We start from the raw sequence: 54,777 nt of genomic DNA, 5'->3' as shown, positions 1-54,777 counted from the left end.
ATCCACGGGTTGATGCTGTAGGACACGTCGTAGTGGGTCGGGTCGACAAGCAGGATGGTGGGCTGGTTGATCACGCTGGCTCCTTTCTGGGTGACGGCTGCGGGGGTGGAAGGTGCGTGCGGTCCGAGGACCGCGGTGACTGCATTCTGGTGCAGTGCAGCGCTAACTAAAAGGCAGCAGGTTGCGCAATCCGCCTGCTATGCTTTTCATATCGCCAGTTTCATCTGGCGAATCGCCAACCCGATCCAGGTACACCCCAGGCCACCCCCGGAAACCCGCATGGACGACACCGACCGCCAGCTTCTCGCCCTGCTGCGCGACAACGCGCGCCTGCCCGCCACCGCGCTGGCCAAGGCCCTGCGGGTGTCGCGCGCGACCGTGCAGAACCGCATCGACAGGCTGGAGAAGGAAGGGCTGATCGTCGGCTACACGGTCCGCCTCAAGCCCGAGGCCGAGGCCCACCGCATCCGCGCGTGGATGACCATCGCCGTGGAAGGCAACAAGGGCCGCCAGGTGCTGCAGGCGCTGCGCGGCGAGCCCAACGTGCAGGCCCTGCACACCACCAACGGGCGCTGGGACATCATCGCCGAGCTGCGCGCGGACACGCTCGAGGCGTTCGACCGCACGCTCGACCGCATCCGCATGATCGACGGCATCGGCGCCACCGAGACCAGCATCCTGCTGTCGAGCTACAAGCTCTGAGCGGCATGCGCTCCGGCATGCCCGCCGGGAGCGCGCGGTCCGGCGTAAACGCGCGTGACCCGGTGTAACCCCGCGTAATCCTGTGTAATCCCGGCGTGGCACCCGGCCGCGGCGCCCCGCGGCGGGCCGCCGCATCGCCTTTTCCCCCTCTCCCTCCCCCTCCGACGACACGCGGCCAACCCGGGCGTCCCGCTTCCTGGCTGGCGCGCCGCATGGCCGCCGGGCGCCCCTCCCGGCCCGCCCAGGCGCCGCCCGGGCGGCATGTTCGGGATGCCCGCCGTGGCATCTCCTGCCGCGCATAAGTTCAATTTATTTAAGTCTGTGTTGCAAAAAATACATTGCGGAAACTAAAATGATAATTATTTTCATTTACTTAGTGATCCATGAGCCACCAAGGGAGATCGGAGGCGGCCGCGACAGGGATCCCGCACAGCAAAAGGAGGTGCCGCCTAAACCACTTTTATCCAAATCATCCCCGTCATCACATGGCGTCGGCAGCACCGCAACGCGCGAACCTGGCAAGCGCTGCCCGGCGACATGAGCATCGGCATGGCCGCATGCATGCACTGGAACGGGTGCCCCTATGACGATCTGTATCTGCCGCGATACGGACCCATCCAAAACACAACAAATGTCTTACATCCGCAGTCGAAAATCCTCGCCCTCCGAGTCCCGCACGGGTTATCCGTCGCTCGCCGGAGCCGCCGCCACCATCGCCACCGGCCTGACCCTGGGCTGCCCGCTGCCCGCCGCCGCGCAGGCCGCGGCCCCGTCGGAAGTCACGCTGCCGCCGGTGCAGGTCAGCGCCGCCTCGGGCACCTACAAGACCGATACCCTGGCCTCGCCGAAATTCACCGAGCCGCTGAAGGACACCACGCAGACCGTCACCATCATCAACCAGGAAATCATCAAGGACCAGCAGGCGACCACGCTGACGGAAGCGCTGCGCAACGTGCCCGGCGCGGGCACCTTCTTCGCCGGCGAGAACGGCAGCACCAGCACCGGCGACGCGATCTACATGCGCGGGATCGACACCTCGAACAGCATCTACGTCGACGGCATCCGCGACACGAACACCACCTACCGCGACATGTTCAACACGCAGCAGGTCGAGGTCATCAAGGGGCCGTCGGGCTCGGACTACGGCCGCAGCGCGCCGAGCGGCTCGATCAACCTGATCACCAAGCAGCCCACGCTCGACAACAGCTTCGACGCCAGCCTGAGCGCGGGCACGTCCAGCTACGCGCGCTCGACCATCGACTGGAACCGCGCGATCGGCGAAACCACCGCGTTCCGCCTGAACCTGATGGGGCACAAGGCCGACGTCGCCGGCCGCGACGAAGCCGAGAACCAGCGCTGGGGCATCGCGCCTTCGCTGGCGTTCGGCCTGAACACGCCGACCACGGTGTACATCGACTACATGCACGTGAAGCAGAACAACGTGCCGGACGGCGGTGTCTCGACCATCGGGCTGCCCGGCTACCGCGCGCCGAACGCCGCGCTGTCGCTGCTGAACACGAGCGGCAGGGTCGACACGCACAACTTCTACGGCACCGCGTCGGACCATGACGACTCGACCACGGACATGGCCACCATCCGCGTGGACCACCGCTTCAGCGACACCACCACGCTGCACAACACCACGCGCTGGGCGCAGACCAAGCAGGACTACCTGCTGACCTCGTTCATGGCCGCCGCGACCAACATCGTGACGCCCAACCCCGCCGATCCGTCGACCTGGACCATGACGCGCACGCCCAACCTGCGCGACAGCGTCAACCAGATCCTGAGCAACCAGACCAACGTCACCAGCAAGTTCGCGACCGGCAGCTTCAAGCACGACATCAGCGCCGGCGTCGAATTCACGCACGAAGAGCAGACCCTGTACGGCCACAATTCGCCGACGCTGCCCAACGTCAGCATCTACAGTCCGAACAGCAGCCTGTTCGCGACGAACTACGGCAAGAACGGCGCCGACTCCAGCGGCTCGACCAACACCGTCGCCGCCTACCTCTTCGACACGGTCGAGCTGACCGACCGCATCCAGGTCAACGGCGGGCTGCGCTGGGACCACTACAACACCCACTATTCGAGCGCCACCGCGTGCGGCGGCACCGGCCGCACCGTGGTGGCCTGCCCTGGCGGCGTCGCCGCCGGCACGCCCGTGACCACGGTCAACGCCTCGACCTCGGGCAACCTGTTCGACTGGAAGCTGGGCGCGCTGTACCGCGTGACGCCGAACGGCAACGTCTACGCCAACTACGCGGTTTCGCAGCAGCCCCCGGGCGGCGCCAACTTCGCCCTGGCCGCGGCCGGCAGCGGCAACAGCGCCAACCGCATCGACTTCTCGCCGCAGCGCGCGAAGACGGCCGAGATCGGCACCAAGTGGGAGCTGTTCGACAAGAAGCTGCTCACCTCGGCCGCGCTGTTCCGCACCGACATCACCAACGAAGTGCAGTTGCTCGACGACGGCACCTACGGGCAGATCGGCAAGAAGCGCGTGCAGGGCATCGAGCTGGGCGCGGCGGGGCAGATCACGCCGAACTGGTCGCTGACGGGCGGCTACACCCTGCAGAACGCCACCGTCGCGGCGGGCAGCGCGGTCTCGCAGGACGGCTCCAACCTGCTCTCCTACACGCCCAAGCACGCGCTCTCGCTGTGGACCACGTACAAGCTGCCGCTGGGCTTCACCATCGGCGGCGGCGCGCGCTACCTGAGCGGGCTCAAGCGCGGCACGGACGGCGCGGTCGGCACGCCGGACCACACCGATCCGTACTGGGTGTTCGACGCGATGGCCAGCTACCGCGTGTCGCGCAACCTGAGCTTCCAGGTGAACGTGTACAACATCTTCGACAAGAACTACGTCGCGTCCATCAACAAGAGCGGCTACCGGTATTTCCCGGGAGCGCCGCGCACCGCGCTGCTGACGGCTAACATCAGCTTCTGACGGCAGCCAGGCCGCCCCGCCGGCGGCCGCGCGCGGCCGGCGGGGCATCAATACAACATGTCGACATCATGATTCTCCACATCCCCGGCGTGCTGAGCGCCGCAGAAGTCCGGACCCTGCGCGGCAGGCTCGAGTCCGGCGCATGGGTGGACGGCCGCGCCACGGTCGGCACCGCCGGCGCCAGGGTGAAGAACAACCGCCAGGCCCCGGCCAATGCCCCGGCCTCGATCGAAATGGCGGGCATCGTCACCGAGGCGCTGAAGAAGAACGCCCTGTTCTTTTCCGCGGCGCTGCCGCTGCGCATCGCCCAGCCCTTGTTCAACCGCTACGACAGCGCGAATCTGGAGCACTACGGCTTCCACGTCGACGGCGCGGTGCGCGCCCACGACCACAGCCCGGGCTGGCTGCGCACCGACCTGTCGGCCACGCTGTTCCTGTGCGACCCCGAGGAATACGACGGCGGCGACCTGACCATCCGCGACACCTACGGCGTGCACGAAGTCAAGCTGCCGGCCGGCGACATGGTGCTGTACCCGTCCACCAGCGTGCACTGCGTCACCCCCGTGACCCGCGGCAGCCGCCTGTGCTCGTTCTTCTGGATGCAGAGCATGATCCGCAACGACGGCCGGCGCACGATGCTGTTCGAGCTGGACCAGGCCATCCAGTCGCTGCGGACCCGCTGCGGCGAGTCGGAAGAGCTGCTGACGCTGACCCACCACTATCACAACCTGCTGCGCGAATGGTCTGAGATCTGAGCGCCGAGCCCCTTCGGATGGCCCACGCCACGCCGCGCCCCCGCCCCCTTTCCACCATGAGCGCTTCCGAATCCGTACTCCGCGACGCCGGCCTGCGTCCCACCCTGCTGCGGCTCCAGGTCCTCGGCGCGCTGCAGCGCTGCGCCCACGCGCACCCGACCGCGGAAGCCCTCTACGTCGCCCTCCGGGACGCCGGCAACCAGGTCGGCATCGGCACCGTCTACCGCGTGCTGGGCGACATGGAGAACGCCGGCATCGTCCGGCGCAGCCAGCTCGGCCACGGCAAGTCGTTCTATGAGCTGTCCGACGGCAGCCGGCACGTCCACGTGGTCAGCATGCAGGACGGGAAGATCTTCAAGTTCGAGGACGAAGCCCTGCTCGAACGGCTGGACCGCTTCGTCGCGGAAAAAGGCTACCGCATCGTGGACCTGCAGCTCACGGTCTACGTGCAGCCCGCCTGAACCCGCGCGCGGCCCGCCTGCCCGCCCTCCCGCCCTCCGATGGGGCGGCTGTCTCCCCGCAGCCACATCGGCATATGTAAGCAAATGTAATTTCGAGCTATCATGAGCGCCGGCATTTGCCACCGTTGATCCACATCTGACCTCCCCCGGGACAGCCCTGCGCGCGCGGGCCGCGCACGGCCATCGCCAGGACAAGAACAAGAACGCCGCAGGATGACCAGCTCGCCTCACCACGCCACGCCGGCGGCGCCAGCCGGCACGGGCGCGCCGCCCACCGGCCACGCCGCCGGCGCGCGGGAAGACGCCCGGCGCTACAAGCCGGCGACGCGCTTCCTGGTCTCGCTGCCGTTCGCGCTGGTGATCTCCTTCCTGATGCTGTGGGGCGTGCCCAAGGTGGTGCCCTCCAGCGACGCCATCACCCACGTCACCGCGCGCGCGCAGAGCGCACTGGTGGGCGCCTTCTACCCCGCCGCGCGCCGCGACGACGTGACCGTGCTGCTGATCGACGACACCTCCCTGGCCGAGGCCGGCCAGGGCTGGCCGGTGCCGTACCGCACGCACGCGCGCTGGCTGTCGGTGCTGGGGCAGGCCTACAAGCCGCGCGCGATCTTCGTCGACATCACCTTCACGCAGGCGCGCGACGACGCCACGCTGCCCGCGCTGGTGCAGGCGCTGTGCCGGCTGCGCGACCGCGGCGTGCCGGTCTTCCTGGCCGCGCTGCCCGGCGCGGACGGCCGGCTGGCGCTGCGCCCGGGCCTGGCCACGCCTGCCGGCGAGGCGCCGTGCTTCACGCTGGTCGGCGTGGACTACGAGGCCGACCGCATCGACCGCCTGATCTGGAACTACCCGCTGTGGCGCGAGGCCGGCGGCCATGAAGGCAGGCACGAGAACCGGGCGCACGGCGGGGAGCGCAGCGAAGCGCGCGACGAAGACAGCGCCCCGCCCGCGCGCAGCGCCGCGCTGGCGGTGGCCGAGGATGCCGCCGGCGTGAAGCTCGAGCGCGAGGAAGCGCCGATGGCGCTGGTCTGGGGCGTGGACAATGCCGGCCTGCCGCGCTTCGCCGAATGGTGCCGGCCCTATGCCGGCCCCGGCGAGGTCCTGCCGCCCGCGCTGCGCGCGCTGTGGGCCGGCGACGAGGCGCTCAAGCCGATCTGCCCCTACAGCCGCGCGCTGACCATGCGCGAGCTCAAGCCGGCCACCGAGGCGGACGCGCAGCGGCTGCGCGAGCGCATCGACGGCCGCTTCGTGCTGATCGGCACCTCGATGGCGGGCAGCAACGACCTGGTGGCGTCGCCCGTGCACGGTCCGATCCCGGGCGTGTTCATGCACGCGATGGCGCTCGACAACCTGCTGACCTACGGCGCGCGCTACAAGCGCGCGCTGGAATGGGAGATGCCGCCGCCGTGGCGCCTGGCCGTGCTGGGCCTGGTCGCGGTGGCGCTGACCCACCTGCTGCTGCACCGCCGGCGCCTGTTCGGCGGCCCGCCGCCGCGGCACGCGCGCGGGCGCTGGCGGCGCCAGCCCGGGGTATGGCTGCGCCGCCTGCGCGCGCGCCTGCGCCACGCCTGCACCACCGGCGCGCGCGGCCCGCGCGACCGGCACCTGAGCGCGTTCCTGCTCGGCGCCGGCCGGGTCGGCGCGTTCCTCTCGGGGCAGGCCTGGCGCGTGGCCTATTCCACGCTGGCCATCATGCTGTTCATCGTCGGCGCCCAGTGGCTGCTCGACGTCGGCACGCTGCCCGTGGTGGACCTCGCCGCGATGGCGCTCGCCGCCGAATGGTTCGGCTGGACCCGCAAGATCACCGACATCGCGCTCGGCACCGACCCGGACGAGCCACCCCTGACCGAATCGCACCACCCGGAGTAAAAACCATGCGCCGCCTCCCGTCCCTCCGCGCCCGCCTCGCCGCCACCCTGCTCGCCCTGCTCCCGGTCCTGCCAGTCCTGCCGGCGTTGCCGGCCGGCGCCGCCACGCCGCCGTCCGACCTCGGCCAGGTCGCCGGCGCCGTCGTCAAGCCGCTGCCGCTGTACGCGCACCCCGGCGACGCCGCCGCCGCGCAGAGCGTGGCGCCGGACAACCTGCCGTGGCCCGTGCTCGAGTCGAAGGACGACTTCTACCGCGTGCGCGTGGCCGGGCACGACTACTGGGTCGACAGCATGACCGTGCGCGTCACGCGCGGCGCCAAGGCAAGCTGCGCCGGCACCGTGATGCAGGGCGGCAGCAACCACAGCCCGACCGGCTCCACCCCGGGCGCCGGCGAAGCCAACTGCCGCTGAGCGCCATGCGAGCAAGCCCGAAGCCCAGGCGCCCGCGCCGCGCGCCGGCGCGGCCTGTGCAAGCCGCGCTGGCGGCGCTGGCCGCGGCATGGCTGGCCGCCGGCTGCGCCACGCTGCCCGGCGGCGACACCTTCGCCCTCAAGACCGGCGAGCTGCCGCCCGTGCCCACCGGGCGCACATGGCCCGATCCGGCCCCGGACGTGCGCAACCAGCGCGCGCGCGGCTACGGCCTGGTCGACATGCCGGAGATGCAGGCCTACCTCGACGGCCTGCTGGCCAGGGTCAAGACCGCGGCCGGCGTGCCGGACTGGCCCGGCGCGGTCTACATCACCGCCTCCGGCGACCTGCAGGCCTATTGCACCGGCAGCGGCAACATCTACCTGTCGCTGGGCTGGCTGGCCTCGGCCGAGTCGGAGGACGAGATCGTGGCGCTGCTCTCGCACGAGTACGGCCACGTCTATCTCGACTACCACCAGCTCGAAGGCGCGGCCGACGCCGCCGACAAGGTCGCCACCTGGACCACCGTGGGCGTGGTGCTGGCGCGCAAGGCCGGCAACGCCGCCGGCTGGGGCCTGGCCGACAGCGTGCTGGCCTCCTACGCGCTCGGCAAGAGCGTGCTGGTGCCGGCCTGGGGCCGCCAGCAGGAAGAGAACGCCGACCGCTTCGGCGCCACCGTGAGCCTGCGCCTGGGCTACTCGTTCACGCAGGGCTTCAAGGCCTTCCTCGAGCGCCAGGACACCTGGGAGCAGAAGAACGCCGCGCTGCGCGAGGCCCAGCAGCAGCGCCTGCTCGAGCAGGTCAAGCAGGCCGCCGCCGACAATGCGCGCAAGAAGAGCACGGCACAGGGCAACGACGCCGTCAACCAAACCGTGCGCGAACTGGAGGCCTCGCTGGAGTCCGGCGGCACCGGGCTGTTCCAGAACCTCGACAACGGCATGCGCGGCCTGTGGGACCAGCTCACGGTGTCGCACCCGTCGACCGCGGGCCGGCTCGACTCGCTCACCGCGCAGGTCATGCCGCTGATGGCCGGCAAGCCGCGCCCGCGCCCGAGCGTGGCGCCCTGGACGCGCGCGCTGGCGCAGCGGCGCACCGCCGCCACGCTGAAGAACTACCAGCTCGCCGCCGATGCCCAGGGCGCCTTGCAGGCGCAGGACTTCGCCCGCGCGCGCAAGCTGGCGCTGGAAGCCAGCTCCGGCCCCACGGCGCGCCAGGCGCTGCCGCTGATGACGCTGAGCCTGGCCGAGCTCGGCCCCGGCGGCAACGCGCAGGGCATGCAGCGCGCCGGCGCGCTGCTGGACCGCAACCTGCAGTCCGAGCCCGACCGCAGCTGGACGGTCTACGTGACCCGCGCCAGCGGGCTGCTCGGCGCCGGCCAGGGCCGGCAGGCGGGCCAGGTGATGGAGCAGGGTCTGAGCTACTTCAGCGACGCCCCCGCGGCCTGGCCCGACGCCATCCGCTTCTACGGCCAGGCCGGCGACTGGACCCGCGCCAAGCAGCTGGCGGCGCAGTGCGCCAGCCGCTTCTCCAGCTACGCCGGCGCCTGCAACACGGCGGCGCTGACCCCGGCCGAGAAAGCGGAGATCGACCGCCGCAACGAGCAGAAGGTCAAGAGCATGATGGACCGGCTCACGAAGAAGTGACGGCGCGCGCGGGCCCGCCGCGGCCCGCGCCGCGCAGCCGCTCGCGCCGCGTTTCTTCGTCGAGCACCTGCCCGCTGGGATGCAGCAGGTCGCGCAGCGACACCACGCCCACCAGCCGCATCGACTCCGCGTCCGCCACCACCGGCAGGCGGCCCACGCCGAGCGCCGCCATGCGCCCGGCGGCGGCGCGCGCGGTGTGCGCGGGCAGCAGCACCTGCTCCGCGCCCAGCGGCATCATCAGCTCGCGCCCGCGCAGCGGCGAATCCTCCCGGCCGCGCAAGGCGTTGCGCTCCAGCATGCCCGCCACGCGCCCGCCGCACACCACCGGATAGGCGCGGTGCGGCGCGTGCTCGCCGAAATGGCGCGGCCACAGCGCGCCGACCGCCTGCTCGCCGTCCACGCTCACCACCGCGGTGGTCATCAGGTCCGCCACGTGCTGGCGCTCGAGCGGGTCGACGCCGTACTCGCGGTAGACGTGCAGGCCGCGGCGCGCGATCTTCTCGGTCATGATCGAGCGCTTCATGGTCAGCACCGTGAAGCCGTGCGCCACCGCGGTGGCCAGCAGCAGCGGCAGCAGCGCCTCGCTGTCGTGGGTCAGCCCGAACGCGAACACGATCGCGGTCAACGGCGCGCCGAGCACGCTGCCCAGCACGCCGGCCATGCACACCAGCGCCCACAGCTGCGGCGAGCCGCCGGGCAGCACCGGCCCGAGCGCCACGCCCAGCCCCGCGCCGAGCATCAGCAGCGGCGCCAGCACGCCGCCCGAGGTGCCCGAGCCGAGCGCCGCGACCCAGATCGCTGCCTTGACCGCCAGCAGGGCCAGCGCCACTTCCAGCGCCAGGCGGTTGTGCAGCAGGTCGGCGATCACGTCGTAGCCCACGCCGAGCGCGCGCGGCTCGAAGTAGCCGCCGATGCCGACCACCGCGCCGCCGATGGCGGGCCACCACATCCAGTGCAGCCCGAGCCGGGAGAACAGGTCCTCGGTGCGGTACAGCGCCAGCGTCAGCACCGCGCCGAGCACGCCGCACAGCAGCCCGGCGACCACGCACGAGCCGAGCGCCACGGCGGACGCGGGCGGCGTCTGCATGGCGAACAGCGGGCCGGAACCGAACGCCAGCGGGCGCAGGAAACCGGCCACCGCGCACGCCAGCGCCACCGGCAGCAGGCTGCGCGGGCGCAGCTCGAACAGCAGCAGCTCCACCGCCAGCAGCACCGCCGCCACCGGCGTGCCGAAAATCGCCGTCATGCCGGCGCAGGCGCCCGCCACCAGCAGCGTCTTGCGCTCGGCGGCGGTCAGGTGCAGGTATTGCGCCAGCAGCGAGGCGATCGAGCCGCCGGTCATGATGATCGGCCCCTCGGCGCCGAACGGCCCGCCGCTGCCGATCACGATGCCCGACGAGAGCGGCTTGAGCACCGCCACGCGCGGCGACATCCGGCTCTTGCCGAACAGCACCGCCTCGATGGCCTCGGGGATGCCGTGGCCGCGGATCTTGTCGCTGCCGTAGCGCGCCATCAGCCCCACCAGCAGCCCGCCGGCCACCGGCACCAGGATCGCCCACGCGCCGGGCGCGTGCTGCGCCGGCGAGCGCTCGGCCAGCGACAGCGTCTGGAAGAAGAAGAGATTGGTGAAGAAGCGGATCAGGTTCAGCAGCAGCAGCGCCGCCGCCGTGCTGACCGCGCCGATCGGCAGCGCCAGGGCGGCCAGCAGCAGCAGGCGCCGGCTGACGGCGTAGTCGCGTTTTTCGAAGTGCATGATGGGACTCGTGGGGGCTTGCGCGGCGCGCATATGGGGTGGTGCCGCGGCCGGCGCCGCGACAGCGAAATGTATCACGTCATGATATATTTGCGCCCGGCTTGCTGCGATGCGGCCGGCGGCGGATGCGTGCCGCCGCGCCCGCGCAGCCCGCCTTGCGCCCCGTCCCGGGCCACCGAACCGAGAACCAGGCCCGCCCCATGCCGCCATCCCAGGCCCCTTCCCCGGCTGATTCCCGAGCCGCTTCCGCCACGGCTTCGGCCGCTGTGTCCACCGCCGCGCCGGCCGGTTTCCCGCCCGCGCCGGCGCGCGCCTGGCTGCGCGCGTTCGTGCCCGCCCCCGTCGCCGGCAGCCGGCGCGAGCGCTTCAAGAGCTGCCTGGGCGCGCTGCTCGGCCTGCTGGCCACCGAATGGATCAGCCACCGCATGCTCGGCGGCCTCAACCCGTGGTTCGTGGCGCCGATGGGCGCCTCGGCGGTGCTGCTGTTCGCGGTGCCGGCCAGCCCGCTGGCGCAGCCGTGGTCCATCGTCGGCGGCAACCTGGTGGCGGCGCTGATCGGGGTGGCGTGCGCGCGCTGGATTCCCGACCCCGGGCTGGCCGCCGCGGCGGCGGTGGCGCTGGCCATCGCGGCGATGTTCCGGCTGCACTGCGTGCACCCGCCCAGCGGTGCGGTGGCGGTCACGGCCGTGTTCGGCGGGCCGGCCGTGGCCAAGCTCGGCTTCGGCTTCGCGGCGTTCCCGGTGGCGCTCAATTCGATGTTGCTGCTGCTGGTGGCGCTGCTGTTCAACAACGCGCTGCGGCGGCGCTACCCGCACCGCCCGGCCGAGCACGCCAATGCGCACCGCACCGCCGATCCGCCGCCGAGCGCGCGCGTGGGCTTCAGCCGCGCCGACCTGGACGCGGTGCTGCGCGCGCGCGGCGAATTCCTCGACATCGAGGAAGACGACCTGGAAGACATCCTGGTGGCCGCGCAGATGCGCGCCTACCGCCGCCGCTTCGGCGAGGTGCGCTGCGAGCACATCATGTCGCGCGACGTGGTCACGGTGCAGCCCGGCCACAGCGGCGTGCAGGCGCGCGCGCTGCTCAACCGCCACGGCCTGCGCACGCTGCCGGTGGTGGACGAGGCGCGGCGCCTGGTCGGCATGCTGGGCCTGGCCGACCTGCTGGCCGCGCGCGCCGGCGGCCAGCCGCGCGCGGGCAGCGCCGGCGACCTGATGCACACCGGCATGGCCACCGCCCGGCCGGAGCAGCCGATGGTGGAGCTGGCGCGCGCGTTCTCCGACGGCGGCCTGCACGAGATGCCGGTGGTGGACGCGCAGCGCCGGCTGCTCGGCATCGTCACGCAGTCCGACCTGATCGCGGCGCTGCTGGAGCAGGGGCCGCCGCCGGCTCACCCGCCGGCCTAGCGTTCGGCCCCGTGCCCGCCGCAGCCGCCGCGAGCCGCGGCGGCTGCGCGCCGGCCCCGCCTCCCACACTCCCATGCCCCACACCCCGCGCCGGCGCGCGCCCGTGCCGCGGCGCAGCAACCGCAATGCAGCATTTTTTGCCCGCGCGCGCGCCGGCATCCCCGCTATCGGGCGGGAGGGTCTATGTTTTCCTATATATTGTCGGCGTTCCCGTCACGCCGGCATGCCCGGAGATGCACCCGATGAACTCCAGCCAACTGATCGAAAAAATTGCCGCCGTCCTGGCGCTGGTCGTCCTGATCGGCGGCTCGCTGCTGGTGCTGGCGCCGTTCACCACGGCGCTGCTGTGGGCCGCCATCCTCGCGTTCAGTTCCTGGTATCCGTATTCGGTGCTGTCGCGCTGGCTGGGCAACCGCCGCAGCCTGGCCGCCATGATCTGCGTGCTGCTGGCCGCCGTGATCGTGCTGGGCCCGTTCGTCTACGCCGGCGCCAGCTTCTCGGCCCATATCGACCAGCTCTCCGGCGTGGTGGACCGCTTCATCGACAGCGGCCTGCCGGCGCTGCCGGACTGGCTGAGCGGCCTGCCCTACGTCGGCAGCTACCTGCAGACCAGCTGGGACAAGGTGATCCACGCCGACTCCGACATGGTGGCCAACCTGCGCAAGCTGATCGCGCCGGTCGGCCACGCGGTGCTGGGCGCGGGCCTGTCGATCGGCGCCGGGCTCGGCCAACTGGCGCTGTCGATCGTGCTGGCGTTCTTCTTCTATACCGGCGGCGAGTTCGCGGTGGCGTGGCTGCGCGCGGGCATGCGCCGCATCGCCGGCGAGCGCGCCGACCATCTGCTGGCGCTGGCCGGCAACACCGTCAAGGGCGTGGTCTACGGCGTGCTGGGCACGGCCTTCGTGCAGGCGCTGCTGGCCGGCATCGGCTTCTGGATCGCGGGCGTGCCGGGCGCGGCCATCCTCGGCTTCGTGACCTTCTTCCTGTCGGTGATCCCGGTCGGGCCGCCGCTGGTGTGGATCCCGGCCGCGCTGTGGCTGTACCACACCGGCGCGCTCGGCTGGGCCATCTTCATGGTGGTGTGGGGCGTGGGCGTGGTCAGCATGGCCGACAACATCATCAAGCCGCTGCTGATCAGCAAGGGCACCGACATGCCGCTGATCTGGGTCATGCTGGGCGTGTTCGGCGGCGCGCTGGCGTTCGGCTTCCTCGGCGTGTTCATCGGCCCGACGCTGCTGGCGGTGGCCTACGCGCTGCTGCGCGACTGGACCATCGGCTCGCAGCAGCTGGCCGATCCGCCGCGCGCGCTGGCGCAGGGCAAACCCATCGCCGCCGAGGACGTGGCCGGCTCCGGCAAGGCATGAGCGAAGCGCGCCGCGACGACGCCCGCCCGCAGCCGCAGCCGCAAGATCCGGCCGCGCTCGCGCGGCTGGTGGCCTGCGAATACTGCGACGCGGTCTACCAGCGCGAGCCCCTGGCCGACGGCGAGCGCGCGCTGTGCCTGCGCTGCGGCGGCCAGCTCTACCGCGAGAGCACGCGCGCCTATGCGCGCCTGCTGCCGCTGGTGCTGGCCGCGCTGATCCTGTTCGCGGTCTCCAACGCCTATCCGATCGTCGAGATGGACCTCAAGGGCGTGCGCACCGAGACCACGCTGTGGGGCGCGGTGCGGGCGCTCTACGCCGACCACATGGAGCTGGTGGCGATGCTGGTGTTCGCCACCACCATCCTGTTCCCGCTCACCGAGATGCTGATGATGCTGTACCTGCTGGTGCCGATGGCGCGCCACCGCATGCCGGCCGGCTTCGAGCGCATCGTGCGCGGCATCCGGCAGACGCGCCCGTGGGGCATGATCGAGGTGTTCATGATCGGCGTGCTGGTCACGCTGGTGAAGCTCTCGACGATGGCCCAGGTGCTGCCGGGCGTGGCGCTGTGGTCGTTCGGCGCGCTGGTGGTGGTGCTGGCGGCGATGCTGTCGTTCGACCCGCGCAACCTGTGGGACTACCTGGACGAGGAGCCGCGATGAGCGCCGCGCCGGATTCCGCCCCCACCCCTGCCCCCGCTCCCGCGCCGCGCGGCAACGGCGAAAGCGCGCTGGCGCGCTCGCGCCGCATGGCCGCCGGCGTGATGGCGGAGCTGGCCGACGACGACGAGGACAAGCCGCTGCCGCAGGTGCCCACCGCCACCTCGATGGGGCTGGTCTCGTGCCACGCCTGCGACGCGCTCAGCCCGCGCGCGCTGGAGGGCGGGCCCTGCCCGCGCTGCGGCGCCACGCTGCACCACCGCAAGCCGCACAGCGTGGCGCGCACCTGGGCCTTCCTGCTGGCGGCCTACATCCTCTACATTCCGGCCAACCTGTTGCCGGTGATGGTGACGCAGTCGATCCTCGGCACGCAGCACGACACCATCTTCTCGGGCGTGATCTACCTGTGGCTGTCGGGCTCCAACCTGCTGGCCATCGTGGTGCTGATCGCCAGCATCGTGGTGCCGCTGCTGAAGATGTGCATCCTCACCTTGCTGCTGCTGTCCGTGCATTTCCGCTCGCGCTGGCGCATCCGCCAGCAGACCCGCCTGTACGGCCTGGTCGAGGTCATCGGCCGCTGGTCGATGCTCGACATCTTCGTGGTGGCGCTGCTGGCCTCGCTGGTGCGCGCCGGCGCGCTCGCCACCATCATCCCGGGCGGCGGCGCGCTGGCCTTCGGCTCCGTGGTGGTGCTCACCATGCTGGCTTCACTCAGTTTCGACCCGCGCCTGCTGTGGGATTCGCTGGATGCAAACGATGCCCGATCTTGACAACGCTTCCCCCTCCCCGCCACCGCAGCCGCCCTCGCCGGCGCGCCGCCGGCGCTCGCGCTGGCTGCCCTCGCTGGTGTGGCTGATCCCGATCGTCGCCGCCGTGGTCGGCCTGTCGCTGCTGATCCGCACCATCGCCGAGCGCGGCCCCGAGATCACCGTCACCTTCCGCACCGCCGAAGGGCTCACGCCGGGCAAGACACCGGTGCGCTACAAGGACGTGGACATCGGCCTGGTCAAGTCGGTGCGCCTGGCGCCCGACCGCTCGCACGTGATCGCCAGGATCGACCTGACCCAGGACGCGGCCAGCTTCTCGGCCAAAGACACGCGCTTCTGGGTGGTGCGCCCGCGCTTCGCGACGAGCGGCATCTCCGGGCTGGAGACGCTGCTGTCGGGCGCCTACATCGGCGTGGACGCGGGCAAGTCCGAGGAACGCATACGCGACTTCACCGGGCTGGAGGTGCCGCCGGCCGTCACCACCGACGCCTCCGGCAAGCAGTTCGTGCTGCGCGCGGCCGACCTCGGCTCGCTCGACATCGGCTCGCCGGTCTACTACCGCCGCGTGCAGGTCGGCCAGGTGGTGGCCTACCAGCTCGAGCCCAACGGGCGCGACCTGTCGCTGCGCGTGTTCATCAACAAACCCTATGACAAACTGGTCACGGCCGACACCCGCTTCTGGCACGCCAGCGGCGTGGACATCAAGCTCGACGCCGGCGGCTTCAAGCTCAACACGCAGTCGCTGGTGACGGTGCTGCTGGGCGGCGTGGCGTTCCAGGCGCCGGACGACTCCAGGGCCACCGCGGCGGCCAGCGAGAACACCCAGTTCCTGCTCTCCAGCGACCAGACCGAGGCCATGAAGGAGCCCGAGGAACTGGTGCCCTCGCTGGCCGTACTCAACTTCGACCAGTCGGTGCGCGGGCTCTCGCCGGGCGCGCCGGTGGACTTCCGCGGCGTGGTGGTGGGCCAGGTGCGCTCGATCGGCATCGAGTACGTGGGCGACAAGAAGGCCTTCCGCCTGCCGGTGGTGGTGGAGCTCTACCCGTCGCGCATGGGCTTCCGCGCGCGCGACGTGGAGGACGTCAACCGCGCGCGCACCATCGTCCAGGCGCTGGTCAAGCGCGGCATGCGCGCGCAGCTGCGCACCGGCAACCTGCTGACCGGCCAGCTCTACGTGGCGCTCGACTTCTTCCCCAAGGCGCCGCCGGTCGGCGTGGACTACAACGGCGCGATCGCCGAGCTGCCCACCACGCCGGGCACCTTCGACGAGCTGCAGGCCAAGCTCGGCGACATCGTCAACAAGATCGACAAGGTGCCGTTCGAGCAGATCGGCCAGGACCTGCGCGCCTCGCTGGCCACCATGAACACCATGCTCGCCAGCGCCGACAAGCTGGTCGGCCAGCTCAACGGCGACGTCGCGCCGCAGGTGGTGGCCGCGCTGCAGGACGCGCGCAAGACGCTCAGCGCCGCCAACGGCACGCTCGCCTCCGACGCGCCGCTGCAGCAGGACACGCGCCGCATGATGCAGGAGCTCACGCGCACCGCGGTGTCGCTGCGCGCGCTGACCGACTACCTGGAACGCCACCCCGAAGCGCTGGTGCGCGGCAAGCCGGAGACCCCATGATGACCCGCAAGATGATCTCCTCCGCCATGCTGGCGCTGCCGCTCGCGGCCGCGCTGCTGGCCGGCTGCGCCTCGCCCGAGCCGCGCTACTACACGCTCGCGGGCAGCGCGAATGGGGCGCCCGCGGTGAACGGCGCGCCCGCGGCGGCCCCGGCGCCCGGCGCCCGGCCGCTGTGGATCGAGGTGGCGCCGGTGCGCGTGCCCGAACGCCTGAACCGCCCGCAGCTGGTGGTGCGCAGCGGCCAGGACGGCGAGCTGCGGCTGCTCGACCAGTCGCGCTGGTCGGCGCCGCTGCCCGACGAGCTGCGCGACGCGCTCTCGCAGCAGTTGCAGGCCCGGCTCGGCGCGCTGGACACCTACCAGCAGGGCCTGTCGGGCCTGCCGGACGAGGCCCCCGTGTACCGCATCACCACCGAGGTGGTGCGGCTGGAAGCCAGCGTCGGCGAGCGCGCCAGCGCCACCATCAACTGGACCGTGCGCCGCCTGCCCGACGGCAAGGTCAGCGCCGGGCGCACCCAGGCCGAACTGCCGGCGCCGGGCGCGGTGGACGGCGTGGTGGCGGCCTACCGCCAGATCGTGTCCGGCACCGCGGACGACATCGCCGCCGGCATGGCCAGCCTGCGCCGCTGAACCGGCGCCGCGCACCCGGCCGCTCAGTCCTCGGCCGGCGCGCCGGCGCCGCGGCAACTGCGCCGCCGCTCGGCCTGCTCCATCGCGGCCAGGCATGCCTCCGGGCCGCCGGCCACCAGCTTCACCGAGCAGGCCAGCATCAGGTTCTTGGCGAGGCCGAAATCCTCCACCACGAAGCCGCGCGCGTCGCGCATGGCGCCGTCCTCGCCCCTGGCCACGCCGACGCGCTCCAGCAGGGTGCCGGCGTCGGCGCTGTAGCCCCACACCGGCTTCTGCAGCGCCACCGCGAAACCGGCCTCGAACACGGTCCCCGAATCCGGCTCGCCGGGACCGCGGAAATCGTCGAGATTGGCCATCACCATGTCGGCGCGGCGCAACAGGTTGATATTGGCCTCGTAGATCCAGCGCGCGGCGTCGGGACCCGGCAGGCCGGCGGGCGCCGCCTTGTCGAGCGGATAGAGGCCGAGGAAGCCGTGCCGGGCGCACAGCGCCTTGAGGTATTCGCCGTGGGCGACGGCGTCCGGGCGGAAGACGTCGAAACCGGCTAGGTAGATCGATTTCATCTTGGCTTGGGTATGTCGGGTTGGGCAGCGGGCAGGCGCTTGAGGATAGCCGATCCGGCCCCGGCATGGGCTTTCGCGCGGGCCGCCCTATACTGGACTCGCACGCCGCGCGTGGCCCGCCACGGCGCCGCGGCCGGAGCCTCGGCGAGGCCCCGCCGATACACCCTCATCGCGTCAGGAGCCAGTCATGGGACGCAAATATATCGATTGCCGCGAGTTCCCCAGCGAATCCAAGTGCACGGTCGCCCTGAGCGCCGACAGCGAGGAAGAACTGCTTCAGGTCGCCGTGCAGCATGCGGTGCAGGTCCATCACCATGAAGACGGACCGGAGCTGCGCCAGATGCTCAAGAGCGCATTCAAGGACGGAGCGCCGCCGGCGTGAGCGCGGCACGCCGGGTTGCCGGCAAGGTCAGCCTGAAGACCGGCCTCGACCGTCACGCCGCGCTGCACGCGCAGACGTATGGCGAGGCGGTCGATGCCGAAAAGCCGATCCCGCCCATGTTGGAGGCGTTCATGGCGGGGATCGGGGACTCGGAAAAGGAAGCCTTGGCAAAGCAACGCCGTCGAAAGCGAACGGATCAGGAGATCGCGCCGATGCGTTCCTCCACCCAATCGATGAAGGCGCGCAGCCTGGCATTGGCACGCCGGCTTGGGTGGAAAGCGACATGCAATGGCATGGGGTCCAGTTGCCACTCGGGAAACAACCGGATCAACGTGCCCTCGGCTGTACAACGCTGGGCCATGTAGTCTGGCAGCCATACGATTCCCAGTCCGGCCACGCCTGCAGCCAGATAGGCATTGCCGTCATCGACGGCAAGGGCGTAGTTGCCACGGATGCTGACAATCTCCTCGCCACGTCGCATCGGATACGGGACGCGCTGGTTTCTGTGTGCCCACAGATAACCCACGATCCGATGCGCGGATCCATCGAGCTCGCTCGGATGGCCGGGGTTCCCGGCGCGCCGCAGGTACTCGGGCGCGGCGTAGGTCTGTAGATGGAGATCGCCCACCCGCCTGGCGATCAGTGTCTGGTCAGCAATGGGCCCGCCCCGGATCACGCAGTCGATGTTCTCATCCAGTAGATCAGACGTGCGGTCGCTGACACGCATGTCAAGCTGAATGCCGGGGTAGCGCTCGTAGAAACCGGGGAGCGCGGGCACCAGGATCAAGCGGGCCAGTGGGCTGGGCACATCGACCCGCAAACGCCCTTCGAGCATGTCTGATCCTCCTGCCACGCCACGTTCCGCTTCCTGCAGGTCGGCCAGTAGTCGAATCGCATGGTCGTAGAAGGTTTGCCCTGCAACCGTCACCTTGACCTTGCGGGTGGTTCTATGCAGCAGCTTGGCATGCAGGCGTGTCTCGAGCTGCTGCACCAATTGGGTTGCCGTCGCCCGGCTGATATGCAGGGTCTCCGAGGCCTTGGTGAAGCTGCCTGTTTCCACCACGCAAGCAAAGACGCGCATCGCATCGAACCGATCCATCTTTTGTTCCGAGAATTTGATTCATATTGTTTGGATTTTACAAATTCTGGTGAAGAGAATAGGCCATTTATCGATGACATCCCCGCCTGTAGAGTCTTCCATTCATCCCAATGAAGTCCGGCAGAGATTGCTGGACAAAGAAAGTGAGAACTCGCCATGGCGTCATCCCGCGATGTTGTATTCCCTGCAGGGCGTCAAGCTTTGTATGAACGAAATCATTACTCCCCGGCCGTACGTGTGGACGGCTTCCTTTTCGTGTCCGGCCAAGTCGGCAGCCGGGAGGATGGCTCGCCAGAGCCGGAGTTGGAGGCACAGATTCGACGCGCTTTTGACAACCTCAATGCTGTGCTGGAGGCCGCTGGATGCACGTTTGACGATGTGGTCGATGTCACGGCATTCCTGATTGATCCGCAGGACACGCTAGAGACCGTCTGGAAAGTGCTGCCGGATTACTGGGGCGAGGCGCCATACCCGACACTGACGGGGGTTGGCGTGACCTGGCTGTCCGGCTTCCAGTTCGAGATCAAGGTGATCGCGCGACTGCCTGCGGCTTGAGCGGTCGGATGGCAGTATGCGTGGACGGGACGATCAGCTCGCGGGGCGAATGTCGAACCACTGCCTTGTATGCGATTTCAGGCCTCGCGCGACTTACGCGACATGCTTGATGTTCCCCCCGCAGCGCGTCCCCTAGCGGCGCGCCAGCGCGCGGATCGCCGCGGCATGGCCGCGCTGGGCCGCCGCTTCGTACCATGCCTGCGCGCGGCGCTCGTCGCGCGCCACGCCGGCGCCGTCGCGGTAGGCGTTGGCGAGCATGAACATGGCCGGGGCCACGCCGGCGTCGGCGGCCACGCCGAACCAGCGCGCGGCGCTGGCGGCGTCGGGCGCGCGGCCGTAGCCGCCACGGTGCAGCAGGCCGAGGTAGTAGGCGGCGCCGCTGTCGCCGGCGGCGGCGGCAAGCGCGAAGTGATACCAGGCCGCGGCGGCGTCGGGCGCGGTGCCGCCGGCTTCGCTGCCGTCGCCGCTGTCCGCGCCGTCGCCCGGGAACGCGGCCTTGCCCAGCAGGAAATGCGCGCGCGCGTCGCCGCCCTCGGCGGCATCGCGCAGCCAGCGGCTGCCTTCGGCGCGCTGCGCGGCATCGCCGCCGGCCAGCAGCGCCTCGCCGAGCGCGGCCTGGGCCGCCGCCTCGCCCTGCTGCGCGGCGCCGCGCAGCGCGGCCAGCGCGTGGCGGTCGGCGCCCGCCTGCGCCTGCCAGTGCGCGAGTTCCAGGCGGCGCGCGGCGGCGCGCTCGCGCCACACCGAGGCGCCGCCCACGCAGCCGGCGGCCACCGCCACGGCCACCAGCACGGCGGCGAGCAGGCGGCGCTGGTCGTGGCTGTCGGCCACGCGCGCGGCGGCCACGGAAGTCCGCGGGACGCCGCCCGCCGCGAGCGGCCGCGCCGCCCTGCCTGCCACCATTGCCGCCGTTCCCGCCGTCGCTGCCGTCATCGTCATCGCCATCGCACCAGCCATTGAGGTCGCGGCCATTGTCATGAACGCAGATGGCAGCAGGGTGACGCGGCGGTGACACGCCCGTGACGCTAGGCCGGGCCACGGGGCCCGCATGCACCGAATGTGCCATTGACGCCGCGTTATATACCGTCATATATTGCGAATTCATGTAGCGCGCATTCGCATCCAGCATTCGCGGCGCGCGCGCCGAGCCTTCCGGCCCGCCGCGGCCGCTCTCCCAACCTCCGCACAGCCATGCCCATGCAACCGATTCCCGCCTGCCCGCCCGCCCTGCCCCGTCCGCCGCGCGGCGCCCGCCGGAGCGCCTCGCTCGCGGCCGGCCTGCTGCTGTCCGCCACGCTGGCGCTGTCCGCGCCGGCCGCCTTCGGCGCCGACCTGGTGGTCTCCGCCGCGGCCAGCCTGACCAACGCCTTCAAGGCGCTGTCCGAGTCCTACGAGCGCGCCCACCCGCAGACCAAGGTGATCCTGAACTTCGGCGCGTCGGACGTGCTGATGCAGCAGATCATCAACGGCGCGCCGGCCGACGTGTTCGCCTCGGCCGACCAGGACGCGATGAACAAGGCCGAGGCCGCGCGCGTGGTGAACGCCGCCACCCGCCGCGACTTCGCCGCCAACCAGCTCGCGCTGATCGTGCCGGCCGACAGCAGGCAGGAAGTGGGCAAGCTGCAGGACCTGACCAAGCCCGAGTTCAAGCGCATCGCCTTCGGCAACCCGGCCTCGGTGCCGGTGGGCCGCTACACCAAGGGCGCGCTGGAAGCGGCCGGCGTGTGGGATGCGGTGTCGGCCAAGGGCGTGATGGCGCAGAACGTGCGCCAGAGCCTGGACTACGTGGCGCGCGGCGAGGTCGAGGCCGGCTTCGTGTTCGCCACCGACGCGGCCATCATGCCGGACAAGGTCAAGGTCGCGCTGCGCGTGCCGACCCGCCAGCCGGTCACTTACCCGATCGCCGTCACCGCCGTCGCCAAGCAGCCGGCCGAGGCCGCCGCCTTCGTCGGCTACGTGCTCTCGGACGAAGGCCAGGCCGTGCTGGCCAGGTACGGTTTCCTGAAGCCCTGACCCCGCGCGCCGGGCCGCGCCGCGGCCCCGGCGCCATCCGCCGCCGGGCCGACGCGCCCGGCCGGCCATGCCTATGAATTCCCTGCAAGCCGTCTGGGTCCCGCTGGCGCTGTCGCTCAAGGTGGCGGGCTGGGCCACGCTGATCAACGCCGTGCTCGGCGTGGCGGTGGCGTATGCGCTGTCGCGCTGGCGCTCGGGCGCGCGCGACCTCGTCGACGCCATCCTCACGCTGCCGCTGGTGCTGCCGCCCACCGTGATGGGCTATTACCTGCTGGTGCTGGTGGGCCGGCGCGGCGTGCTCGGCGCCTGGCTCGGCCAGCTCGGCATCGAGCTGGTGTTCACCTGGCAGGGCGCGGTGCTGGCGTCCACCATCGTGGCCTTCCCGCTGGTGCTCAAGTCGGCGCGCGCCGCGTTCGAGGGCGTGAACAGCCAGTACGAGGATGCCGCGCGCGTGCTCGGCACGCCCGAGGCCGGCATCTTCTTCCGCATCACGCTGCCGCTGGCCGCGCGCGGCATCATCGCCGGCGTGCTGCTGGCGTTCGCGCGCGCGCTGGGCGAGTTCGGCGCCACGCTGATGGTGGCCGGCAACCTGCCGGGCCGCACGCAGACCCTGTCGGTGGCCATCTACGAAGCGGTGCAGGCCGGCGACGACAACACCGCCAACCTGCTGGTGCTGGTGACGTCCGTCACCTGCGTGGTGCTGCTGGTGGCGGCGGGCCGGCTGGTGCCGGCCGCGCGCAAGACCCTGGGATGACACGGCCATGAGCATGCACGTCACGGTCCGCAAGGATCTCGGCACCGACGACCGCCGCTTCGCGCTGGACATCAGCTTCGTCTCGGAGAGCCGGCGCATCGCCCTGTTCGGGCCGTCCGGCGCGGGCAAGAGCCTCACGCTGCGCGCCATCGCCGGGCTGCTGCGGCCCGACAGCGGCCGCATCGTGCTCAACGGGCGCACACTGTTCGACAGCGAGGCCGGCATCGACGTGCGCCCGCAGGAGCGCCGCGTGGCCTACCTGTTCCAGGACTACGCGCTGTTCCCCCATCTGACGGTGGCACAGAACATCGCCTTCGGCCTCGCGCGCGGCTGGCGCAACCCGGGCCGCAAGGCGAGCCACCCGGAGGCGCAGCGCTGGATCGACGCGTTCGGCCTGGGCGCGATCACCGGCAACTATCCCGGCGAGATCTCGGGCGGGCAGAAGCAGCGCACGGCGCTGGCGCGCGCGCTGGTGGCGCAGCCCGACATCGTGCTGCTCGACGAGCCGTTCTCCGCGCTCGACCCCGCGCTGCGCGTGCGCATGCGCAACGAATTGCGGGCGCTGCAGGCCAGCCTGGACGTGCCGATGCTGGTGATCTCGCACGACCCCGAGGACGTCGAGGCGCTGGGCGACCACGTGCTGGAGGTGCGCGACGGCCGCATCCACGGCGGCGGCCCGGTCAAGGGGCATCCGCAGATCTACGCGCCCGTGCCGGCGCACGAATAGGAAGCCGTTTCGGGAAGATCCTGGCGTCGTCGCGCGGCACGGCAGGTTGAAACGACTTCCAGGCGCGCGCGGCCGTCTCAGCGCGCGCGCAGCAGGTCCACGTAGGCGGTTTCCACCAGTTGCGCGCGCGCCACGCCGAGCTTGTCCAGCAGCGCGTGCGCCTCGGCCACGCCCGCCGCGGCCGCTTCGCCGTCGGCCAGCACCACTTCCAGCTCGAGAAAATCCCCCAGCCCGGCCACGCGGTCCAGGTGCACGCGCGTGCGGCCCACGAGGTACAGCACGCGCGTCTTGCGCACGCGCCCGCCCTCGCCCCACGCCGCCGCCAGCGCGGCGCGCAGGGAATCGGGCGCCGCCGTCGGCGAGATGATGTAGTGGCTTTCCTTCGGCCCGGCCTGGTCGGCGCGCGCATAGAAGATCAACTGGCCTTCGCCGGGCGCCAGCACGCGCAGCTTGAGGCGGCCGTTGGCGCACGCGAAGAAGGTGTCGTCCTGCTCGATCCGTTCCGGGCCGTGGTCGGCCAACGGCGCCACCAGCGGCGCCAGCGCCTCGACGCTGGCGATGCGGGCCTTGATTTCCACGTTGGTGGGCATGGGGTGTCCTCTTGCTGTTGCTGTTGCTCTGCCGGTTCCGGCTGCCGGGAATCGATGCGGCCGACCTCCCGGGCCGCCGCGCCACGCGCGCCTCACAGCGCGCCGAGGATCACGCTCGAGGCCTTGAACACGGCCAGCGCGCGGCTGCCTTCGGCCAGGCCCAGCGCCGCCACGCTGTCGTGGGTGACGACCGCCACCACGGTGCCGCCGCCGTCGAGCGCGAGCGCCACCTCGGCGCTGACCGCGCCGGGCAGCACGCGCGCCACGCTGCCGGGCAACTGGTTGCGCGCCGACAGCCGCAGGCCGGCGTCGGCGACGCCGAGCAGCACCGACGAGGCCTTGACCAGCGCGAAGGCTTCCATGCCGGGCGCCAGCCCCAGCGTCTCCACGCTCTCATGGGTAATGCTGGCGACCACCCGCTGCCCGCCCGGCAGCGCCAGCGCGACTTCGTCGTTGACGGCGCCGGCGCGGATCGCCGCCACGGTGCCGAACAGCTTGTTGCGCGCGCTGGTGCGGACCATGAAGCGGCGGATCAGGTCGAGGTCCTGCGGCGCGGGCTCGGCGAGGTTGCCCAGGCGCGCCAGATGGGCGAGGAAGCGCTGGTGTTCCTGCTCGAGCGCGCGATAGGTGCGGATCAGGCTCTCGCCGCGCGCGGTCAGCAGGGTGCCGCCGCCGCCCTTGCCGCCGGTGGCGCGCACCACCAGCGGCTCGCCGGCGCTGTTGTTCATGGCGTCGATGGCGTCCCACGCGGCCTTGTAGCTCAGGCCCACGGCCTTGGCCGCCGCGGTGATGGAGCCGTGCTCGCCGATCGCGGCCAGCAGGGCGATGCGCTCGCGGCCGCCCCAGTCGCGGCTGCCGGAGCGGAACCAGATCGCGCCGTCGAGTTCAAGCATGAGTGGACAGGCGCCGCCGCGCGGGCGGCGCCGCAAAGTGGCACAAGCGGGCTATGGTAGCGCCGATCCGAGCGCGAGGGGCGGCGCGCTAGCCCTGATGGGCGGGGATGTACCAGCGCATCATGCTGCCGGCGAAATACTGGCGGTCGAGCTGGCGCAGCAGGCGCCACGCGGTGAACGGATCGATGTCGAGGTCGACCCAGGCCCACGGGTGGTCGGGATCGCCGTCGCGCACCATCTCCACGGCAGTCACCGGCGCGTAGGGCGCCAGCTTCTCGCGCAGCATCGGTTCGGTCACATCGCGGTGCAGGCCCCGGATGAGTACCTTCATGTGTGGCTCCCGAGTCAAGGCCGCGCGCGCACCGCGGCTGCGGCCTTCGTTGTTTCCACCATTGTAGGCCGCCGCCGCGCGCGCGGCGGGCGGACGCGGCGGCCCCGCCTAGCCCATGATGTGCACGCCGCCGTCCACGTACACGGTGTTGCCGGAGATGCGCCGCGCGTAGGGCGTGGCGAGGTAGGCGGTGGCGAAGCCGACGTCCATGATGTCGACCAGCTCGCCCAGCGGCGCGCGGCCGGCCGCTTCCGCCAGCAGGTGGTCGAAGTCCTTCAGGCCGGAGGCGGCGCGGGTCTTGAGCGGCCCCGGCGAGATCGCGTGCACGCGGATGCCGCGCGGGCCCAGCTCGTGCGCGAGATAGCGGCAGGCGGCTTCGAGCGCGGCCTTGACGGGCCCCATCAGGTCGTAGTTCGGCACCACCCTGACGGCGCCTTCGTAGCTCATGGCGAACAGGCTGCCGCCGTCGGGCATCAGCGGCACCGCGCGCCGCGCGAGGCGCACGAAGGAGTGGCAGGAAATGTCCATGGCCCGCGCGAAGCCGGCCGCGGAAGAGTTGAGCAGGCCGCCGTGCAGGTCGTCCCTGGGCGCGAACGCGACCGAATGCACCACCGCGTCGAGCCGGCCCCACTGTTGCTCGATGCGTTCGAACAGGGCCTGCTCCTGCGCGGCGTCCTCCACGTCGAGCGGCATCACGATGGTGGCGCCCACCGCTTCGGCCAGCGGCGCCACGTGCGGATAGGCCTTGTCGTTGAGGTAGGTCAGCGCCAGTTCCGCGCCGAGCTCGCGAAAGGCGCGCGCGCAGCCCCACGCGATGGAATCCTCGTTGGCCACGCCGACCACCAGCACGCGCGCGCCCCGCAGCGGGGGATTGGAGACCTGGACCATGCCGTCGCCCCGTCCCTACTTGCCGGGCGCGTTGGCGGGCGCGGCCGCGTCGGGTACGTCCGGCACGCCGGCCGCCGGCGCGGCACCGGCGAGCGGCGCCTCCAGCCGCGCGGTGTGGTCGGTGCCGAGCACGTTCGCCACCTCGCGGTAGCGCGCCAGCCGCCCGCCTTCGAGCGGGCCGGCCACGGTGAACACGCGGTGCATCGCCACCATCGCGTGGTGGCGCAGCGCGGGGTCCGGCAGCAGCTCGGGCAGCGCGGCCACGGCGCGCGCGGGGTCGAGCGCGACGATGAAGCTCTGGCGCCTGACCGCGGCCTTGACCGCGGCGATGTCGGGCTGCTGCGCGAGGTGCTCCTGCGCCATCTTGCGCATCAGGTTGAAGGGCCGCTCCTCGATGGCGGCGTTCTCGTCGGCGACGTAGACCAGGATGCGCATGAAGGCGTCGAGCGGCGTGCCCTGCGCGATGCGCCGCTCGGCGTCGTGGATGCGCCGCGCGGCCAGCTCGCTGCGCAGCGCCGCGCTCTGCGGCGGCGGCCCGCGCCGGTGCGCGCCAGGGTCGAGGCCGACCAGCGCCGACAGCCACGGCGACTGGTACAGCGCTTCGAATACGTGCTCGTAGCAGGCGTCGCGCTGGTCGCGCCAGGCGTCGAGCGCGCGCACGATGCTGTCGGAAGCGGCGCGCTCGAGCGCCAGGAACGGGTTGTCCTGCTCCACCGGCCGGCGGGCCTGGCGCACCGCCGGCGCGAGCGCGGCGATCCACGCCATCCACGGGTTCGCGTCGGACGCCAGCGAGCGCTCCAGCCGCGCCGGATGCGTCTGCCGCATGGCGTAGGCGCTGAACTCGTTGGACATGGCCTGCACCAGCGGCGAGGCGAAGGTGTCGTAGAGGCGCTGGTTGATCTCGGCCACGCGCCGCACCACCTCGAACGGGTCCTCGTCGTCGCGGCCGTCGTCGAGCGCGAGGATATCGTCGATGGTGCGGCGCTCGAAGCGCATCAGGTAGCGCCCGTCGATCAGGTCCAGGTGCGAGGTGCCCGGCGCGATGTCCTCGATGCGCGCCTCGTACAGGCCCGGCGGCAGCACGTCGATCAGGTCGAGCGCGGAAATCAGCTCGGTGTGCTCGCGGTTGGCCACGCCGGCCGAGACGAAGATGCCGAGGTGGCCGACCTTCTCGTGCAGGCAATAGACGATGACCTGCTCGTTGGCCACGATCTCGTCGACGCTGGCGTAGAGGTCGGGGATCCAGTCCAGCGCCTGCTGCGGCGGCGTGATGTTGTCGCCCCAGGAGGCGAACACCACGATCGGCGAGCGCACGTTGCGCAGGTCCACGGCGAGGTTGCCGTCGGCGCTGCGCACCTCGCCGGCCGTGAGGTGGTTGCCGACGAACAGGTTCTGCACGATCCAGTCGATCTCGGCGCGGTTGAGCAGGAAGTGGCCGCCCCACCAGAGCTCGAACTCGAGGAAGCGCTCGCGCTCGGTGTCGACCCTGGCGTACACGTCGTAGAGCTTCTTCCACAGCGTGTTGGCCGGGTTGAGCTGCTCGAAGTTCTCCACCAGCCAGGCGCCGTCGAAGCGGCCGTTGCCGAGGTCGGCGAACAGCGAGGCCAGCCACGAGCCGCCCAGCAGCCCGCCGCTGTAGCGCATCGGGTTGCGCCCGCGCATGCCGGCCCAGTACGACAGCGGCGAGCCCGCCAGCAGCAGCGGCCCGGGCAGCTCGGGCGCGGCGGCGGCCAGCAGCATCAGCGCCCAGCCGCCCTGGCAGTTGCCGATCACGAAGGGCTTGCCCTGCGCGTCCGGATGGCGCTCGATCACGGTCTGCAGGAACACCGCCTCGGCGCGCGTCACGCTCTCGATGGTCTGGCCCGGGCACGGCACCGGGAAGAAGGTGACGAAGTAGCACGGATGGCCGCGCCGCAGCGCGATGCCGATCTCGCTGTCGATCTTGAAGCCGCCGATGCCGGGGCCGTGGCCGGCGCGCGGGTCGATCACCACGAACGGCCGCCTGGCATCGTCGGTGGGCACGCAGCCCGGCGGCGGCAGCACGCGCAGCAGCGCGTAGTTGGCGGGCTGATCGAGCGTGCGGCCGTCGACCACGATCTCGTGGTCGAACACCAGCACCGGCGGCATGCCCTCGCGCTCGTGCTCGAAGGTCTGGTTGCCGCGCTCGCGCAGCACGTCGAGCAGCAGGATGGTGCGCTGCCAGGCATCGACCGCATAGGACCACGCGGGAGGCGGCGCCAGCAGGCCTTCGGTACTTCCGGATGCTCCGGCGGTCTGGGTGGCGGGTACACGTGCGTTCACTCGGCGTCCTCCTGCGGTGTGGCGTTGGAGGCAGCGGCAGCCGCGCGCGGGGCGGATCATGTCCGCGCCCGGGTCGCATTGCTGCCCTGCAGCACGGCCAATCTACCAGCGCCGCATGACGTTGACAAGCGCGCCCGGAAAAGACCGCCGGGCGCACTTCGGGCGCCTGCGCGCCGCGTGCCGGACAAGCTGCGCGAGCTTGCGCCATGTCATCTTTCCGCCGGAAACATGCCCTATACTTGGCCTTGCTTTTTGCGCGACGCAGCATGCCCGGCGCGCCCGGCCGGCGCCCCGGACCGATGCCCCGGTTGAAAACATCGGACCGGCGCGCCACGCCGACACCCTGGACCGACACCCCGGACCACACCATCCGGACCGACGCACTGGAGACTGGAGCAGCGATGAACCACCCCCTCGACAAGTACTCCGTCCTGCTGGCGCGCTGCAACGAGCTCCCGGCCATCCCCACGGCGGTGGCCCATCCGTGCGACGCGTCCTCGCTCGGCGGCGCGCTGCAGGCCGCGCAGCTTGGCCTGATCGTGCCGCTGCTGATCGGGCCGGTGGCGCGCATCCGCCAGGTCGCCGACGCCAACGGGCTGGAGCTGGGCGACGCGGTGCTGATCGACGTGCCGCACAGCCACGCCGCCGCCGCGCGCGCGGTGGCCGCCGTGCGCGCCGGCGAGGCCGAGCTGCTGATGAAGGGCAGCCTGCACACCGACGAGCTGATGCACGAAGTCACCGCCGCGGACACCGGCCTGCGCACCGCGCGCCGCCTCTCGCACGTGTTCGCGATGGACGTGCCGAGCTACCACAAGCCGCTGTTCATCACCGACGCCGCGGTCAACATCTTCCCCACGCTCAACGACAAGGCCGACATCTGCCGCAACGCCATCGACCTGCTGCGCGTGCTCGGCATCGACAACCCCAAGGTGGCGATCCTCTCGGCGGTGGAGACCGTGACCGACAAGATCCCCTCCACCATCGACGCCGCCGCGCTGTGCATGATGAGCCGGCGCGGCCAGATCGAAGGCGGCATCCTCGACGGCCCGCTGGCCTTCGACAATGCCATCAGCCGCGAGGCCGCCATCACCAAGGGCATCGTCTCCGAGGTCGCGGGCGACCCCGACATCCTGCTGGTGCCGGACCTCGAATCGGGCAACATGCTGGCCAAGCAGCTCACCTTCCTGGCCGGCGCCGAGGCCGCCGGCATCGTGCTGGGCGCGCGCGTGCCGATCATCCTCACCAGCCGCGCCGACAGCGTGCGCGCGCGCATCGGCAGCTGCGCCATCGCCGTGCTGGTGGCGCATGCGCGCCGCCTCGCGCAGGCGCCCGCCGCGGTCTAAAGCCACCCATTCCCCCATCGCCGTCGCCGCAAGGAGGCATCCCAGCGTGAGCGCCACCCATCCCACCATCCTCGTCGTCAATGCCGGCTCGTCCAGCGTCAAGGTCTCGGTCTACAACGTGCCCGAGGCCGCGCACGCCAACACCGACATCAACCCGGTGCTCAGCGCGCACGGCCAGATCGAGGGCATCGGCATCGCGCCGCGCCTGACCGCCAGCATGGCCGACGGCCGCGCGGTCGCCGACGAGCACTTCCCGGTCGCGCAGGTGTCCGACCACGACGCCGCCTTCCGCCTGATCCGCCTGGTGCTCAGCATCGGCCTGCGCGACACGCCGCCGGTGGCGATCGGCCACCGCGTGGTGCACGGCGGCGCCGACTACGCCGCGGCGGTGAAGATCGACGACGAGGTGATCGCCAAGCTGGAGGCGCTGGTGCCGCTGGCGCCGCTGCACCAGCCGCACAACCTCACCGCGATCCGCGCGGTGCGCGAGGCGGCGCCCGCGCTGCTGCAGGTGGCATGCTTCGACACCGCGTTCCACGCCGGGCACGACGCGATGGCGCAGCTGCTGGCGCTGCCCTACGAATACTTCGAGCGCGGCATCCGCCGCTACGGCTTCCACGGCCTGTCCTACGAGTACATCGCGCGCCGGCTCCAGCAGGTGGCGCCCGACCTCGCCGCCGGCCGCGTGATCGTGGCCCACCTCGGCAACGGCGCCAGCCTGTGCGCCATGCGCGCGGGCCGCAGCATCGAGTCGACGATGGGCCTGACCGCGCTCGACGGCCTGCCGATGGGCACGCGCTGCGGCGCCATCGACGCCGGCGCCATCCTGTGGCTGTCGCAGCAAGGCATGACCACCAAGGACATCGAGACCATGCTGTACCACGACTCGGGGCTCAAGGGCCTGTCCGGCGTGAGCAGCGACATGCGCGTGCTGCTGGCCAGCGATGCGCCGCGCGCGCGCCTGGCGATCGACTTCTACGCCTACCGCGCCGCGCAGGAGATCGGCAAGCTGGCCACCACGCTGGGCGGGCTCGACGCGCTGGTGTTTACCGCCGGCATCGGCGCCAACTCGCCGCCGGTGCGCGAGCGCATCTGCGCGCATCTGGCGGAGCTGTTCGGCATCGACCTCGACGCCGGCGCCAACGGCGAGAACCGCCAGCGCATCAGCCGCGACGACAGCCGCGTGCCGGTGCTGGTGCTGCCCACCGACGAGGAAGGGATGATCGCGCTGAATACCGCGCGCATCATGCTGGAGCAGCAACAGCAGCAACAACAGCAGCAGCAGAAGAAGGAAGACCTGGCGGCATGAGCGCCGCCGCCCACGCCTACTCCGCCAGGTAGGCCCCGCGCAGGCGCCGCACGTCCACCGCGAGCACGTCGGCCAGGTAGGCCGGCATGCCGCCGTAGTCGCGCTCGATGGCGTGCAGCGACGCCTCCAGGTACGCGGCCTTGACCTCCAGCAGCGGGCGCATCACCTCCGGGTCGACGCCGCCCTCGGCGGCGCGCGCGCTCATGCGCGCGTTGAAATCCCGGTTCCAGTGATTGGACGCGAGGTAGTTGGCCATGATGGCGTCCGCGTCGACACCGAGCCCGGCCAGCAGCAGCAGCGAGGCGAAGCCGGTGCGGTCCTTGCCCGCGGTGCAGTGGTACAGCAGGTTGCCGCCCGCCTCCGCGGCCTTGAGGAAGCCGCCGAAGGCGGCCTGGTACTTGCGCGGGAAATCGCCGTAGACCTCCAGCATGAAGGCCTCCATCTGCGCGGGGCTGCCGCCGAGCATGCGCGGCATCAGCTCGGCCATCGACATGCTGCCTTCCAGCACCGGCGTGGCGACCCAGCGGAAGGCCTCGCCGAACGCGCGCTCCTGCGGCGACTTCTCGCCCGAGGAGCGGAAGTCGATCACCATGTCGAGCCGCAGCGCGCGCAGCAGCGCGAGATCGGCCGCGCTGGCGCAGGCCGGATTGCCGCTGCGGAACAGCTTGCCGGCGCGCACGCGGCGGCCGTCGCGCGTGGCCAGGCCGCCGAGATCGCGCAGGTTGACCACGTTGTCGAGCGGCAGCGCCGCGCCCTGGACCGGCTTCGCGCCGGCTTCGCCTGCCTGCATTCCCCGCATCTGTCGTTGTCTCCCTCGATGAGCCGCGCGCGCCGGATGCGCGCCTCAGCGCGCGCGGTGCGCCGGCACGTGCCAGCGCGTATGGCAGCCGGCAATATAGCGGTGATCGAGCCGCGCCACCAGTTTCCACACGCTCATCGGATCGGCGTCGCCGAGGTCAAGGTCGACCCAGGCCCACGGATGGGCGCCATCGCCGTCGAGGATCAGCTCGACGTCGACGACGCGCACATACGAGGCCAGCGCCTCGCGCAGGCGAGCCGCGTCGATGCCCTGGTGCAGGCCCCTCACTAGAATCTTCATCATGCACTCCGAATCATTGCTTCAGACCGCCGCGGGCCACAACGGCCCCGGCGATCGCGCGCGCGGCGCCCGTGAACCCTTGCCGCGCGATGCTCCGGCAATGGGACAACGTACGGTACCCGAAAAATCCCGGCGCGGGCAGGCGGCTTGACCACCATCATGAACGCTTGCGCCCGGCCTCGACAAGTGCCGCGGCGCGGCGGGATAATCCGCCCCGCCGGACACCGCGGGCGGGCTGTCCCCAGGATGCCGGCGCGCCCGTGCCGGCCGGCTGAAGCGCGGGACCGGCGGCACGCGCGGCGGCACCGTCGCCGCGTGCTGGCACAATACGGCCCATGAAACGTCTCTGGTCAAATTTCATCAGGCTGGCGCTGCTGCTGGTGCTCGGCGCGGCCCTGCTGGGCACGCTGGCCGTGCTGGTGGCCCAGCGCCAGCTGCCCTCGCTCGACGCGCTCGCCGCGTTCCGCCAGTCGCCCGGCTACGTGCCCATCGGCCAGATGCCGCCCGCGCTGACGCAGGCGGTGGTCGCCATCGAGGACGAGCGCTTCTACCTGCACGACGGCATCGACTACGTCGGCGTGATCCGCGCCGGCGTGGCCAACCTGTCGGACGAGCTCTCGCAGGGCGCCTCCACCATCACCATGCAGGTCGCGCGCAACTTTTTCCTGTCGCGCCAGAAGACGTATACGCGCAAGCTGTACGAGGTGCTGCTGTCCTACCGCATCGAGCATGCGCTGGGCAAGGACGAGATCCTCGAGCTGTACATGAACAAGATCTACCTCGGCCAGGGCGCCTACGGCTTCGCCGAGGCCGCCGAGACCTATTTCGGCAAGCCCGTGGGCGAGCTCACGCTGGCCGAGTGCGCGATGCTGGCCGGCCTGCCCAAGGCGCCGTCGGCCAACAACCCGGTGGTCAACCCGCGCCGCGCGCGCCAGCGGCAGGCCTACATCCTGCTGCGCATGCTGGAACTGGGCCGCATCGACCGCGGGCAGTACGACGCGGCGCTGCTGGAGCCGTTGCGGCTGAGGTAGGCGGCTGAAGTAGACGGCTGAAGTAGGCGGCCAAGCGGCGGCCGGGCGGCCGCTCAGTGTTGCTCGGGCTGCTGCTCCGACGCGCGCGGCGTCACGGCCAGCAGGCCGCGGTGGCGCATCACGGCCTGGCGGACGATGTCGTCCAGCCCGGCGGCTTCGCCGTCGTCGATCTGCGCCAGCAGCGCGCGCCGCATGCGCGGCTCCCAGAAGCGCTTGATGTGCGAGGCGATGTCCGTGAGCGCTTCTTCGCGGTCCGGCATGGCCGAGAAGAAGGTGCCGATCTGGTTCGCCATCTTGACGAGGTTGTCCGTGTTCATGCCGGTTCCGTCCTGTCCTGCAGGCGTTGGGGGTGGGTGTAGACCACGTGGCGGCCGTCGCGCACGAAGCCGGCCAGCGTCACGCCGGTCCGCTGCGCGAGCCGCACCGCGAGCGCGGTGGGGCCGGACACGGCGGCCAGCAGGCCGACGCCGGCGCTGGCGGTCTTGAGCACCATTTCATAGCTGGCGCGGCTGGTCACCAGCACGGCGCCGCGCGCGCGGTCCTCGCCGCCGCGCGCCAGCGCGCCGATCAGCTTGTCGAGCGCGTTGTGGCGGCCCACGTCCTCGCGCACCAGGCCGACCTGGCCGTCGGCGCGCAGCCACGCCGCGGCGTGGGTCGAGCCGGTGTGGCGCAGCAGTTCCTGGCGCGTCTGCAGCTGCGCGAAGGCGGCGTACAGCGCGGCGCCGGAGAAGCTGGCGCTGCTGGCCACCGGCGCCGGCACGCGCATGACTTCCTGCAGCGACTCGGTGCCGCACAGGCCGCAGCCGGTGCGCCCGGTCATGGCGCGGCGCCGTTCCTTGAAGCCGGCGAACGCCTCGGCGGCGATGCGCAGGCGCACCGTGATGCCGTCGCAGCCGGCCTCGGTGTCGATCTCGTAGACGTCGCGCGGGCTCGCCACCAGGCCTTCGCTCAGGCTGAAGCCGAGCGCGAAGTCTTCGAGGTCGGCCGGCGAGGCCAGCATGACCGCGTGCGAGATGCCGTTGTACTCGAGCGCGACCGGCACTTCCTCGGCCAGCTCGTCGGCCTCCAGCGCGACCTGGCCAAGCCGGCTGCGCCCGACCTCGAAGGTGCTGTGGGTGGGCGGCTCGGCGTCGCCGGCCGGCCACGCCACGCTGGTGCGGAGCTCGCTCATGCCGGGCGCGCCTCCGCGCTGGCGGCCTGCAGCAGGCGCAGCTGCTGCGCGTGGAAGTCGTGGTACTGGCGCTGCCATTCGGACGGCTGCGCCACCGGCGTGACCTGCACCGCCGTGACCTTGTATTCGGGGCAGTTGGTGGCCCAGTCGGAGTTGTCGGTGGTGATCACGTTGGCGCCCGATTCGGGGAAGTGGAACGTAGTGTAGACCACGCCCGGCTGCATGCGCGCGCTGACGATGGCGCGCAGCACGGTTTCGCCCGCGCGGCTCTGCACGCCGACCCAGTCGCCGTCCTTGATGCCGCGCTCCTCGGCGTCGTGCGGGTGGATCTCGAGCCGGTCCTCGTCGTGCCACATCACGTTCTCGGTGCGGCGCGTCTGCGCGCCCACGTTGTACTGCGAGAGGATGCGCCCGGTGGTGAGGATCAGCGGGAAGGCGCGGTTGACGCGCTCGGTGGTGGGCACGTAGCGCGTGATGATGAACTTGCCCTTGCCGCGCACGAAGCTGCCGATGTGCATGGTGGGCGTGCCCTCGGGCGCGTCTTCGTTGCACGGCCACTGGATGCTGCCGAGCTCATCCAGGCGCGCGTAGCTCACGCCGCGGAAGGTCGGCGTGAGGCGCGCGATCTCGTCCATGATCTGCGACGGATGGGTGTACTCCATCGGGTAGCCGAGCGCGTTGGACAGCAGCACGGTGGCTTCCCAGTCGGCGTAGCGCGCCTTGGGCGGCATCACCTTGCGCACGCGCGAGATGCGACGCTCGGCGTTGGTGAAGGTGCCATCCTTCTCCAGGAACGACGAGCCCGGCAGGAACACGTGCGCGTACTTGGCGGTCTCGTTGAGGAAGATGTCCTGCACCACGATGCATTCCATCGCCGACAGCGCCGCGGCCACGTGCTGCGTGTTGGGGTCGGACTGCACGATGTCCTCGCCCTGGCAGTACAGGCCCTTGAAGCTGCCCGACAGCGCGGCCTCGAACATGTTGGGGATGCGCAGGCCCGGCTCGGGGTTGATCTCCACGTTCCAGGCGGCCTCGAACTGGCCGCGCGTGGTGGAGTCCGACACGTGGCGGTAGCCCGGCAGCTCGTGCGGGAACGAGCCGATGTCGCACGAGCCCTGCACGTTGTTCTGCCCGCGCAGCGGATTCACGCCCACGCCCTCGCGGCCGATGTTGCCGGTGCACATGGCGAGGTTGGCGATGCCCATCACGGTGGTGGAGCCCTGCGCGTGCTCGGTCACGCCCAGGCCGTAGTAGATCGCCGCGTTGCCGCCGGTGGCGTACAGGCGCGCGGCGCCGCGCAGCTGGTCGGCCGGGATGCCGGTGACGTCCGCCATCGCCTCGGGCGAATTCTCCGGCAGGCTGACGAAGTCGCGCCATTGCTGGAACGCGCGGTCCTCGCAGCGCTCGGCGATGAAGGCCTCGTTCATCAGCCCTTCGGTGACGATCACGTGGGCCATCGACGTGACCACCGCCACGTTGGTGCCGGGGCGCAGCTGCAGGTGGAAATCGGCGCGCACGTGCGGCGAGTCGGCCAGGTCGATGCGGCGCGGGTCGATCACGATCAGCCTGGCGCCGGCGCGCAGGCGCTTCTTCATGCGCGAGGCGAACACCGGATGGCCGTCGGTCGGGTTGGCGCCCATCACCATGATGACGTCGGCCTTCCCGACCGAGCGGAAGGTCTGGGTGCCGGCCGATTCGCCGAGCGTCTGCTTGAGGCCGTAGCCGGTCGGCGAGTGGCACACGCGCGCGCAGGTGTCGACGTTGTTGTTGCCGAACGCGGCGCGCACCAGCTTCTGCACCAGGTAGCCTTCCTCGTTGGTGCAGCGCGAGGAGACGATGCCGCCGATGGCGTCGCGGCCGTGCTCTGCCTGGATGCGCTTGAACTGCGCGGCGGCGTAGGCGATGGCCTCTTCCCACGACACCTCGCGCCACGGGTCGGTGATCCTGGCGCGGATCATCGGGTTGAGGATGCGGTCGTTGTGGGTGGCGTAGCCCCACGCGAAGCGCCCCTTCACGCACGAGTGGCCTTCGTTGGCCTGGCCGTCCTTGTACGGCACCATGCGCACCACTTCGTTGCCCTTCATCTCGGCCTTGAACGCGCAGCCCACGCCGCAGTACGCGCAGGTCGTGACCACGCTGTGCTCGGGCTGGCCCATGCGGATGATGGAGGTCTCGGCCAGCGTGGCGGTGGGGCAGGCCTGCACGCAGGCGCCACACGACACGCAGTCCGACTCCATGAAGCTGCCGCCCTGCCCCGCGGTCACGCGCGAGTCGAAGCCGCGCCCGCCGATGGTGAGCGCGAAGGTGCCCTGGGTTTCCTCGCAGGCGCGCACGCAGCGGTTGCACACGATGCACTTGGAGGGGTCGTAGGTGAAGTACGGGTTGGATTCGTCCTTGGCCGCGGCGCGGTGGTTGGCGCCGTCGTAGCCGTAGCGCACCTCGCGCAGGCCGACCACGCCGGCCATGTCCTGCAGCTCGCAGTTGCCGTTGGTCGGGCAGGTCAGGCAGTCGAGCGGGTGGTCGGAGATGTACAGCTCCATCACGCCGCGGCGCAGGTCGGCCAGCTTGTCGCTCTGCGTGCGCACCTTCATGCCGGCTTCGGCCGGCGTGGTGCACGAGGCCGGGTAGCCGCGCCGGCCTTCGATCTCGACCAGGCACAGGCGGCACGAGCCGAACGACTTGAGGCTGTCGGTGGCGCACAGCTTGGGCACGTTGACGCCGGCCTGCACGGCCGCGCGCATCAGCGAGGTGCCGGCCGGCACGGTGATGTCGATGCCGTCGATCTGCAGCGTGACCTGCTCCCGGGCATCGCTGGCGGGCGTGCCGAAATCGATTTCATTGCGTGTGTTCAAGGCGGTCTCCGGCTTGATGCTGGCGTTGGCTGGCTTGTTTTTCTGGGTGTGCGGGGATCAGGCAGCCTTGGCGGGCACGGCCACGCCGAAGTCTTCCGGGAAGGCGTCGAGCGCCGACAGCACGGGGTACGGCGTCATGCCGCCCATCGCGCACAGCGAGCCGCCCAGCATGGTGTCGCACAGGTCGCGCACCAGCTTGACATGCCTGACGGGCTGGTCGCCGGCGATGATCTTGTCGATCACCTCCACGCCGCGCGTGGAACCGATCCGGCACGGCGTGCACTTGCCGCACGACTCGATCGCGCAGAACGCCATCGCGTAGCGGGCCTGCCGCGCCATGTCCACGGTGTCGTCGAACACCACGATGCCGCCGTGGCCGAGCACCGCGCCGAACGCGGCGAACGCCTCGTAGTCCATCGGCGTGTCCAGGCGCGAGACCGGCAGGTAGGCGCCGAGCGGGCCGCCCACCTGCACCGCGCGGATGGGCCGGCCGCTGCGCGTGCCCTGGCCGAAGTCTTCCAGCAGCTCGCGCAGCGTCAGGCCGAACGCCTTCTCGACCAGCCCGCCCTGGCGGATGTTGCCGGCGAGCTGGAACGGCAGCGTGCCGCGCGAGCGGCCCATGCCGTAGTCGCGGTAGAACTGCGCGCCGCGCGCCAGGATCAGCGGCACGGTGGCCAGCGAGATCACGTTGTTGATGACGGTGGGCTTGCCGAACAGACCTTCGAGCGCCGGCAGCGGCGGCTTGGCGCGCACCACGCCGCGCTTGCCTTCGAGGCTTTCCAGCAGCGCGGTTTCCTCGCCGCACACGTAGGCGCCGGCGCCCTTGCGCACTTCCAGGCGGAAGCGGCGGCCGCTGCCGCGGATGTCGTCGCCGAGCCAGCCGGCGGCCTGCGCCACGTCGATGGCGGCTTCCAGCATGGCGATGGCGTGCGGGTATTCGGAGCGCACGTAGACGTAGCCGTGCTCGGCGCCGACCGCCAGCCCGGCGATGGTCATGCCTTCGATCAGCATGAACGGGTCGCCTTCCATCGCCATGCGGTCGGAGAAGGTGCCGGAGTCGCCCTCGTCGGCGTTGCAGACCACGTACTTGACCGGCGACTTCGCGTTCAGCACGGTCTGCCACTTGATGCCGGTGGGAAACGCCGCGCCGCCGCGGCCGCGCAGGCCGGACTCGGTGACTTCGCGCACGATCTGCGCGCCGTCCAGCGCCAGCGCGCGGGTCAGTCCGGCGAAGCCTTCGTGGGCGGTGTAGTCGGCCAGCGAGAGCGGATCGGTGATGCCGACGCGGGCGAAGGTCAGGCGTTCCTGCCGCTTGAGGAAGGGGATCTCGCCGGTCGGGCCGAGCGCCAGCGCGTGCGCGCCGCCGCCGAGGAAACCCGCGTCGAACAGACCCGGCACGTCTTCCGGCGCGACCGGGCCGTAGGCCACGCGGCCGGCCGCGGTCCGCACCTCGACCAGCGGCTCCAGCCAGAACATGCCGCGCGAGCCGTTGCGCACCAGCGTGATCTCGGCGCCGCGCGCCGCGGCCTCGCGCGCGATGGCCTGCGCGACCTCGTCGGCGCCCAGCGCCAGCGCGCTGGAATCGCGCGGAACGAATACCGTGATGGCGCTCATGCCGTGGCCTCCCCGCCGCGCGCGCACGCCGCCAGCAGCGCGTCGAAGCGCTGCGGCGTGACGCGCCCGGCCAGCTTGCCGTCGACCGTCACGGCCGGGCCGCACGCGCACTGGCCCAGGCAATAGACCGGCTCCAGCGTGAATTCGCCGTCGGCGGTGGTTTCATGGAACGCGCAGCCCACGGCCTGCTCGGCATGCGCGGCCAGCGCCTCGCTGCCGACCGACTGGCACGCCTCGGCGCGGCACACGCGCACCACGTGGCGGCCGGCCTTGCGCTCGCGGAAGTCGTGATAGAACGTGACCACGCCGTGGACCTCGGCGCGCGACAGGTTGAGCGCGCGCGCGATGTCGGGCAGGACCTCGGACGGCACGTAGCCCACCGTGTCCTGGATGTCGTGGAGGATGGGCAGCAGCGCGCCCGGCAGGTCGCGGCGCGCCGCGATGATGGCGGCGATCTGCGCGCGGGCCGGTTCGCGCAAGGCGCCGGCGGCGGATGGGGACAGCGACGGGGACGACATCGGATCTCCTGGTGAAGCAGCACTGGCCGGCGCCTGCGGCCGGCGGCAGACGGTGCGGCGCATTGGCTTGCGCGTCTTGCCAGGAACTGCTGCGGGGCGCGGCCGGCCATCGGATGGCCACCGCTTTATATGCGATTCGCTTTATATGCTATTTTTTTCATATCTCGAGGCGCCCGGGCCGGCCCGCGTGCAGCGTCCGCCATGCTGCGCCGCCACTTGCGGCCATGCGCCGCCATGCGCAGCCATATCGGCCAGCCTGCAATGCCTCTTTGAGCGGACTATAGGCAGTTGGATCCATTCGGGCAATATGCTATTTTTCGCATATGTTACGCATCTCCATCGAACCGCATCTGCAGGTCCGCGCCGACGATCCCGGCGCCGGGCCGGCGCTCGACGTGTCGCGCCTGGTCGGCCTGCTGGGCCTGATCGAAAGCACCGGCAGCATCAGCCAGTCGGCGCAGGCCAGCGGCCTGTCCTACCGCTACGCCTGGGGCATCCTGCGTGATGCCGAGGCGCTGTTCGGCGGCGCGCTGATCGCCAAGACGCGCGGGCGCGGCAGCGCGCTGTCGCCGCTGGCGCAGCAGCTGGTGTGGGCCAGCAAGCGCATCGCCGCGCGGCTGTCGCCGACGCTGGAAAGCCTGGCCTCGGAGCTGGAGATCGAGATCAAGAAACTGGTGGACCGCGCCGAGCCCGCGCTGCGCCTGCACGCCAGCCACGGCTTCGCGGTGGCGGCGCTGCACGACTTCCTCGAGACCCACCAGGTGCGCCACGACCTGAAATACTGCGGCAGCCTGGAGGCGGTGGCGGCGCTGGCCCAGGGCGGCTGCGACATCGCCGGCTTCCATGTGCCGATCGGCGAGTTCGAGCAGCGCACGCTGGCGCGCTTCGCCGCCTGGATCCGGCCCGAGACGCACCTGCTGATCCACCTCGCGGTGCGCTCGCAGGGTCTCTTCGTGCGGCCGGGCAACCCGCGCGGCGTCACCGGCCTGCGCGACCTGTGCCGGCCCGACGTGCGCTTCGTCAACCGCCAGACCGGCTCCGGCACGCGGCTGCTGCTGGACCTGATGCTGGAGGCGCGCGGCATCGACAGCAGCCGCATCGAGGGCTACAGCAACGGCGAGTTCACCCACGCGGCGGTGGCCGCCTACATCGGCAGCGGCATGGCGGATGCGGGGTTCGGGGTGGAGACGGCGGCGCGGCGCTTCGGCCTCGATTTCGTGCCGGTGCTCAAGGAGCGCTATTTCTTCGCCATCGAGCGCGAGCGGCTGCAGAGCCCCGCGCTGGCGGGCGCCGTGGCGGCGCTGCGCAGCGGCAGCTTCCGCCAGGTGGTGGATGCCCTGCCCGGCTACGACGGCAGCCTCACCGGCACCGTGCTGACGCTGGAAGAAGCCTTCCCGCGCGGCGGCGCCGGGCGCTAGCGCGCGGCCGGCGCGCCCTCCGCAGGTGCCACGCGCTCGACGCGCACGGCCGGCCCCCAGGTGCCCGGCGCGGCGGCGCGCAGCACCACGCCAGTGACCGTCACCGCGCGGCCGTCCAGCGCGCGGGCCTGTTCCAGCGGCAGCGCGTCGAGCTGCCACGCCTGGCCGCCGGCGGTAATCAGCACCGGCTGCTGGAACCCGGCGCTGCCGTTGACCGCCACCCTGCCCGTGAGCGTGACCGTATTGCCCGACTGCGCCGACGGCGCCGGCTGGGCGCAGGCGGCCAGCGCCAGGCACAGCACCGCGGCCAGGAGCAGGATGCGGTGCATGGCGCGCCCGCTCAGTACACCACCACCGACAGGGTCGAGCCGGCCGGCACGCGCACGGTCTCGCTGAAGGTGGCGCCGGTGCCGCCGCGCACCACCGGGAAGCTGCCATACGGCTGCAGCGTGGCGGCCACCGAGCTCGGCAGCTTGCGGATCGCGCCATACAGCGACGGATCGATCACCGGCAGCGTGAAGCCGCCGTCGATCCGCTCGGGATAACCGTAGCGCGCGGGCGAGGAGACGGCCGGCATCAGCGCGTTGCTGGTCACGCTCCAGCGCTGCAGTTCCTGCTCGAAGCCGGAATCGGCGCGCGCGGCCTTGATGGCCTGGTCGAGCACGGTCTTCGAGTCGGTGCTGGTGGTGCGCGCGAGCAGGTCCTTGTAGAAGGCCAGCCCGAGCTGGCGATCGAGGAAGCCGCCGAAGCTGCCCGACACCGAATAGCTTTCGCAGGTCGGGCCGAAGCCGGTGAAGTTCAGGATGTTGCAATTGAAGTTGCCGTTGCCGTAGCCCAGGTAGTCGCGGAAGCGCACGTCGCGGATCGCGTTGTAGCTCGGGTCGATGGTATGGCTGGCGAAGTCTTCCATCATCATCGCGGACATTTCCTCGAGCCAGGTCTGGAACGCGTACTGCGAGCCGGCCTTGACGCCGCGGCGGTAGAAGTTCTGCATGTGCATGCCTTCGTGCGCCATCGTCATCTTCATCGACTTCATGCCCTCGGTGCCGCCCAGGTAGAGCGTCTCGGAATCGAGATAGAGCGACAGCGACTCGTTGCTGCGCGCATCCGACGTCTTCAGCAGATTGTGCACGCCCCAGAAATACCCGACCGTGCCGAACGGCGTGGCGTTGTTGTCGAAGTTCAGGATGACGATGTCGACGGGCTGGCCGGTGCCGGCAATCAGGTTGCTGTAGCTGTGCGGCCCCCACAGCGGGCCGCCGACCGAGGTCAGCATCGAATAGATGCCGCCGGAGCCGGCAAAGCCGCTGGCGAGCGCATCGAGGATGGTGTCGCTGACCTTGCCGCCGGCCTGCGTCCACTCGGTGGTTTCCACCCAGAAGTTGACCACGGTGCCGTCCGGCGCGCTGACCTGCCGCTCGAGCGTGGCCGAGCGCGACGTGCCGTCGGTGTGGTACCAGCTCTTGACGTCGCTGACCACGGAGGCGTGCGGCGGCGGCGCGGCCATCTCCGACTGGCTGGCAGGATGCTTGGCGCCGGCCAGCGCGGCCCAGCCCGTGCGGTTGAACTCGCCGATGTCGCGCATGGTCTGCTCGGCGCGCGCCGACGGCGCGGCCTGCGCGGACTGCACCGACAGGCTGCCCACCACCGGCTGGATCACCGACAGCGACAGCGCCGGCATGGCCTGCGCGGTGGCGCCGTTGGTGTAGAGCAGCGTGACCGGCTTGCCGTTCACGCCGCCGATGGAGACCGGCAGGTCGAGCGCGACGCCGGCCGTGTTGGAGGCCGACCAGACGCCCGTGCCGCTGCCGCTGTAGTTGCTGCCGTCGGCCGCGCCGCATTCGGTGCCGGCGCACGCGGGCGCCAGCGCCGGCATGGTCGGGGCCGGCGCGGCGACCACCGGGGGCACCACCGGGCCGCTGGTGGTCTGGGGGGCCGGGGCGCTGTCCCCTCCGCCGCCGCAGGCGGCCAGCGCGGCGGCGGCCAGGAGGGATGCGAGGACGCTGGCGCGCGGGCGGATTCTGGTGTCCGACATGTTCTTCTTGCTCCGTTTCGGGGATAAGCGGCGGCCGGCGGCAGCCGGCGCATTCATTGGCCAATACAAATCAAGACAAATATCGGCAGCCGCGGCGGGGAGCTTTAGTTCGGCATGGGATGTCCGCGCTGCGCCGCGGGGTCGGTCGGCCGCCGGCCGCCGGTATATTGCCATCGGCGGCGTGGCCCGGGGGGCCGCGCGGCGCCAGGCGGCGCGCGGAAAGGACGGTCATCGTCGGGAACCCGTCTTGCCGCGCTTCGCGGAGCCGCATTGCACGGCGGGCGGGGGAGAACACAAGCGGTGAGCCGGCTTCGTCGACAGCCCGGGCGGCCCGGGCGGCGGCGTCCTTCGCCCGTCGCCGGCTCAGTAAATCTCGGGAACGATCATTTCCTGCGGCACCGGCTGGCGCGAGTAGTCCTCGTGCCGCTCGCGCTGCGGCAGCACCACCGGCGGCTGCGTGCGCTCGACGTAGGGCATCTGCTGCAGCAGGTGGTGGATGCAGTTCAGGCGCGCCTTCTTCTTGTCCACGGCCTGCACCACCCACCACGGCGCCTCGGCGATGTGGGTGCGCTCCATCATGACTTCCTTGGCGCGCGTGTAGTCTTCCCAGCGGCGGCGCGACTCCAGGTCCATCGGGCTGAGCTTCCACTGCTTGAGCGGGTCGTGGATGCGCGAGAGGAAGCGCAGGTGCTGCTCCTCGTCGGAGATCGAGAACCAGTACTTGATGACCTGGATGCCCGAGCGCACCAGCATGCGCTCGAACTCCGGCACCGAGCGGAAGAATTCCTCGTACTGGTCGTCGCTGCAGAAACCCATCACGTGCTCGACGCCGGCGCGGTTGTACCAGGAACGGTCGAACAGCACGATCTCGCCGGCGGCCGGCAGGTGCGAGACATAGCGCTGGAAATACCACTGCGTGCGCTCGCGGTCGTTGGGCGCCGGCAGCGCCGCCACGCGGGCCACGCGCGGATTGAGCCGCTGCGTGATGCGCTTGATCACGCCGCCCTTGCCGGCGGCATCGCGCCCCTCGAACAGGATCACAACCTTGTGGCCGGTGTCCACCACCCAGCTCTGCAGCTTGACCAGTTCGCCCTGCAGGCGGAACAGCTCGCGGAAGTAGTGGCGGCGCATGGCGCGCTCGGCCTCGTCCAGGCCGCCGCCGCCCTCGCCGAACAGCGTGTCGACGTGGTGGTCCTCCAGCTCCAGTTCGAGTTCTTCGTCGTAGTGATCGGCCACCTCGCGGTGGATACGCCGGATCAGATCGCTCTCTTCTGGCCTCATTTGCACGCTCCTGTTCGCAACAACGTGCCACGCTAGCATCGCCATATGACGCCGGCATGAACGGTTGCCTCGCGACGCGGCGTGGCCCCGGGGCCGCGCCGCGCCGCGGTGGTGCGCCGTTCAGGAGTCCTGCTTGCGGAACGCCCAGCGCCCGGCCAGCACGGTGAAGCTGGCCACCAGCACCACCAGCACCCAGAAGCCGTGCGGGTGGTCGGCCAGCGGGATGCCGCCCACGTTCATGCCGAAGAAGCCGGCCACGATGTTGATCGGCAGCGCCAGCACCGTCACCAGGGTCAGCGTGAACAGCGTGCGGTTGGTCTGCTCGTTGAGCGTGGCGGCGATCTCTTCCTGCAGCAGCTTGATGCGCTCGACCAGCGCCGTGAGGTCGTTGAGCACCAGCGAGAACTCCTCGGTGGAGGCGCGCAGGTCCAGGCTGTCTTCCTCGCGCAGCCACGGCGGCGGCCGGTTGAGCAGGCGGAACAGCGCGCCGGGCTCGGGCGCCAGCAGGCGCTGCAGGCGCACCAGCCCGCGCCGCATCGAGCCCAGCTCCACGCGGTTGCCCTGCAGCCGCTGGGATAGCAGGCGGTCCTCGATCTGATCCACGTTGGCGGTGGTCTCGCGCACGATGTGCACCAGCACGTCGGCCTGGTCGCGCAGCAGGTGCACCAGCAGCGACAGCGGCGAGGCGAACACCTCGCCGCGCTTGACCGAGGCGCGCAACTGGTCCACCGAGCGCAGCGGCTTGAGGCGCGCCGTCACCAGCAGGCGGCGGTCGGCGCAGGCCCACAGCGTGGAGATGTCGGTGGAAGTGACGCCGAAGTTATAGATGACGTCGTTGACCACGGCCAGCAGCGCCGTGTCCAGGCGTTCGATGCGCGTGGAGCGCGAGCCTTCGCGCAGCGCCTCGAAAAACCCTTCGGGCAGCTCCATCTGCCCCTTGAGCCAGCGCTCGCAGGCGCTGTGGGCGAGGTTGAAATGCAGCCAGATGAATTCGTCGCCGGGCGGCGGCGACTTGAGCCAGGCGGACGCGCTGGCCGAGTCGATGGGCCGGCCCGCCTCGCCCGGCGGAAAGCGGAAGCCGCTGACCAGGCCGACCGGATCGGAGCCGTAGCCGGCTTCGACGATTGCCGCTTGCATGTGTTGCCTCTTCGATTGCGCGAAAACGGCACATTAGCATGACGGCATGGCGGCGGGGAGAGGCCCCGCCGCCATGCGCCGCGCCGCGCTTTTTCCGCGCGGCCCGGCCCTCAGCCGAACTTGCGGCGCGCGTCCAGCGCCAGCCCCGAGCCGATGCCGCCGAACAGATCGCCCTCGATGCGCTGCGCGCCCGGGATCAGGTCGGACAGCCGCTCGCGCAGCAGCGGCACGCTGCTCGAGCCGCCGGTAAACAGCACGGTGTCGATGTCGCCGGCCCGCACGCCGGCGTCGCGCAGCAGCACCTGCACGGTCTGCTCGGTCTTGCCGACCAGCTTGCCGATGGCGCGGTCGAAGTCGGCGCGGCCGATGGTCATGGTCTCGCCCGGCGCGATGCGGCCCAGGTCGAGTTCGGCATGCGGCTCGGCGGACAGCGCGATCTTGGCCGCTTCCACCTGGATCGCCAGCCAGTGGCCGGCGCGCTGCTTGATGAGGCTGATCAGGCGGTCGAGCTTGACCGTGTCGGCGGCGTCGCGGTAGTTGTCCATCACGTGCGACCACGCCTTGCGCGTGTACACCTGGTTGATGGTGTGCCAGCTCGCCAGGTCGAAGTACTGGCCGGACGGCATCGCCTTGCCGTTGCGCAGCTCGCTGCCCAGGCCGAGGAACGGCATCACGCTGGCCAGGCTCAGGCTCTTGTCGAAATCGGTGCCGCCGATGTGCACGCCGCCGTTGGCGAGGATGTCGCCGCGCCGGTCGGCCTTGCCGGCGCGCTCGGGCGACAGGCGCACCAGCGAGAAGTCGGAGGTGCCGCCGCCGATGTCGGCCACCAGCACCAGCTCCTCGCGGCCGATGGTGGCTTCGTAGTCGAACGCCGCGGCGATCGGCTCGAACTGGAACTCGATGTCCCTGAAGCCGGCGTCGGCGGCGATCTCGCGCAGGGTCTGCTCGGCGAGCCGGTCGGCCTGCTCGTCCTCGTCGATGAAGAACACCGGGCGGCCCAGCACGACCCGCTCGAAGCGCGCGCCGGCGGCGCGCTCGGCGCGCTGCTTGAGCTCGCCGATGAAATGGGCGAGCAGCTTGCGGAACGGCATGGCCTGCCCCATCACCTCGGTGCTGTCTTCCATCATCGAGGTGCCCAGCAGGCTCTTGAGCGAGCGCATCAGCCGGCCTTCGTAGCCGGCCAGATAGTCGCCGAGCGCGGCGCGGCCGTAGCTGACCAGCGGGTCTTCCGCATGGAAAAAGATCACCGACGGCAGCGTCAGCTTGTCGTCTTCCAGCGGCAACAGCGTGGCGTGGCCCGGACGGACCCAGCCCACCGTGGAATTGGAGGTGCCGAAATCGAGGCCGCATGCGTTTGACGTCATGTTTCTGGTTTCTTCCCGTGCTGCAAAAAAAGAGGTCCGCATCATACTCTTCCTGCGGACCGTGATCCGGCCGTGACGGCCTGCCGCGACACCCGCCGCGGGGCAGGCGCGGCGCGCGCCTACGCCGGCGCGTTGAGCAGCGCCAGGATCTGGCCGTGCAGGCGCGCGTCGCCGCAGGCCACCACGGTGCCGCCGTGCTGCGCATCGCCGCCGCTCCAGCTCGTCATCACGCCGCCGGCGCCCTGCACGATGGGAATCAGCGCCTGCACGTCATACGGCTTGAGGCCGGCCTCGACCACCGCGTCGACGTGGCCGGCGGCGACCATGCAATAGGCATAGCAGTCGCCGCCGTAGCGCTGCATGCGCGCGGCATCGGCCACGCGCCGGAAGGCCGCGAACTGGGCCTCGTCGTCGAACATCTCGGGCGTGGTGCACATCACCTTGGCCTGCGCGAGCTCCGCGCAGGCGCGCGTGCGCAGCGGCTGGCCGTTGAGCCACGCGCCGCGGCCGTCGCCGCTGAAGCGCTCGCGCGTGTAGGGCTGGTCCATCACGCCCAGCACCGGGCGCTGGCCGTCGTTGAGCGCGATCAGCGTGCCCCACAGCGGCAGCCCGGTGATGAACGCGCGCGTGCCGTCGATCGGGTCGAGCACCCAGGTCAGCGGCGAGCTGCCGGCCACGCGCCCCTCTTCCTCGCCGAGGATGCCGTGCTGCGGATAGCGCGCCCGGATCAGCGCGCGCATGGCGTGCTCGGCGGCCTTGTCCGCCTCGGTGACGGGATCGAAGCGCCGGCCGCCCTTGTCCTCCACCGCGGGCGCGCTGCGGAAATACGGCAGGCTGGCGGCACCGGCCGCCTGCGCGAGGCTGGCGGCGAAATCCATGTATTCGGTCAACTGCTCGGCGCTCAGCGGCATGGGGGCGTCCTGTGGCGAAGTGGAAGCGGCGCGCGGCCGGCAATCCGGCATTGTAGCGGGCCGCGGCCGGCACGCCGGCGCCGCGCGCGAAGGCCGCCCCGACGCGTTGGCGCCGGGCGGGCCGCGCCAGCCGCGGCGCATCGGTGAATACCCGCGAGCGGCCCCGCTGAAAGGCGGATGAAAGCACATCCGCCTAGTGTGATTGGTGAGCCACCGAGGCGCGCAACCTGCGCACGCCTGCTGTCGAGGACGATCTCGTGGCACCACACAATGCAGGCCGGGAGACGGCGTCATGGATCTGATCGAACATCTGGGCCTCGGGTTTTCCACGGCCCTGACGCTGCAGAACGTGGGCTACTGCTTCCTCGGCTGCGTGCTCGGCACGCTGATCGGCGTGCTGCCGGGCATCGGCCCGCTGGCCACCATCGCCATGCTGCTGCCGGTGACCTACACGCTGCCGCCGGTGGCCGCGCTCATCATGCTCGCCGGCATCTACTACGGCGCGCAGTACGGCGGCTCCACCACCGCCATCCTGGTCAACCTGCCCGGCGAGTCGTCCTCGGTGGTGACCACCATCGACGGCTACCAGATGGCGCGGCGCGGGCGGGCGGGGGTGGCGCTGGCCACCGCCGGACTCGGCTCGTTCTTCGCCGGCTGCGTGTCGACGCTGATCCTGGCCGCGTTCGCCACGCCGCTGTCGGAGCTGGCCTTCAAGTTCGGCCCCGCCGAATACTTCTCGCTGATGGTGCTGGGCCTGATCGGCGCCGTGGTGCTGGCCTCGGGCTCGCTGCCCAAGGCGGTGTCGATGATCGTGCTGGGGCTGCTGCTGGGGCTGGTCGGCACCGACGTCAACTCCGGCGCCGCGCGCTTCTCGTTCGACGTACCCGAACTCACCGACGGCGTGGACTTCGTCGCGCTGGCGATGGGCATGTTCGGCTTCGCGGAGATCATCGCCAACCTCGAGCAGAAGGAAAACCGCGAGACCTTCACCGACCACGTCACCAACCTGTGGCCGAGCCGCGCCGATTTCCGCCGCATGATCCCGGCGGTATTGCGCGGCACCGCGCTGGGCTCGGTGCTGGGCATCCTGCCCGGCGGCGGCGCGGCGCTGGCCTCGTTCGCGGCCTACTCGCTGGAAAAGAAGACCTCGAAGTATTCGAGCGAATTCGGCAAGGGCGCCATCGAAGGCGTGGCCGGCCCCGAGTCGGCCAACAACGCCGCCGCGCAGACTTCCTTCATCCCGCTGCTGACGCTGGGCATCCCGCCCAACGCCGTGATGGCGCTGATGGTGGGCGCCATGACCATCCACAACATCCAGCCGGGCCCGCAGGTCATGACCAGCAACCCCGCGCTGTTCTGGGGCCTGATCGCCTCGATGTGGATCGGCAACTTCATGCTCATCATCCTGAACCTGCCGCTGATCGGCATCTGGGTCAAGCTGCTGCAGGTGCCCTACCGCTACCTGTATCCGGCCATCCTGACGTTCTGCTGCATCGGCGTGTACTCGGTCAACAACCAGACCTTCGACGTGTTCACCGCGGCGGCCTTCGGCGTGATCGGCTACCTGTTCATCAAGCTCAAGTGCGAGCCGGCGCCGCTGCTGCTGGGCTTCGTGCTGGGACCGATGATGGAAGAGAACTTCCGCCGCGCGCTGCTGCTGTCGCGCGGCGCGTTCACCGTGTTCGTCACGCGCCCGCTGTCGCTGGGCCTGCTGATCGCGGCGGCCGTGCTGGTGTGCATCGTGGCGCTGCCGTCGATCAAGGCCAAGCGCGAGGAAGCGTTCCAGGAAGAATGACGTGGGCGGCGCGCAGCCGCGCTAGGCGTTGCTGCGCGCCTCCGCGCGGTCGTGCCCGGCCCAGGTCAGGCGCCATCCGGACGTGGCCGTCTTGGCCACCAGCCCCGCGTCCTGCAGCAACAGCAGGTGGTGGCCGAGCTTGGATGCCTCGACGTTGCCAAGCGCCTTGGCCAGCTGGAGATCGCTCAGCATGGCCTGGCTGTCGGCCCGCAGCGCCGTCAGAACGCGGTCCGCGAAAGACATGTCTCGCCGCATTTGGTCCCCCTCCCGACGTGTCGGGCGCGCCGCCGGCGGCGCGCTCCTGCTGCCAGCATAGGCGCTAACGCGCGCGTCCACCGTGGGATTTTGCGCGGCCCGCCACACTGCCGCGCGCGCCAAACAAATCGCACACCCTCGCCGGCAAACGGCGTATGCTGCCCGGAAAACGCCGGCACGGGAGACAACGATGGCCAGACAGATCAAGCACAAGGCGGAACTGCGCGCGATGATCCGCGCCGAGCAGCAGAAACACGCGGAATGCGCCGGCACCTGCTTCGGCGACGTGGTCTGGCATGCGCCCGATGCCGATGGCTGCAACTGGGCCCTCTCCACGATGGAAGGCGAGAACGGCAAGGCCTGCCTCGACAAGATCCGGCCCTTCACCGCATCGCTGCAGCAGACCTACAACGTGCCCGACGAGGGCAAGTAGTCCGGCTAGCTGGGGAAGCGCATGCGCGGCACGCCCGCGGCGGCGCGCGAGCCGACCGGGCGCAGTTCGCCGTCCCACGGCTGCGCCTGCGGGTCGAGCACGTAGTCGCCCTCGCCGCTCTTGTCGTAGAGGTTGTCGCGGATGGCCTGGCCGATGGCCAGGCGGCAAAGCGCCTCGGAGCTGCCGGCGACGTCGCCGGCCAGCGCCGTGTCATCGCTGGCCTGCACGCCGAACGAGCGCCGGCCTTCGCCGACGAAGCTGGTGAAGCGCACGCCGTTCGGGCGGCTGGCGTCGACGAAGCTGACGGCGACGTGATAGGCGATGCCCTTGCCCTCGCCCGGCAGGGTACACAGGAAGTTCGACGGTGCGGCAACCTTGCTCATGGTGTGTGCGCTCGCAAGGCCGCGGCGCGCGCGGCCGGATTTGACAGCCGGACAGGCCGCCGGCGCGGACCGTCCCGCGCTGCGGGGGTCCGGCCATGTTACCGGGGATCGCCGCGGCCCGCGCGGCGGCCCCGCGCCGGTGTCAGAGCGATACCACGGACTGCCCGGGAACCGCGCCGTTGATGATGTCCTCGGCATAGCGCAGCACGCCGCGGCGCGCGGCGCCGACATTGTCCCACTGGGTGCTGTCGAGGCGGAACGTGCGGGCCTGTCCGCCGCTGGGCTCGCCGCCCTCGCGGCAGATCACCACGGCAGCGTCGAAGGTCCGGTCGGGCCTGCGCTCGGGCCAGTTGCGCACCACCGCATGCTTGTAGACGAGCGGGTACAGGTCGTACCCCTTGTAGCTAGCAATCGGGTTGGTATCCATGATGCGCTCCGCGGTTCGATGCTCCCCACTCTACTCCTATCGCCCGCGCGGCCTGCCTTTTATTTGCGGCGGCGGCGAGCGTCGCAGCCATAAAAAAAACCCCGCCTGGCGGGGTTTTTTTCAGCGGTGAAGCTGGGTGAAGCTGCGGCGATCAGATCGGTTCGATCTTGGTCGCTGCCGGGCCCTTCTGGCCCACGCCGGCGACGTAACGCACCTTCTGGCCTTCCTGCAGGGACTTGAAGCCGCTGCCCTGGATTTCGGAGAAGTGCGCGAACAGGTCGTTGCCGCCTGCGTCCGGGGTGATGAAGCCGAAGCCCTTGGAATCATTGAACCACTTGACGGTACCGGTTTCCATGCTGGATATCCTTTAAACCTTAAAAGTTCTGAATGAGCCTGATGCTCACCAGGCACGACGATCAAGGAAGGAACATGGAGCAATTGAATCGCCGCTTGGAGGGGACGATCCATAACATCGGAGTAACCGCTTGAAAGACCTGCATCAGCGTTTATACAGGCCGGCGGGGATGGTGTCAACGAAGCTGCGAAAAAAGTCTGCCGCGCGGCGCAAAAAGGACCGGGGCGAGACCCTTTTGCCGGGCGCCCGGCCCCCGCGCGCTCAGTCTTCGTAGCCGTCCAGCCCGACCCGGTACAACGTGGCGCCCACTTTCTCGAGCAGGGCGCGCGCCGCGTCCGTGAACGGCTCGCTGGCCAGCAGCGCGGCCAGTCCCGCCACGGCGTCGTCGACCGAAAGCTCGACCGTTTCGTCGGTGGCGATGCGCTCGAAGGTACTGATCACTACGGTGGGATCCATCCGGACTCTCCTGCAAAGACGTGTTTGGCCGCCCGCGCGCCATGCCCGGGCCGGCAAGCTGCGCGCATGGTAGCACCAGCGCGCGGCGCCGGCGCCCCGGCCCGCCCGGGACCAGGCAGGGCCGCGGCGGCGGGCACGGCTTCAGCCCCGGGAGGGCCGCGCCGCGCCTAGCCGAGCCATTGCCGCATGACGTCTTCGTTGTGCTCGCCCACTTCGGGGGGCGCCGTCCAGCCTTCGGTGATGTCGAAGCCGCTGTAGCGCACCGCCGGGCCGAGCGTGGGGACCTCGCCATAGCGCGGGTGGCGCAGGGTCAGCTGCATGCCCCGGTGGCGCACCTGCCGGTTGGCGAAGACCTGGCTCATGCTGTTTACCGGCGCGCAGGGCACGCCGGCTTCCTCCAGCCGGGCGAGGATGTCGTCGGTGGCCCACTTGCGCACTTCCTCGTCGAGCGTGGCATAGAGCTCGTCGCGGTGCACCACGCGGGCCGGCATCGTGCCGTAGCGTTCGTCCCGCAGCAGTTCCGGGCGGCCCAGGATCTTCACGAACGATTCGAAGAAATTCTGGAAGCCCGCGCCGATCACGGCCCAGCCGTCGCGCGTCTCGAACGCTTTGTAGGGCACCTGCTGCGCGTGTTCGGAACCCCACTTGCGGGGCTCCTCCCCGGTCATCAGGTACTCGAGCGCGGCGTTGGCGAGGAAGGCGACCTCGCTTTCCAGCAGGCTGGTCATGACGTGCTGCCCCCGGCCGGTGCGCTCGCGCTGCAGCAGGGCGGCGACGATCGCCGTCTGGCAGTTCATCCCCGCCAGCATGTCGAACGCGGACGTGCCGAGCTTGACCGGCGCCCCCTCGCGGGAGCCGGTGATGCTCATGTACCCCCCCACCCCCTGGATGGTCAGGTCGAACGCGCCGAGCGCGGCGTCCGGGCCGTCGGCGCCGAACCCGGATATCGACGCATAGACCAGCCGCGGCGACGCGGCCGCGAGCGTCTCGTAGTCCAGGCCCATCCGTCCCATGACGTCGGGACGGAAGTTCTCCAGCACGACATCGGCCTTGAGGCACAGCGCGCGCGCGGTCTGCCGGCCCTCGTCGCTGCGCAGGTCGAGCACGATGGAGCGCTTGTTGCGGTTGGTCGCGTACCAGGTGATGCCGTTGTCCTTGAAGTACGGCGGCCCTTGCTCGCGCAGCGGATCGCCGCCGCCGGGGGACTCCACCTTGACCACGTCCGCGCCCAGGTCCCCGAGCAACTGGGCACAGTAGGGCCCGGCGAAAAAGCGGGTGAAATCGAGCACCCGTACACCGCTCAGCGGCTTGTCTGTCTTCTGCATGGTTTTCTCTCTCCTTGGGATGGGCCCGATCTACTCGGCCTTGATTTTCGCTTCCTTGACGATCCTGGACCAGTTGTCGACCTCGGAACGGATGCGCGCCTGGACCTGCTCGGCGGGAAGATTCACCGCCTGCACGCCCTGCTTGTCGAAGGCGCGCCCGACCTCCGGCGACGCCACGATGCGCGCGACCTCCGTGCCCAGCTTGTCCACGGCGGCCCTGGGTGTCCCCTTGGGCACGGCAAGGCTGTAGAGCGCCGTCACCTCGAACCCGGGGATGCCGGTCTCGGCCACGGTGGGGACATTGGGATACTGCGCCAGGCGCTGCCCGCTGGTCACGGCCAGCACGCGCAGCTTGCCGGCGCGGACGTGGGGCTCGATCGTCGACGTGCTCTCGACGGTGAAGGCCACTTCGCCGCCCAGCAGCCCGACGACGGAGGGGCCGCCCCCCTTGTAGGGAACGTGCGTGGCCTCGAAGCCGGCGGCCCGCTTGAGCATCTCCGTGATCAGGTGCGGCGTGCTGCCGATGCCGGAGGAGGAATAGTTGTACTTGCCCGGGTCCGCCTTCATGAGCTTGATGAATTCGGCGAAGTTCTGCGCCGGGAATTTGTCGGCGACCACCAGCGCGTAGGAGCCGACGCCCAGGCTGGCGACGGGCATGAAGTCGCTCACCGGATCATAGGGAATGCCCTTGTAGAGGCTGGGGCTGGCCGAGAACATGATGGAATTGACCATCAGCATGGTGTAGCCGTCGGCCGGGGACTTGGCCGCGATGGAGGTGCCGACCGTGATGCCCGCGCCGGGGCGATTGTCCACCACCACCGGCTGCCTGATCGTGAGCGAGAGCTTGTCGCCCACGATGCGCGCGAGGTTGTCGTTGGCGCCTCCGGGCGGCTGCGGGACGATGAGCCGGATCGGCTTGTCGGGATAGGTGGGCTCGGCCACGGCCGACGTGGCGAATACCGCGGCGCTCAGCACGACCATCGAAGCCATGAACTTCTGCAGCATGGATGTCTCCTTTTTTTATGGTTTCCACCGTGGTGGCGACACCACTGTGTCACGGTGCCGCGAGGGTAGAAAGCGATAAAAAGTTGTCAGGTCATGCGTGCGGAAGGGGCGAGCGCCAGGCAGGGCGCGTGCCGTGCGTCAAGCGCCGTGTGTCAAGCGCCGGGCGTCGAAACGGCGCGCCGGCCGGCGCGGGGGAAGGATTCAGGCCTGCTGCGCGGCGCCGGCGCCGGCGTCGCGGACGTCCCGGACCGTCTGCCGGCGCGCTTCTTCGTGGATCCAGGAACGGAACAGTTCGAGCCTCGACTCGTTCTTCTTTGCCTCCGGAAATACCAGGCAATAGGCGTCCTCGCTGGTGAACGTGCCGGGGAACGGCGCCACCAGGCGGCCGGTCGCCACCTCGTCCTCGATCAGGATGCGCGGCAGCAGCCCGAGGCCCAGCCCGGCCACCGCCGCCTGCAGCACCATGTAGAGATGCTCGAAGCGCGGCCCGGCAAGGCCGTTGACGCCGTGCACGCCACGGCTCTGCATCCACTCGGGCCAGCAGGTCTGGCGGCTGGTCTGCTGCAGCAGCACATGGCGCCCGAAGTGGTCGATGGACAGCAGGTTCTCCCGGTTGGCCTGGTAGTAGCTCTGGGAACACACCACCAGCAGTTCCTCGCCCACCAGCTTCTCCGTCACCACCGCGCCCGGCCAGTCGTTGGCGCCGTAGTAGATCGCGGCATCGAAGGGCTCGGACTGGAAATCGAAGGGCTTGGCGCGCGTGGAGAGGTCGACGAATATGTTGGGGAACCGCGTGGAGAATTCCGCCAGCCGCGGGATCAGCCACCGGGTGCAGAACGCGGGCGGCGTCGCCAGCCGGATGATGCCGCCCTTGCCCTTGTGCGCCAGCAGGTTGACCGTGGCGGTCTGCATCTGCTCGAGCGAGGCGCGGATGTCCTCCACGTAGCTCTGCCCCGCTTCGGTCAGGACCAAGCGCTTCTTGACCCGCTGGAACAGCATCAGGCCCAGGTATTCCTCGGTCTGCCGGATCTGCCGGCTGACGGCGCTCTGCGTGAGATTCAGTTCCTGCGCGGCCCGGGTGAAGCTCAGGTGGCGCGCGGCCGCCTCGAAGGTGCGCAAGGCGGTCAGTGAAGGTAGTTGCCAGCTCATCGTTCGACCATAGGGCGCTTACCAAGCCTTGCGTAAAG

55 protein-coding genes and 1 pseudogene (1 of these 56 running past the window's edge) are annotated in these 54,777 nt (G+C 70.7%); 25 read left to right on the top strand and 31 right to left on the bottom strand.

The genetic code is table 11. From position 1 onward, the window contains the following. Positions 1-74, bottom strand: partial view of a dimethylarginine dimethylaminohydrolase family protein gene (locus KF708C_RS03000; RefSeq protein WP_059410695.1) — the start only. Its footprint begins 826 nt before the window's first position; the window shows 74 of its 900 coding nt (coding positions 1-74); the start codon lies at positions 72-74; its stop codon lies beyond the left edge, outside the window. A gap of 205 nt (positions 75-279) precedes the next feature. Between KF708C_RS03000 and KF708C_RS02995 the strand changes: the two genes are divergently transcribed. The 7 genes from KF708C_RS02995 (at position 280) to KF708C_RS02965 (ending at position 8,781) form a co-directional block, all read left to right on the top strand. Further along, positions 280-702: an Lrp/AsnC family transcriptional regulator gene (locus tag KF708C_RS02995; protein WP_020205643.1), complete on the top strand. Its 423-nt coding sequence runs from the start codon at positions 280-282 to the stop codon at positions 700-702. A gap of 631 nt (positions 703-1,333) precedes the next feature. Next, the gene (locus KF708C_RS02990) at positions 1,334-3,649 is read left to right on the top strand and encodes a catecholate siderophore receptor Fiu (RefSeq protein ID WP_020205642.1); all 2,316 of its coding nucleotides are present in this window, start codon (positions 1,334-1,336) and stop codon (positions 3,647-3,649) included. Positions 3,650-3,717: 68 nt separating this feature from the next. Further along, positions 3,718-4,404 carry a Fe2+-dependent dioxygenase gene (locus tag KF708C_RS02985; protein WP_020205641.1) on the top strand — a complete coding sequence of 229 codons (687 nt, stop codon included), beginning with the start codon at positions 3,718-3,720 and terminating at the stop codon, positions 4,402-4,404. Positions 4,405-4,460: 56 nt separating this feature from the next. Then, positions 4,461-4,865 carry a Fur family transcriptional regulator gene (locus tag KF708C_RS02980; protein WP_020205640.1) on the top strand — a complete coding sequence of 135 codons (405 nt, stop codon included), beginning with the start codon at positions 4,461-4,463 and terminating at the stop codon, positions 4,863-4,865. A gap of 213 nt (positions 4,866-5,078) precedes the next feature. Beyond that, positions 5,079-6,731: a CHASE2 domain-containing protein gene (locus KF708C_RS02975; protein ID WP_059410694.1), complete on the top strand. Its 1,653-nt coding sequence runs from the start codon at positions 5,079-5,081 to the stop codon at positions 6,729-6,731. Positions 6,732-6,736: 5 nt separating this feature from the next. Beyond that, positions 6,737-7,141, top strand: a complete 405-nt coding sequence (locus KF708C_RS02970; RefSeq protein WP_059410693.1) for a hypothetical protein — start codon at positions 6,737-6,739, stop codon at positions 7,139-7,141. Positions 7,142-7,197: 56 nt separating this feature from the next. Next, on the top strand, positions 7,198-8,781 hold the full coding sequence (locus KF708C_RS02965; protein ID WP_059410692.1) for a M48 family metalloprotease: 1,584 nt from the start codon (positions 7,198-7,200) through the stop codon (positions 8,779-8,781). Here KF708C_RS02965 and KF708C_RS02960 read toward each other — a convergent pair. Next, positions 8,768-10,534, bottom strand: a complete 1,767-nt coding sequence (locus KF708C_RS02960; RefSeq protein ID WP_059410742.1) for a chloride channel protein — start codon at positions 10,532-10,534, stop codon at positions 8,768-8,770. The two genes, KF708C_RS02965 and KF708C_RS02960, sit on opposite strands and share 14 nt — an antisense overlap. A 200-nt stretch (positions 10,535-10,734) precedes the next feature. Here KF708C_RS02960 and KF708C_RS02955 point away from each other — a divergent pair, with 200 nt between their 5' ends. From KF708C_RS02955 to KF708C_RS02930, 6 genes are all read left to right on the top strand, one after another. After that, the gene (locus KF708C_RS02955; protein WP_231586365.1) at positions 10,735-11,940 is read left to right on the top strand and encodes an HPP family protein; all 1,206 of its coding nucleotides are present in this window, start codon (positions 10,735-10,737) and stop codon (positions 11,938-11,940) included. A 242-nt stretch (positions 11,941-12,182) separates the two neighbouring features. Next, the gene (locus KF708C_RS02950; protein WP_020205634.1) at positions 12,183-13,304 is read left to right on the top strand and encodes an AI-2E family transporter; all 1,122 of its coding nucleotides are present in this window, start codon (positions 12,183-12,185) and stop codon (positions 13,302-13,304) included. Next, positions 13,301-13,963, top strand: coding sequence for a paraquat-inducible protein A (locus tag KF708C_RS02945; RefSeq protein ID WP_059410690.1), 663 nt, complete (start codon positions 13,301-13,303; stop codon positions 13,961-13,963). The genes KF708C_RS02950 and KF708C_RS02945 overlap by 4 nt, the downstream gene beginning before the upstream one ends. A gap of 86 nt (positions 13,964-14,049) precedes the next feature. Beyond that, entirely contained in the window at positions 14,050-14,730 is a 681-nt protein-coding gene (locus KF708C_RS02940; protein ID WP_231401697.1) for a paraquat-inducible protein A, read from the top strand. Beyond that, the gene (locus tag KF708C_RS02935) at positions 14,717-16,351 is read left to right on the top strand and encodes a PqiB family protein (protein ID WP_020205631.1); all 1,635 of its coding nucleotides are present in this window, start codon (positions 14,717-14,719) and stop codon (positions 16,349-16,351) included. The genes KF708C_RS02940 and KF708C_RS02935 overlap by 14 nt, the downstream gene beginning before the upstream one ends. Beyond that, entirely contained in the window at positions 16,348-16,980 is a 633-nt protein-coding gene (locus KF708C_RS02930; RefSeq protein WP_059410689.1) for a PqiC family protein, read from the top strand. The genes KF708C_RS02935 and KF708C_RS02930 overlap by 4 nt, the downstream gene beginning before the upstream one ends. Before the next feature lie 23 nt (positions 16,981-17,003). Here the strand turns inward: KF708C_RS02930 and KF708C_RS02925 are convergent, their stop codons facing one another. Continuing rightward, on the bottom strand, positions 17,004-17,543 hold the full coding sequence (locus KF708C_RS02925) for a nucleoside 2-deoxyribosyltransferase (protein ID WP_020205629.1): 540 nt from the start codon (positions 17,541-17,543) through the stop codon (positions 17,004-17,006). Between the two features lie 187 nt (positions 17,544-17,730). On the opposite strand from KF708C_RS02925, the gene KF708C_RS02920 reads away from it, so the two are divergent. Both KF708C_RS02920 and KF708C_RS35425 read left to right on the top strand, forming a co-directional pair. Then, positions 17,731-17,925 (top strand): DUF1059 domain-containing protein, encoded by a 195-nt coding sequence (locus KF708C_RS02920; protein WP_020205628.1) that lies wholly within the window; start codon positions 17,731-17,733, stop codon positions 17,923-17,925. A gap of 29 nt (positions 17,926-17,954) precedes the next feature. After that, positions 17,955-18,112: pseudogene (locus KF708C_RS35425) on the top strand (DUF2274 domain-containing protein); the annotation flags it as partial. A 9-nt stretch (positions 18,113-18,121) separates the two neighbouring features. Here KF708C_RS35425 and KF708C_RS02915 read toward each other — a convergent pair. Then, the gene (locus KF708C_RS02915; RefSeq protein WP_059410688.1) at positions 18,122-19,024 is read right to left on the bottom strand and encodes a LysR family transcriptional regulator; all 903 of its coding nucleotides are present in this window, start codon (positions 19,022-19,024) and stop codon (positions 18,122-18,124) included. 156 nt (positions 19,025-19,180) lie between these two features. Between KF708C_RS02915 and KF708C_RS02910 the strand changes: the two genes are divergently transcribed. Further along, the gene (locus tag KF708C_RS02910; protein ID WP_029044166.1) at positions 19,181-19,579 is read left to right on the top strand and encodes a RidA family protein; all 399 of its coding nucleotides are present in this window, start codon (positions 19,181-19,183) and stop codon (positions 19,577-19,579) included. A gap of 132 nt (positions 19,580-19,711) precedes the next feature. Here the strand turns inward: KF708C_RS02910 and KF708C_RS02905 are convergent, their stop codons facing one another. Next, positions 19,712-20,479, bottom strand: coding sequence for a tetratricopeptide repeat protein (locus KF708C_RS02905; RefSeq protein ID WP_063922955.1), 768 nt, complete (start codon positions 20,477-20,479; stop codon positions 19,712-19,714). A gap of 294 nt (positions 20,480-20,773) precedes the next feature. Between KF708C_RS02905 and modA the strand changes: the two genes are divergently transcribed. From modA to KF708C_RS02890, 3 genes are all read left to right on the top strand, one after another. Continuing rightward, positions 20,774-21,589 carry a molybdate ABC transporter substrate-binding protein gene (gene modA, locus KF708C_RS02900; RefSeq protein WP_059410687.1) on the top strand — a complete coding sequence of 272 codons (816 nt, stop codon included), beginning with the start codon at positions 20,774-20,776 and terminating at the stop codon, positions 21,587-21,589. A gap of 82 nt (positions 21,590-21,671) precedes the next feature. Beyond that, positions 21,672-22,343 (top strand): molybdate ABC transporter permease subunit, encoded by a 672-nt coding sequence (gene modB, locus KF708C_RS02895; RefSeq protein ID WP_029044182.1) that lies wholly within the window; start codon positions 21,672-21,674, stop codon positions 22,341-22,343. Between the two features lie 7 nt (positions 22,344-22,350). Next, positions 22,351-23,070: an ATP-binding cassette domain-containing protein gene (locus KF708C_RS02890; RefSeq protein WP_020205702.1), complete on the top strand. Its 720-nt coding sequence runs from the start codon at positions 22,351-22,353 to the stop codon at positions 23,068-23,070. Positions 23,071-23,147: 77 nt separating this feature from the next. Here KF708C_RS02890 and KF708C_RS02885 read toward each other — a convergent pair whose 3' ends face one another. The 5 genes from KF708C_RS02885 to KF708C_RS02865 form a co-directional block, all read right to left on the bottom strand. Then, positions 23,148-23,660, bottom strand: coding sequence for a CYTH domain-containing protein (locus KF708C_RS02885; RefSeq protein WP_020205703.1), 513 nt, complete (start codon positions 23,658-23,660; stop codon positions 23,148-23,150). Positions 23,661-23,752: 92 nt separating this feature from the next. Then, the gene (locus tag KF708C_RS02880; RefSeq protein ID WP_059410686.1) at positions 23,753-24,553 is read right to left on the bottom strand and encodes a TOBE domain-containing protein; all 801 of its coding nucleotides are present in this window, start codon (positions 24,551-24,553) and stop codon (positions 23,753-23,755) included. 88 nt (positions 24,554-24,641) lie between these two features. Continuing rightward, positions 24,642-24,884: an RNA recognition motif domain-containing protein gene (locus KF708C_RS02875; protein WP_020205705.1), complete on the bottom strand. Its 243-nt coding sequence runs from the start codon at positions 24,882-24,884 to the stop codon at positions 24,642-24,644. Positions 24,885-24,992: 108 nt separating this feature from the next. Next, on the bottom strand, positions 24,993-25,772 hold the full coding sequence (gene fabI / locus KF708C_RS02870) for an enoyl-ACP reductase FabI (protein ID WP_059410685.1): 780 nt from the start codon (positions 25,770-25,772) through the stop codon (positions 24,993-24,995). Between the two features lie 15 nt (positions 25,773-25,787). Beyond that, entirely contained in the window at positions 25,788-28,073 is a 2,286-nt protein-coding gene (locus KF708C_RS02865) for a DUF3141 domain-containing protein (protein WP_059410684.1), read from the bottom strand. 401 nt (positions 28,074-28,474) lie between these two features. Between KF708C_RS02865 and KF708C_RS02860 the strand changes: the two genes are divergently transcribed. Both KF708C_RS02860 and KF708C_RS02855 read left to right on the top strand, forming a co-directional pair. Then, positions 28,475-29,416: a phosphate acetyltransferase gene (locus KF708C_RS02860; RefSeq protein WP_020205708.1), complete on the top strand. Its 942-nt coding sequence runs from the start codon at positions 28,475-28,477 to the stop codon at positions 29,414-29,416. Between the two features lie 46 nt (positions 29,417-29,462). Continuing rightward, positions 29,463-30,725 (top strand): acetate/propionate family kinase, encoded by a 1,263-nt coding sequence (locus KF708C_RS02855; protein WP_059410683.1) that lies wholly within the window; start codon positions 29,463-29,465, stop codon positions 30,723-30,725. Positions 30,726-30,741: 16 nt separating this feature from the next. Here the strand turns inward: KF708C_RS02855 and KF708C_RS02850 are convergent, their stop codons facing one another. Next, positions 30,742-31,515, bottom strand: a complete 774-nt coding sequence (locus KF708C_RS02850) for a tyrosine-protein phosphatase (RefSeq protein ID WP_059410682.1) — start codon at positions 31,513-31,515, stop codon at positions 30,742-30,744. Between the two features lie 54 nt (positions 31,516-31,569). Beyond that, complete coding sequence (locus tag KF708C_RS02845; protein WP_020423949.1) at positions 31,570-31,824, bottom strand: RNA recognition motif domain-containing protein; 255 nt, start codon at positions 31,822-31,824, stop codon at positions 31,570-31,572. Between the two features lie 335 nt (positions 31,825-32,159). Between KF708C_RS02845 and KF708C_RS02840 the strand changes: the two genes are divergently transcribed. Beyond that, entirely contained in the window at positions 32,160-32,855 is a 696-nt protein-coding gene (locus KF708C_RS02840; protein ID WP_020205712.1) for a transglycosylase domain-containing protein, read from the top strand. A 53-nt stretch (positions 32,856-32,908) separates the two neighbouring features. Here KF708C_RS02840 and KF708C_RS02835 read toward each other — a convergent pair whose 3' ends face one another. Genes KF708C_RS02835 through KF708C_RS02815 form a run of 5 tightly spaced genes read right to left on the bottom strand, consistent with a single transcriptional unit; the run spans position 32,909 to position 39,010 of the window. Then, positions 32,909-33,172, bottom strand: a complete 264-nt coding sequence (locus KF708C_RS02835) for a formate dehydrogenase subunit delta (RefSeq protein WP_020205713.1) — start codon at positions 33,170-33,172, stop codon at positions 32,909-32,911. Next, positions 33,169-34,026, bottom strand: a complete 858-nt coding sequence (gene fdhD / locus KF708C_RS02830) for a formate dehydrogenase accessory sulfurtransferase FdhD (protein ID WP_020205714.1) — start codon at positions 34,024-34,026, stop codon at positions 33,169-33,171. Before fdhD ends, KF708C_RS02835 begins: the two co-directional genes overlap by 4 nt. Further along, the gene (gene fdhF, locus KF708C_RS02825) at positions 34,023-36,878 is read right to left on the bottom strand and encodes a formate dehydrogenase subunit alpha (protein WP_020205715.1); all 2,856 of its coding nucleotides are present in this window, start codon (positions 36,876-36,878) and stop codon (positions 34,023-34,025) included. Before fdhF ends, fdhD begins: the two co-directional genes overlap by 4 nt. Before the next feature lie 57 nt (positions 36,879-36,935). Next, positions 36,936-38,492: a formate dehydrogenase beta subunit gene (locus tag KF708C_RS02820; RefSeq protein ID WP_059410681.1), complete on the bottom strand. Its 1,557-nt coding sequence runs from the start codon at positions 38,490-38,492 to the stop codon at positions 36,936-36,938. Beyond that, the gene (locus KF708C_RS02815; protein ID WP_020205717.1) at positions 38,489-39,010 is read right to left on the bottom strand and encodes a formate dehydrogenase subunit gamma; all 522 of its coding nucleotides are present in this window, start codon (positions 39,008-39,010) and stop codon (positions 38,489-38,491) included. Before KF708C_RS02815 ends, KF708C_RS02820 begins: the two co-directional genes overlap by 4 nt. Positions 39,011-39,333: 323 nt before the next feature. Here KF708C_RS02815 and KF708C_RS02810 point away from each other — a divergent pair, with 323 nt between their 5' ends. Next, complete coding sequence (locus tag KF708C_RS02810; protein ID WP_020205718.1) at positions 39,334-40,428, top strand: substrate-binding domain-containing protein; 1,095 nt, start codon at positions 39,334-39,336, stop codon at positions 40,426-40,428. Here the strand turns inward: KF708C_RS02810 and KF708C_RS02805 are convergent. The 6 genes from KF708C_RS02805 to hisN form a co-directional block, all read right to left on the bottom strand. Further along, a complete protein-coding gene (locus KF708C_RS02805; RefSeq protein WP_059410680.1) occupies positions 40,425-40,757 on the bottom strand; it encodes a DUF5818 domain-containing protein in 333 nt (110 codons plus the stop codon). The genes KF708C_RS02810 and KF708C_RS02805 overlap by 4 nt on opposite strands. 11 nt (positions 40,758-40,768) lie before the next feature. Further along, a complete protein-coding gene (locus KF708C_RS02800; protein WP_059410679.1) occupies positions 40,769-42,463 on the bottom strand; it encodes a M30 family zinc metallopeptidase in 1,695 nt (564 codons plus the stop codon). 363 nt (positions 42,464-42,826) lie between these two features. Further along, positions 42,827-43,744, bottom strand: a complete 918-nt coding sequence (ppk2, locus tag KF708C_RS02795) for a polyphosphate kinase 2 (RefSeq protein WP_020205721.1) — start codon at positions 43,742-43,744, stop codon at positions 42,827-42,829. Positions 43,745-43,864: 120 nt separating this feature from the next. Next, positions 43,865-44,881, bottom strand: a complete 1,017-nt coding sequence (locus tag KF708C_RS02790; RefSeq protein ID WP_059410678.1) for a transporter — start codon at positions 44,879-44,881, stop codon at positions 43,865-43,867. Positions 44,882-44,991: 110 nt separating this feature from the next. Continuing rightward, a complete protein-coding gene (locus KF708C_RS02785) occupies positions 44,992-46,245 on the bottom strand; it encodes an Hsp70 family protein (protein WP_059410677.1) in 1,254 nt (417 codons plus the stop codon). A 119-nt stretch (positions 46,246-46,364) separates the two neighbouring features. Beyond that, positions 46,365-47,156, bottom strand: coding sequence for a histidinol-phosphatase (hisN, locus tag KF708C_RS02780; RefSeq protein WP_020205724.1), 792 nt, complete (start codon positions 47,154-47,156; stop codon positions 46,365-46,367). A 292-nt stretch (positions 47,157-47,448) separates the two neighbouring features. On the opposite strand from hisN, the gene KF708C_RS02775 reads away from it, so the two are divergent. Next, the gene (locus tag KF708C_RS02775; RefSeq protein ID WP_059410676.1) at positions 47,449-48,951 is read left to right on the top strand and encodes a tripartite tricarboxylate transporter permease; all 1,503 of its coding nucleotides are present in this window, start codon (positions 47,449-47,451) and stop codon (positions 48,949-48,951) included. Positions 48,952-48,972: 21 nt separating this feature from the next. Here KF708C_RS02775 and KF708C_RS02770 read toward each other — a convergent pair whose 3' ends face one another. After that, positions 48,973-49,194, bottom strand: a complete 222-nt coding sequence (locus KF708C_RS02770) for a hypothetical protein (protein WP_020202061.1) — start codon at positions 49,192-49,194, stop codon at positions 48,973-48,975. A gap of 202 nt (positions 49,195-49,396) precedes the next feature. Here KF708C_RS02770 and KF708C_RS02765 point away from each other — a divergent pair, with 202 nt between their 5' ends. Further along, a complete protein-coding gene (locus KF708C_RS02765; RefSeq protein WP_059410675.1) occupies positions 49,397-49,639 on the top strand; it encodes a hypothetical protein in 243 nt (80 codons plus the stop codon). A 5-nt stretch (positions 49,640-49,644) separates the two neighbouring features. On the opposite strand, the gene KF708C_RS02760 is transcribed toward KF708C_RS02765, so the two are convergent. From KF708C_RS02760 to gcvA, 7 genes are all read right to left on the bottom strand, one after another. Next, positions 49,645-50,022: a hypothetical protein gene (locus tag KF708C_RS02760; protein ID WP_020202063.1), complete on the bottom strand. Its 378-nt coding sequence runs from the start codon at positions 50,020-50,022 to the stop codon at positions 49,645-49,647. A 142-nt stretch (positions 50,023-50,164) separates the two neighbouring features. Continuing rightward, complete coding sequence (locus KF708C_RS02755; RefSeq protein ID WP_020202064.1) at positions 50,165-50,449, bottom strand: hypothetical protein; 285 nt, start codon at positions 50,447-50,449, stop codon at positions 50,165-50,167. Positions 50,450-50,600: 151 nt separating this feature from the next. Further along, a complete protein-coding gene (locus tag KF708C_RS02750) occupies positions 50,601-50,804 on the bottom strand; it encodes a cold-shock protein (protein WP_020202065.1) in 204 nt (67 codons plus the stop codon). Between the two features lie 261 nt (positions 50,805-51,065). Further along, the gene (locus tag KF708C_RS02745) at positions 51,066-51,260 is read right to left on the bottom strand and encodes a hypothetical protein (protein WP_059410674.1); all 195 of its coding nucleotides are present in this window, start codon (positions 51,258-51,260) and stop codon (positions 51,066-51,068) included. A 167-nt stretch (positions 51,261-51,427) separates the two neighbouring features. Further along, entirely contained in the window at positions 51,428-52,585 is a 1,158-nt protein-coding gene (locus tag KF708C_RS02740; RefSeq protein ID WP_020202068.1) for a CaiB/BaiF CoA transferase family protein, read from the bottom strand. A gap of 30 nt (positions 52,586-52,615) precedes the next feature. Beyond that, positions 52,616-53,590 (bottom strand): Bug family tripartite tricarboxylate transporter substrate binding protein, encoded by a 975-nt coding sequence (locus KF708C_RS02735; protein WP_059410673.1) that lies wholly within the window; start codon positions 53,588-53,590, stop codon positions 52,616-52,618. A gap of 201 nt (positions 53,591-53,791) precedes the next feature. After that, positions 53,792-54,739, bottom strand: a complete 948-nt coding sequence (gene gcvA, locus KF708C_RS02730; protein WP_043365935.1) for a transcriptional regulator GcvA — start codon at positions 54,737-54,739, stop codon at positions 53,792-53,794. Positions 54,740-54,777: the final 38 nt, after the last annotated feature.

It is taken from the genome of Cupriavidus basilensis (assembly GCF_000876015.1).
GTDB classification, from domain to species: Bacteria; Pseudomonadota; Gammaproteobacteria; order Burkholderiales; family Burkholderiaceae; genus Cupriavidus; species Cupriavidus basilensis_B.
This window is presented reverse-complemented; position numbering and strand designations above follow the sequence as displayed.

Excerpts from the sequence above, each read along its gene's own strand:
- KF708C_RS02875 (WP_020205705.1), bottom strand. The coding sequence starts at position 24,884 with ATGAAGGTACTCATCCGGGGCCTGCACCGCGATGTGACCGAACCGATG.
- KF708C_RS02810 (WP_020205718.1), top strand. The coding sequence starts at position 39,334 with ATGTTACGCATCTCCATCGAACCGCATCTGCAGGTCCGCGCCGACGAT.
- KF708C_RS02905 (WP_063922955.1), bottom strand. The coding sequence starts at position 20,479 with ATGGTGGCAGGCAGGGCGGCGCGGCCGCTCGCGGCGGGCGGCGTCCCG.
- modA (WP_059410687.1), top strand. The coding sequence starts at position 20,774 with ATGCAACCGATTCCCGCCTGCCCGCCCGCCCTGCCCCGTCCGCCGCGC.
- KF708C_RS02890 (WP_020205702.1), top strand. The coding sequence starts at position 22,351 with ATGAGCATGCACGTCACGGTCCGCAAGGATCTCGGCACCGACGACCGC.
- fabI (WP_059410685.1), bottom strand. The coding sequence starts at position 25,772 with ATGGTCCAGGTCTCCAATCCCCCGCTGCGGGGCGCGCGCGTGCTGGTG.
- KF708C_RS02945 (WP_059410690.1), top strand. The coding sequence starts at position 13,301 with ATGAGCGAAGCGCGCCGCGACGACGCCCGCCCGCAGCCGCAGCCGCAA.
- KF708C_RS02775 (WP_059410676.1), top strand. The coding sequence starts at position 47,449 with ATGGATCTGATCGAACATCTGGGCCTCGGGTTTTCCACGGCCCTGACG.
- KF708C_RS02910 (WP_029044166.1), top strand. The coding sequence starts at position 19,181 with ATGGCGTCATCCCGCGATGTTGTATTCCCTGCAGGGCGTCAAGCTTTG.
- KF708C_RS02885 (WP_020205703.1), bottom strand. The coding sequence starts at position 23,660 with ATGCCCACCAACGTGGAAATCAAGGCCCGCATCGCCAGCGTCGAGGCG.
- KF708C_RS02955 (WP_231586365.1), top strand. The coding sequence starts at position 10,735 with ATGCCGCCATCCCAGGCCCCTTCCCCGGCTGATTCCCGAGCCGCTTCC.
- KF708C_RS02800 (WP_059410679.1), bottom strand. The coding sequence starts at position 42,463 with ATGTCGGACACCAGAATCCGCCCGCGCGCCAGCGTCCTCGCATCCCTC.
- KF708C_RS02920 (WP_020205628.1), top strand. The coding sequence starts at position 17,731 with ATGGGACGCAAATATATCGATTGCCGCGAGTTCCCCAGCGAATCCAAG.
- KF708C_RS02820 (WP_059410681.1), bottom strand. The coding sequence starts at position 38,492 with ATGAGCGCCATCACGGTATTCGTTCCGCGCGATTCCAGCGCGCTGGCG.
- hisN (WP_020205724.1), bottom strand. The coding sequence starts at position 47,156 with ATGCCGCTGAGCGCCGAGCAGTTGACCGAATACATGGATTTCGCCGCC.
- KF708C_RS02960 (WP_059410742.1), bottom strand. The coding sequence starts at position 10,534 with ATGCACTTCGAAAAACGCGACTACGCCGTCAGCCGGCGCCTGCTGCTG.
- KF708C_RS02740 (WP_020202068.1), bottom strand. The coding sequence starts at position 52,585 with ATGCAGAAGACAGACAAGCCGCTGAGCGGTGTACGGGTGCTCGATTTC.
- KF708C_RS02850 (WP_059410682.1), bottom strand. The coding sequence starts at position 31,515 with ATGCAGGCAGGCGAAGCCGGCGCGAAGCCGGTCCAGGGCGCGGCGCTG.
- KF708C_RS02980 (WP_020205640.1), top strand. The coding sequence starts at position 4,461 with ATGAGCGCTTCCGAATCCGTACTCCGCGACGCCGGCCTGCGTCCCACC.
- KF708C_RS02930 (WP_059410689.1), top strand. The coding sequence starts at position 16,348 with ATGATGACCCGCAAGATGATCTCCTCCGCCATGCTGGCGCTGCCGCTC.
- KF708C_RS02990 (WP_020205642.1), top strand. The coding sequence starts at position 1,334 with ATGTCTTACATCCGCAGTCGAAAATCCTCGCCCTCCGAGTCCCGCACG.
- KF708C_RS02745 (WP_059410674.1), bottom strand. The coding sequence starts at position 51,260 with ATGGATCCCACCGTAGTGATCAGTACCTTCGAGCGCATCGCCACCGAC.
- KF708C_RS02950 (WP_020205634.1), top strand. The coding sequence starts at position 12,183 with ATGAACTCCAGCCAACTGATCGAAAAAATTGCCGCCGTCCTGGCGCTG.
- KF708C_RS02940 (WP_231401697.1), top strand. The coding sequence starts at position 14,050 with ATGGCCGCCGGCGTGATGGCGGAGCTGGCCGACGACGACGAGGACAAG.
- KF708C_RS02735 (WP_059410673.1), bottom strand. The coding sequence starts at position 53,590 with ATGCTGCAGAAGTTCATGGCTTCGATGGTCGTGCTGAGCGCCGCGGTA.
- ppk2 (WP_020205721.1), bottom strand. The coding sequence starts at position 43,744 with ATGAGGCCAGAAGAGAGCGATCTGATCCGGCGTATCCACCGCGAGGTG.
- KF708C_RS02985 (WP_020205641.1), top strand. The coding sequence starts at position 3,718 with ATGATTCTCCACATCCCCGGCGTGCTGAGCGCCGCAGAAGTCCGGACC.
- KF708C_RS02760 (WP_020202063.1), bottom strand. The coding sequence starts at position 50,022 with ATGAGCAAGGTTGCCGCACCGTCGAACTTCCTGTGTACCCTGCCGGGC.
- KF708C_RS02815 (WP_020205717.1), bottom strand. The coding sequence starts at position 39,010 with ATGTCGTCCCCGTCGCTGTCCCCATCCGCCGCCGGCGCCTTGCGCGAA.
- gcvA (WP_043365935.1), bottom strand. The coding sequence starts at position 54,739 with ATGAGCTGGCAACTACCTTCACTGACCGCCTTGCGCACCTTCGAGGCG.
- KF708C_RS02750 (WP_020202065.1), bottom strand. The coding sequence starts at position 50,804 with ATGGAAACCGGTACCGTCAAGTGGTTCAATGATTCCAAGGGCTTCGGC.
- KF708C_RS02785 (WP_059410677.1), bottom strand. The coding sequence starts at position 46,245 with ATGACGTCAAACGCATGCGGCCTCGATTTCGGCACCTCCAATTCCACG.
- KF708C_RS02790 (WP_059410678.1), bottom strand. The coding sequence starts at position 44,881 with ATGCAAGCGGCAATCGTCGAAGCCGGCTACGGCTCCGATCCGGTCGGC.
- KF708C_RS02935 (WP_020205631.1), top strand. The coding sequence starts at position 14,717 with ATGCCCGATCTTGACAACGCTTCCCCCTCCCCGCCACCGCAGCCGCCC.
- KF708C_RS02755 (WP_020202064.1), bottom strand. The coding sequence starts at position 50,449 with ATGGATACCAACCCGATTGCTAGCTACAAGGGGTACGACCTGTACCCG.
- KF708C_RS02860 (WP_020205708.1), top strand. The coding sequence starts at position 28,475 with ATGAACCACCCCCTCGACAAGTACTCCGTCCTGCTGGCGCGCTGCAAC.
- KF708C_RS02770 (WP_020202061.1), bottom strand. The coding sequence starts at position 49,194 with ATGTCTTTCGCGGACCGCGTTCTGACGGCGCTGCGGGCCGACAGCCAG.
- KF708C_RS02805 (WP_059410680.1), bottom strand. The coding sequence starts at position 40,757 with ATGCACCGCATCCTGCTCCTGGCCGCGGTGCTGTGCCTGGCGCTGGCC.
- KF708C_RS02915 (WP_059410688.1), bottom strand. The coding sequence starts at position 19,024 with ATGGATCGGTTCGATGCGATGCGCGTCTTTGCTTGCGTGGTGGAAACA.
- KF708C_RS02765 (WP_059410675.1), top strand. The coding sequence starts at position 49,397 with ATGGCCAGACAGATCAAGCACAAGGCGGAACTGCGCGCGATGATCCGC.
- KF708C_RS02975 (WP_059410694.1), top strand. The coding sequence starts at position 5,079 with ATGACCAGCTCGCCTCACCACGCCACGCCGGCGGCGCCAGCCGGCACG.
- KF708C_RS02835 (WP_020205713.1), bottom strand. The coding sequence starts at position 33,172 with ATGAACACGGACAACCTCGTCAAGATGGCGAACCAGATCGGCACCTTC.
- KF708C_RS02970 (WP_059410693.1), top strand. The coding sequence starts at position 6,737 with ATGCGCCGCCTCCCGTCCCTCCGCGCCCGCCTCGCCGCCACCCTGCTC.
- KF708C_RS02845 (WP_020423949.1), bottom strand. The coding sequence starts at position 31,824 with ATGAAGATTCTAGTGAGGGGCCTGCACCAGGGCATCGACGCGGCTCGC.
- KF708C_RS02840 (WP_020205712.1), top strand. The coding sequence starts at position 32,160 with ATGAAACGTCTCTGGTCAAATTTCATCAGGCTGGCGCTGCTGCTGGTG.
- KF708C_RS02925 (WP_020205629.1), bottom strand. The coding sequence starts at position 17,543 with ATGAAATCGATCTACCTAGCCGGTTTCGACGTCTTCCGCCCGGACGCC.
- KF708C_RS02880 (WP_059410686.1), bottom strand. The coding sequence starts at position 24,553 with ATGCTTGAACTCGACGGCGCGATCTGGTTCCGCTCCGGCAGCCGCGAC.
- KF708C_RS02995 (WP_020205643.1), top strand. The coding sequence starts at position 280 with ATGGACGACACCGACCGCCAGCTTCTCGCCCTGCTGCGCGACAACGCG.
- fdhD (WP_020205714.1), bottom strand. The coding sequence starts at position 34,026 with ATGAGCGAGCTCCGCACCAGCGTGGCGTGGCCGGCCGGCGACGCCGAG.